Origin of the sequence: Pseudoalteromonas neustonica, from assembly GCF_001653135.1 — a bacterium.
In the GTDB taxonomy this organism is placed as follows: Bacteria; Pseudomonadota; Gammaproteobacteria; order Enterobacterales; family Alteromonadaceae; genus Pseudoalteromonas; species Pseudoalteromonas neustonica.
The window spans coordinates 57,672-115,342 of the sequence record NZ_BDDS01000008.1; the positions used below are offsets into that span (position 1 = coordinate 57,672).

At 39.6% G+C, this 57,671-nt stretch carries 47 protein-coding genes and 1 tRNA gene (2 of these 48 cut by a window edge); 20 read left to right on the plus strand and 28 right to left on the minus strand.

Annotation, left to right across the window (positions count from 1 at the left end):
- The 3 genes from A7967_RS13085 to A7967_RS13095 all read right to left on the minus strand — a co-directional run.
- Positions 1-542, minus strand: partial view of a TonB-dependent receptor plug domain-containing protein gene (locus tag A7967_RS13085; protein ID WP_054205458.1) — the beginning only. It extends 2,089 nt beyond the left edge of the window; 542 of the gene's 2,631 nt are visible here — the first part of the coding sequence; its start codon is at positions 540-542; its stop codon lies off the left edge, out of view.
- Between the two features lie 446 nt (positions 543-988).
- On the minus strand, positions 989-3,646 hold the full coding sequence (locus A7967_RS13090) for a TonB-dependent receptor plug domain-containing protein (protein WP_054205459.1): 2,658 nt from the start codon (positions 3,644-3,646) through the stop codon (positions 989-991).
- 274 nt (positions 3,647-3,920) lie between these two features.
- Positions 3,921-6,338 (minus strand): DNA polymerase II, encoded by a 2,418-nt coding sequence (locus A7967_RS13095; protein WP_439951183.1) that lies wholly within the window; start codon positions 6,336-6,338, stop codon positions 3,921-3,923.
- A gap of 18 nt (positions 6,339-6,356) precedes the next feature.
- Here A7967_RS13095 and dinG point away from each other — a divergent pair, with 18 nt between their 5' ends.
- The 5 genes from dinG (at position 6,357) to A7967_RS22410 (ending at position 10,471) form a co-directional block, all read left to right on the plus strand.
- A complete protein-coding gene (gene dinG, locus A7967_RS13100) occupies positions 6,357-8,432 on the plus strand; it encodes an ATP-dependent DNA helicase DinG (RefSeq protein WP_054454193.1) in 2,076 nt (691 codons plus the stop codon).
- A complete protein-coding gene (locus A7967_RS13105; protein ID WP_054454191.1) occupies positions 8,432-9,208 on the plus strand; it encodes a TSUP family transporter in 777 nt (258 codons plus the stop codon). Before dinG ends, A7967_RS13105 begins: the two co-directional genes overlap by 1 nt.
- Positions 9,209-9,829, plus strand: a complete 621-nt coding sequence (locus A7967_RS13110; protein WP_064435776.1) for a primosomal replication protein — start codon at positions 9,209-9,211, stop codon at positions 9,827-9,829. It begins immediately after the preceding gene.
- 227 nt (positions 9,830-10,056) lie between these two features.
- Positions 10,057-10,329 carry a late competence development ComFB family protein gene (locus A7967_RS13115; RefSeq protein ID WP_064435777.1) on the plus strand — a complete coding sequence of 91 codons (273 nt, stop codon included), beginning with the start codon at positions 10,057-10,059 and terminating at the stop codon, positions 10,327-10,329.
- The gene (locus A7967_RS22410) at positions 10,322-10,471 is read left to right on the plus strand and encodes a DUF2496 domain-containing protein (protein ID WP_082379041.1); all 150 of its coding nucleotides are present in this window, start codon (positions 10,322-10,324) and stop codon (positions 10,469-10,471) included. Before A7967_RS13115 ends, A7967_RS22410 begins: the two co-directional genes overlap by 8 nt.
- Positions 10,472-10,504: 33 nt before the next feature.
- Here the strand turns inward: A7967_RS22410 and A7967_RS13120 are convergent, their stop codons facing one another.
- Both A7967_RS13120 and A7967_RS13125 read right to left on the minus strand, forming a co-directional pair.
- Positions 10,505-11,551 carry an isoaspartyl peptidase/L-asparaginase family protein gene (locus A7967_RS13120; RefSeq protein ID WP_054454187.1) on the minus strand — a complete coding sequence of 349 codons (1,047 nt, stop codon included), beginning with the start codon at positions 11,549-11,551 and terminating at the stop codon, positions 10,505-10,507.
- Between the two features lie 124 nt (positions 11,552-11,675).
- Entirely contained in the window at positions 11,676-12,380 is a 705-nt protein-coding gene (locus A7967_RS13125) for a SapC family protein (protein WP_054454186.1), read from the minus strand.
- A gap of 276 nt (positions 12,381-12,656) precedes the next feature.
- Between A7967_RS13125 and A7967_RS13130 the strand changes: the two genes are divergently transcribed.
- A complete protein-coding gene (locus tag A7967_RS13130) occupies positions 12,657-13,373 on the plus strand; it encodes a DUF6445 family protein (protein ID WP_064435778.1) in 717 nt (238 codons plus the stop codon).
- 309 nt (positions 13,374-13,682) lie between these two features.
- On the opposite strand, the gene A7967_RS13135 is transcribed toward A7967_RS13130, so the two are convergent.
- The 5 genes from A7967_RS13135 to pgi all read right to left on the minus strand — a co-directional run bounded on the left by A7967_RS13135 (position 13,683) and on the right by pgi (position 23,141).
- Positions 13,683-15,218: a tryptophan halogenase family protein gene (locus A7967_RS13135; protein WP_054454181.1), complete on the minus strand. Its 1,536-nt coding sequence runs from the start codon at positions 15,216-15,218 to the stop codon at positions 13,683-13,685.
- Between the two features lie 152 nt (positions 15,219-15,370).
- Complete coding sequence (locus A7967_RS13140; protein ID WP_064435779.1) at positions 15,371-18,049, minus strand: TonB-dependent receptor; 2,679 nt, start codon at positions 18,047-18,049, stop codon at positions 15,371-15,373.
- A 1,000-nt stretch (positions 18,050-19,049) separates the two neighbouring features.
- A complete protein-coding gene (gene pgl / locus A7967_RS13145) occupies positions 19,050-19,760 on the minus strand; it encodes a 6-phosphogluconolactonase (protein WP_054205469.1) in 711 nt (236 codons plus the stop codon).
- A gap of 3 nt (positions 19,761-19,763) precedes the next feature.
- Positions 19,764-21,236: a glucose-6-phosphate dehydrogenase gene (zwf, locus tag A7967_RS13150; RefSeq protein ID WP_064435801.1), complete on the minus strand. Its 1,473-nt coding sequence runs from the start codon at positions 21,234-21,236 to the stop codon at positions 19,764-19,766.
- A gap of 258 nt (positions 21,237-21,494) precedes the next feature.
- On the minus strand, positions 21,495-23,141 hold the full coding sequence (gene pgi / locus A7967_RS13155) for a glucose-6-phosphate isomerase (protein ID WP_054205470.1): 1,647 nt from the start codon (positions 23,139-23,141) through the stop codon (positions 21,495-21,497).
- A gap of 348 nt (positions 23,142-23,489) precedes the next feature.
- On the opposite strand from pgi, the gene A7967_RS13160 reads away from it, so the two are divergent.
- On the plus strand, positions 23,490-24,518 hold the full coding sequence (locus A7967_RS13160; protein WP_054205471.1) for a LacI family DNA-binding transcriptional regulator: 1,029 nt from the start codon (positions 23,490-23,492) through the stop codon (positions 24,516-24,518).
- Positions 24,519-24,577: 59 nt separating this feature from the next.
- On the opposite strand, the gene A7967_RS13165 is transcribed toward A7967_RS13160, so the two are convergent.
- The 3 genes from A7967_RS13165 to A7967_RS13175 all read right to left on the minus strand — a co-directional run bounded on the left by A7967_RS13165 (position 24,578) and on the right by A7967_RS13175 (position 28,234).
- Positions 24,578-26,827, minus strand: coding sequence for an aminotransferase class V-fold PLP-dependent enzyme (locus A7967_RS13165; RefSeq protein ID WP_054205472.1), 2,250 nt, complete (start codon positions 26,825-26,827; stop codon positions 24,578-24,580).
- Positions 26,828-26,940: 113 nt separating this feature from the next.
- Positions 26,941-28,023, minus strand: coding sequence for an AI-2E family transporter (locus tag A7967_RS13170; RefSeq protein WP_064435780.1), 1,083 nt, complete (start codon positions 28,021-28,023; stop codon positions 26,941-26,943).
- A complete protein-coding gene (locus A7967_RS13175; RefSeq protein WP_054205474.1) occupies positions 28,016-28,234 on the minus strand; it encodes a hypothetical protein in 219 nt (72 codons plus the stop codon). The genes A7967_RS13170 and A7967_RS13175 overlap by 8 nt, the downstream gene beginning before the upstream one ends.
- Before the next feature lie 157 nt (positions 28,235-28,391).
- Between A7967_RS13175 and A7967_RS13180 the strand changes: the two genes are divergently transcribed.
- The 5 genes from A7967_RS13180 to A7967_RS13200 are packed head-to-tail and all read left to right on the plus strand — an operon-like array spanning position 28,392 to position 31,939.
- Entirely contained in the window at positions 28,392-29,057 is a 666-nt protein-coding gene (locus A7967_RS13180) for a hypothetical protein (RefSeq protein WP_064435781.1), read from the plus strand.
- A 1-nt stretch (position 29,058) separates the two neighbouring features.
- A complete protein-coding gene (gene bepA, locus A7967_RS13185) occupies positions 29,059-30,519 on the plus strand; it encodes a beta-barrel assembly-enhancing protease (RefSeq protein ID WP_054205476.1) in 1,461 nt (486 codons plus the stop codon).
- A gap of 54 nt (positions 30,520-30,573) precedes the next feature.
- Entirely contained in the window at positions 30,574-30,921 is a 348-nt protein-coding gene (arsC, locus tag A7967_RS13190) for an arsenate reductase (glutaredoxin) (RefSeq protein WP_054205477.1), read from the plus strand.
- Complete coding sequence (gene wrbA / locus A7967_RS13195) at positions 30,921-31,475, plus strand: NAD(P)H:quinone oxidoreductase (RefSeq protein WP_054205478.1); 555 nt, start codon at positions 30,921-30,923, stop codon at positions 31,473-31,475. The genes arsC and wrbA overlap by 1 nt, the downstream gene beginning before the upstream one ends.
- The gene (locus A7967_RS13200) at positions 31,472-31,939 is read left to right on the plus strand and encodes a DUF2069 domain-containing protein (protein ID WP_054205479.1); all 468 of its coding nucleotides are present in this window, start codon (positions 31,472-31,474) and stop codon (positions 31,937-31,939) included. Before wrbA ends, A7967_RS13200 begins: the two co-directional genes overlap by 4 nt.
- Positions 31,940-32,466: 527 nt before the next feature.
- Here the strand turns inward: A7967_RS13200 and A7967_RS13205 are convergent.
- Positions 32,467-32,551: transfer RNA gene (locus tag A7967_RS13205), tRNA-Leu, on the minus strand.
- 272 nt (positions 32,552-32,823) lie between these two features.
- On the opposite strand from A7967_RS13205, the gene A7967_RS13210 reads away from it, so the two are divergent.
- Positions 32,824-33,318 carry an RDD family protein gene (locus A7967_RS13210; protein WP_054203171.1) on the plus strand — a complete coding sequence of 165 codons (495 nt, stop codon included), beginning with the start codon at positions 32,824-32,826 and terminating at the stop codon, positions 33,316-33,318.
- Between the two features lie 40 nt (positions 33,319-33,358).
- On the opposite strand, the gene lptG is transcribed toward A7967_RS13210, so the two are convergent.
- Both lptG and lptF read right to left on the minus strand, forming a co-directional pair.
- Positions 33,359-34,426, minus strand: a complete 1,068-nt coding sequence (gene lptG, locus A7967_RS13215) for an LPS export ABC transporter permease LptG (RefSeq protein WP_054203170.1) — start codon at positions 34,424-34,426, stop codon at positions 33,359-33,361.
- Entirely contained in the window at positions 34,423-35,535 is a 1,113-nt protein-coding gene (gene lptF / locus A7967_RS13220; protein ID WP_054203169.1) for an LPS export ABC transporter permease LptF, read from the minus strand. Before lptF ends, lptG begins: the two co-directional genes overlap by 4 nt.
- 272 nt (positions 35,536-35,807) lie before the next feature.
- Between lptF and pepA the strand changes: the two genes are divergently transcribed.
- The 4 genes from pepA (at position 35,808) to A7967_RS13240 (ending at position 41,410) form a co-directional block, all read left to right on the plus strand.
- Positions 35,808-37,319: a leucyl aminopeptidase gene (gene pepA / locus A7967_RS13225; RefSeq protein ID WP_054203168.1), complete on the plus strand. Its 1,512-nt coding sequence runs from the start codon at positions 35,808-35,810 to the stop codon at positions 37,317-37,319.
- Positions 37,320-37,487: 168 nt separating this feature from the next.
- Complete coding sequence (locus A7967_RS13230; RefSeq protein WP_054203167.1) at positions 37,488-37,934, plus strand: DNA polymerase III subunit chi; 447 nt, start codon at positions 37,488-37,490, stop codon at positions 37,932-37,934.
- A 59-nt stretch (positions 37,935-37,993) separates the two neighbouring features.
- A complete protein-coding gene (locus tag A7967_RS13235) occupies positions 37,994-40,849 on the plus strand; it encodes a valine--tRNA ligase (protein ID WP_054203166.1) in 2,856 nt (951 codons plus the stop codon).
- 117 nt (positions 40,850-40,966) lie between these two features.
- A complete protein-coding gene (locus tag A7967_RS13240; protein WP_054203165.1) occupies positions 40,967-41,410 on the plus strand; it encodes a hypothetical protein in 444 nt (147 codons plus the stop codon).
- A gap of 120 nt (positions 41,411-41,530) precedes the next feature.
- On the opposite strand, the gene A7967_RS13245 is transcribed toward A7967_RS13240, so the two are convergent.
- Positions 41,531-42,793 (minus strand): outer membrane protein transport protein, encoded by a 1,263-nt coding sequence (locus A7967_RS13245; protein WP_054203164.1) that lies wholly within the window; start codon positions 42,791-42,793, stop codon positions 41,531-41,533.
- A 285-nt stretch (positions 42,794-43,078) separates the two neighbouring features.
- Between A7967_RS13245 and A7967_RS13250 the strand changes: the two genes are divergently transcribed.
- On the plus strand, positions 43,079-43,420 hold the full coding sequence (locus A7967_RS13250) for a hypothetical protein (RefSeq protein WP_054454513.1): 342 nt from the start codon (positions 43,079-43,081) through the stop codon (positions 43,418-43,420).
- Here A7967_RS13250 and A7967_RS13255 read toward each other — a convergent pair.
- The 11 genes from A7967_RS13255 to A7967_RS13305 form a co-directional block, all read right to left on the minus strand.
- Complete coding sequence (locus tag A7967_RS13255) at positions 43,380-44,603, minus strand: cyclic di-GMP phosphodiesterase (protein WP_054203163.1); 1,224 nt, start codon at positions 44,601-44,603, stop codon at positions 43,380-43,382. The genes A7967_RS13250 and A7967_RS13255 overlap by 41 nt on opposite strands.
- A gap of 183 nt (positions 44,604-44,786) precedes the next feature.
- Positions 44,787-45,122: a ribonuclease E inhibitor RraB gene (gene rraB / locus A7967_RS13260; RefSeq protein WP_054203162.1), complete on the minus strand. Its 336-nt coding sequence runs from the start codon at positions 45,120-45,122 to the stop codon at positions 44,787-44,789.
- Complete coding sequence (locus A7967_RS13265) at positions 45,122-45,835, minus strand: 1-acylglycerol-3-phosphate O-acyltransferase (protein ID WP_054203161.1); 714 nt, start codon at positions 45,833-45,835, stop codon at positions 45,122-45,124. The genes rraB and A7967_RS13265 overlap by 1 nt, the downstream gene beginning before the upstream one ends.
- Before the next feature lie 243 nt (positions 45,836-46,078).
- On the minus strand, positions 46,079-48,370 hold the full coding sequence (gene parC, locus A7967_RS13270) for a DNA topoisomerase IV subunit A (protein ID WP_054203160.1): 2,292 nt from the start codon (positions 48,368-48,370) through the stop codon (positions 46,079-46,081).
- A gap of 10 nt (positions 48,371-48,380) precedes the next feature.
- Positions 48,381-49,475, minus strand: coding sequence for a PQQ-dependent sugar dehydrogenase (locus A7967_RS13275; RefSeq protein WP_054203159.1), 1,095 nt, complete (start codon positions 49,473-49,475; stop codon positions 48,381-48,383).
- Positions 49,468-51,393 (minus strand): tetratricopeptide repeat-containing diguanylate cyclase, encoded by a 1,926-nt coding sequence (locus A7967_RS13280; protein ID WP_054454524.1) that lies wholly within the window; start codon positions 51,391-51,393, stop codon positions 49,468-49,470. Before A7967_RS13280 ends, A7967_RS13275 begins: the two co-directional genes overlap by 8 nt.
- A 15-nt stretch (positions 51,394-51,408) precedes the next feature.
- Complete coding sequence (gene parE / locus A7967_RS13285; protein ID WP_054203157.1) at positions 51,409-53,298, minus strand: DNA topoisomerase IV subunit B; 1,890 nt, start codon at positions 53,296-53,298, stop codon at positions 51,409-51,411.
- Positions 53,299-53,303: 5 nt separating this feature from the next.
- Positions 53,304-53,888 (minus strand): YqiA/YcfP family alpha/beta fold hydrolase, encoded by a 585-nt coding sequence (locus A7967_RS13290; RefSeq protein WP_054203156.1) that lies wholly within the window; start codon positions 53,886-53,888, stop codon positions 53,304-53,306.
- A complete protein-coding gene (locus tag A7967_RS13295; protein ID WP_064435782.1) occupies positions 53,873-54,664 on the minus strand; it encodes a metallophosphoesterase family protein in 792 nt (263 codons plus the stop codon). The genes A7967_RS13290 and A7967_RS13295 overlap by 16 nt, the downstream gene beginning before the upstream one ends.
- On the minus strand, positions 54,651-55,109 hold the full coding sequence (locus tag A7967_RS13300) for a DUF1249 domain-containing protein (RefSeq protein ID WP_054203154.1): 459 nt from the start codon (positions 55,107-55,109) through the stop codon (positions 54,651-54,653). Before A7967_RS13300 ends, A7967_RS13295 begins: the two co-directional genes overlap by 14 nt.
- 74 nt (positions 55,110-55,183) lie before the next feature.
- Entirely contained in the window at positions 55,184-55,810 is a 627-nt protein-coding gene (locus A7967_RS13305; RefSeq protein WP_054203153.1) for an NUDIX domain-containing protein, read from the minus strand.
- Positions 55,811-55,984: 174 nt separating this feature from the next.
- Between A7967_RS13305 and tolC the strand changes: the two genes are divergently transcribed.
- A complete protein-coding gene (tolC, locus tag A7967_RS13310) occupies positions 55,985-57,325 on the plus strand; it encodes an outer membrane channel protein TolC (RefSeq protein WP_054203152.1) in 1,341 nt (446 codons plus the stop codon).
- A 115-nt stretch (positions 57,326-57,440) separates the two neighbouring features.
- Positions 57,441-57,671 carry the beginning of an LpxL/LpxP family Kdo(2)-lipid IV(A) lauroyl/palmitoleoyl acyltransferase gene (lpxL, locus tag A7967_RS13315; RefSeq protein ID WP_054454529.1) on the plus strand. 696 nt of this gene lie beyond the right edge of the window, so only the first 231 of its 927 coding nucleotides appear in the window; it begins with the start codon at positions 57,441-57,443; the stop codon falls past the right edge of the window.

Consider the following 57,671-nt stretch of genomic DNA (forward strand, 5'->3'; position numbering starts at 1 on the left):
AAACCTTCAAAGTCTTTACGAAGAATGATGTTGATAACACCACCTACCGCGTCAGAACCATATATAGCTGATGCACCATCAGTTACTAGATCCATACGCTCAATCGCAGCAAATGGAATTGTATTCAAATCAACTGTCGAGCCAGATGAACCAGGTGATGGAGCTAGACGCTTACCATCAACAAGCACTAAAGTACGACCTGAACCCATGCCGCGTAATGAAACAGTTGCAGTACCCTGAGCACCACTACCAAAACCTGAAGATTCTGAGAAAGAACCGAATGAGTTGAAATTTGTGTCTCTTAATACATCTGCAACAGATAACTCACCTGATGCATCAATATCACTGCGAGAGATAGAAAATACAGGACTTGTACCTTCAAGATCAGTACGCTTGATACGTGAGCCAGTAACTTGAATACGTTCAACTTTTTCTACACTTTCATCTTCAGCTGCAAACGAACTTGCAGAAAATGCCGCTGTTGAAGCAGCACCAAAAGCGATCGCAATACGAACTGCCTTTGAAACTTTACTATTTAACATTTGATTCTCCCTGGTCATATTTTTCATATGATTATTAGTATAAAATTCAAACAAAAAAGGAACTTATTACTATTTATAATATCTAAGTACCGAAATTGCTGAAAGAGATACTAATATCAGGGACAGTGTATGGTCAACTGTTATTTAACTTTAAAATCAAAAAATTTACAGTAAAAAAACAAAAGCGGACAATACACGATTATTGCAACGTATTGCTTACACCCTTTTTATTGATATAAATTATGAGTTCCTGTTAACGAAAGCAACATATACGGGGGGAAATAAAAAACAATAAACACATTAAAAATCAATGGCTAATAAATTAATTTAATGAGCTTGGGGCACAGCATAGTAAGATATGTATAAAAAGGCTCAAATTAAGCTTAGTGAAATTACTAGGTTAATTTGAGCCATAAACATAAGTTGTCTAAATAATAAACTCGTTACTAAAACTTATATTTAAACCCAGCAAAGTAAAGGCGGCCTACGATGCTATATAGATTTGAGTCGTAACTTAGGTCTGGCTTTAGAACAGGGTCTTTATCAGCAACGTTATTTATACCTGCTGTAAGCTCTAAATTCCAAGGTGTTACATATGTGTAATTGATATCAACAATATTATAAGAACCTAATTCACCTGCAGGAGTAAAAATAGTACCGGTTTCATCAGCTTCTGTTTTTTCTGCAGTTGAGGCAACATGATTATAGTTAACGTTCACCATATGAGACTCAAGGCTCCATGTTAAACCTAAGCTTACACGACGTTCTGGTAAACTAGCACGACCAATCTTATCTACATTTGCATAACCAATGATATCTGGTTCTTTGTAAGTCAGCACTTCTGACCAAGCAAAGTTCGAACGTAATTCACCTACATTACCTAAATCAAACAATGCATTAAGTTTGAAATCTAGACCGCTTGTAGAAAAACCAGGTATATTAGCCATCGGTGCTGTTACTAATAATGAGCGCCCTGCTGGATTTCCGCCACGGTCTACTGATACTTGATCATAACCCGCTGCGTTATCAGAAGGATCTTCTGGATCACCTAATAAACCAGCTAACTCTAAGTCAAACACATCTTGTGCAGACAATGAACTTACTTGGTTTGTAATATCAATATCATAGTAATCTAAAGATACATCTATGCTTTCTGTTACGTTGTAAACAACACCAAGGTTGATGCTTTCTGATTCTTCAGGCTGTAAGTTATCTGAACCTATGTAATAAGTCGTATGTTGCTGTGTACGGCAATCACCTCGTGATGTACCAGCAGCCTTACATAAAACAACATCTTTAGCTGACGCGGCAGACTCTTGAGGAGCTTTATACAGGTCTTCAAGTGTTGGAGCTCTGAAACCCTTACCCCAAGATGCGCGTAGCACTAATTCATCTAACGGTTGAAATTTTATCGATGCTTTAGGAACAAATGAAGAACCTACGTCACTGAAGTCATCATAACGAGCAGCAAAATTCAACTCAATCATATCTGTAACAGGCACTAGTAATTCAGCGAAAACGGCTGATTCAGTACGGCTACCAGCAGCAGAACCACCAGCTGTACCTATAATGTTTTTAGCTTCATTTTGCGCTTCAGCTTGGTCAAAATAATCAGTTTCACGATAACTTGAACCAATATAAAGACCTAAATCACCACCAGGTAGTGTTGCTAGCTCGTTGAAACTAACACCTGCTGTCACTTCACGTAGTGTGCTACCTGAACGACGATTACTATTTGCAGCAAAGCTTGCTAATTGGTCTTTATATGCGGATTGGTCTGGGTCACGCGGATCCCAACCATCAGTAATTGCGCTCTCAACACTAGGACGGTGCACATAGCCTTGTCCCCACTCATTCATATCATAGCGGTTATAATGTGCATCAACATGCCAATCTAGTAGATCGTGCATACCGTTTAAAGACGCACTCCAATCTGACATATTGCTAACTTGCGATGTATCACGTGCACCTATTGAATTAAAACGATAGTAACCACGATCACCTTTATTTACAGCAGTTAAACCTTTGTCAGCGTCTGCAGCCATATCGATTGGGAAAGTAAACCAACCTGCGGCTGGTGCATATCGACCGAAGCTCTCATTGCGTGAGTTTAATGAACGGAAATTAAACACTAGATCATCATTAATATCATAATCAAAGTTAACAAATACGGAGTCACGCTTTGTAGATGCTGCATCTGCTGCAACAGCTGTGTAGTCGTAATGACAACCATCATCTGCAGGGTAATCAGGTGCATCATTATGATACTTAAATGCATCACCATATGCAGAACAATCTGTGCCGGTAATCATTGGGTTAAATTCAAAAGTTTGCATATCTAGAATATTACGACCATACCAACTTTGACCAGTAGTACCTGCATAAGTACCTGAACCATCATCAGTTGAGCGAGTAAAGTAGCGATCGCGTTGGAAAATAATATCGCGCTCATCATGTTCATAACTAAATACTAAGTTAGAGTTCTCTGATTTTATACCTGTAATGATTGAGAATGAACCTTCATCACCGCCACCATCGCGACTAGGTGAACCCATTCGACCTTGAATTTGCACACCTTCAAAATCTTTTCGTAATATAATATTGACTACACCAGCAATTGCATCTGAACCATATACCGCTGACGCGCCATCACCCATTACTTCAATACGCTCTACAGCTGCAAATGGGATAGTATTTAAATCCGCAGCACCACCACCCATTACAGGTGAACCCGGCATTTTTTTACCGTTGATCAATACTAATGTACGTGCAGAACCCAAACCTCTTAAATTTACTGTTGCTTGGCTTTGTGCTGTATTACCCGATGATGGTTGAATTGAACCGAATGAGTTAAATGTTGAACGATTTAATACATCAGCAACACTTAGCTGACCAGAGTTATCAAGAGCTAAGCGATCAATAACAACAACTGGGTTTGCACCTTCAAGGTCTGTACGTTTAATACGCGAACCAGTTACTTCGATTCGCTCAACTTTCTTAACTTCGTCATCAGCCGCTAGAGTATTTGCAGAAAACACAGCTGTTGATGTAGCACCAAAAGCAATCGCTAAGCGAACAGCTTTTGAAATTTTATTATTTAACATTTGATTCTCCCTGGGACCACTATCTTGTGGTTATTTTTGTTTCGTTTTTGTGAACTATCGAAACATTTAGGTTTCGAACACACAAAGATACTAAACAAAAAAACGAACACTGCCAACATCTGTTTACTTTTATTTAAACTAAATTGTAAATAAACACCAAATAATAAACAAAAACGGGACAAATGATGTTGTTTTAGGGACTATAAACAAACCGACTCAAACCAAATGTTCTTATTTTGTTACCGTAAAAGATACACTATCCCTACATTTGGTATTATATACCGAGGTTTAATTGCGCTTTTTTTAAACTAATAAAGTCTTGGTTGAGGGGAGTTAATATCATTTGAGCAATTGGTTTGATCTGTTTTTCTACGTAGATTGCATAATCAAACTTATGGTCAACGAGATATAATTGAGCACCTGACGTTGTATATACATATTCAACTATTTGACCTTTACTTATCTTAAACTCGGGGTGAGTTGCTTGGTGCTTTTTAACGGCTTGTACTTGGGGGGGGATGTTTTTTTGGTAATCAGCCAAATGCTGACCGAGTTTTTTCCTGTATACGAGTTTATCGTCAAATTCTCCGGCATATAACCGGCTAATGTAGCTTTCAATAATAGGGTGTAACATTGCAACGTTAAAAGCGTCGCTGAATAACGTTTCAAAAAGCTCAGTTTGGAACTCATGTGCTAATTGTGTCCAATCACTGCGCACGGTTTCCATACCTTTAAACACCAGTTTTTTTTCGTCGCCTGTTTGTACTTGACCAACATAGCGTTTTTTTGAACCGGTGGTTTTACCACGTATGGTTGGCATAAAAAATGGGCTATAAAGTGTTTCAAACTCTATTTCTAAATAACTTTGCGTTGCAAAGCGTTGTTTTATAGTGTGTTGCCACTTTTCATTAATTGTTATAGCGAGTTGCTTGCCGATTGCTTTACAACCCTGTGGATCAAGTTCATCGGGTAAACTCACAAACGTTGAATCCGTATCACCATAAATAACCGTGTAACCAAGCTCTTCAATCCATTGCCTGGTAGTTTGCATAATTTCATGACCGCGCAAAGTAATGGAGCTGGATAAGCGTGGATCATAAAACCGGCAACCTTTGGAGCCTAGCACACCGTATAAACTGTTCATGATAATTTTAATCGCCTGTGACAGCATGGGTTGAGCTGTGTTTTTTGCGTGTTGCCTTGAGGATGCTAACTTTTTAATTAGGTTTGGCAAATGGTGTTCTGTGCGGGAAAATAACGCCCCCTCAAACCCCGCGATTGCGTTATCAGGATCATCTAAACCACGAATTAACCCCAGAGGGTCAATACAGAAGGTTTGCATAATAGATGGATACAGGCTTTTAAAGTCCAGCACAATCACATTTTTATAAAGCCCAGGGATTGATTCCATTACAAACCCGCCAGGGCTTTCAAACGATAATCCATGATCACCTAAGTTCGGTGCAACGTACCCACTGCGATGTAATAAAGGTAAATATAAATTAGTAAACGCAGCGACAGAGCCGCCCATTCGCTCCAATTCAAGCCCTGTTAGTTGCGTACGTACAATAGCAAATTCAATAAGCTTTAACTTTTCAAAGATACGATTAACGAGCACGCAGTCTTGTCGGTTATAGGCTGCGAGTGAGAGTTTATCTTCATTGTATTGACGAATAATTTCACTCAGGCGGTTATCGCTTTGAATTAATTTTTTTTCGCCCAGTATTTTGTGGCTTACATTTGCTAACGAAAAACTATCAAAATGGTAGGTGGCATTTTTTAAAGTATCAATACCATCTATAACGCAGCGACCGGGCAAGGTTAAGCGAGTAAAATGCCCTTTTCTGATCTGTAGTTGTCCATTACCTCGACCAAACAACAATTTAACACCAAGAGCATCCGCGCGCCTATTGAGTACATTAAAATCAAACTCAATGACATTCCAGCCAATAATAATATCAGGGTCAACTTGCTGTATCAGGCTTTTTAACTGATTTAATAAATCGATTTCATCATGGCACCAACAAATTATTTGTTCACTGTGTTGTGGCTCGCCAACCATAATCACGCAATCAATGCCCTGACCCACTAAGCCAACTGAAAACAATACACCTTCACCACTGCATTCAATATCCAGTGACAGCGTTTTAAACTGTGGAGTATAAGAATCAGCTGCTTTTAGTTGTGCGTTATCAATTTGAATAAAACCGGCTTGCTGAGTCACATCTCCGGTAACCCATACTCCACCACGAATAAAACGCTCCATTAAAAAGCGATCGCTGTGGCGCACATCGCCTTCATATACTGTGATGTGCTCATCTAAAGTGTGGCTTTCAAACAGCTGTCTTGCTTCATATAGCGCGTGTGAGCTTGAAAAATAACAGGCTATGCATTCTTCACCACTGAAATGTTTGATGGAAACATCTTTAAACTCGGCGCTTATATTTTGTTTTAATAGCAAGTGCTGTGCTAAAGCGTGTTGCTTTCTAGGAATAAAAAATACAGCGTGTTGATTTGGTACTAACACTTTTATCGGTCCGTGATCAGAGCTTAGCCAATAGCACAGTGTGATCCCGCAATGGCGACTATACTTGTCTGCAGCATATTGCTGCCTTGAAAGTATAAAGCCTTGATAGATTGCTTGTGTCAATGTTCGATCCCAATTAATATACAGCACTGTAATTATATACATACTTTAGGTTATTCCCCCATGCTTTCTGATGCATTAAAAACGACGATAAGAAAAATTCATAAGCATGTGGCTGATAACCTCAGTGATTATCGCCCTCGAAGCAGTCAAAATTATTTAGTCGCCGAAATAGCCAAAACACTGGCGGGTGAATACCACAAAAAACAGCGCATTTGTGTTATTGAAGCCGGCACGGGTACCGGTAAATCCCTCGCGTATTGTTTAGGGGCATTACCACTGGCGCTTGCACAAAAAAAGAAATTAATTATTTCTACCGCCACCGTTGCACTACAAGAGCAGCTAATAAGTAAAGAGCTGCCATTTTTTAAAAAGCATTCAGGCTTAGATTTTAAATTTGATTTAGTGAAAGGTCGTCAGCGCTATATATGTGCGCATAAACTACATAACGCCATAAATGGTGATAATCAAACACAAATGGAGTTTATGCCAACCCTTGCTTCGCCACTGAGCGCAATGGAAACTAGATGCTTGCAACAATTATACGATGCTTACACCAAGAAAAAGTGGCAAGGCGATCGAGATAGCTGGGCTGATACTATTCCCGACCGCGTTTGGGGATTAATTGCCTGTGATAAACATGCATGCCAACGGCAAATGAAAGCGCACCAAACCTGTCCATTTCAACTTGCCCGCCAGCGCTTAATGCAAATGGATGTGTTAGTAATTAATCATTCATTGCTATTGGCTGATCTTGATTTAGGGGGCGGTAAAATTTTACCCGAGCCTGATAGTTCGATTTATGTTATAGATGAAGCGCATCACCTTGCACACATTACTCGCGACTTTTCATCTGCCGCTGCAACAATTAAAGGCACCATTGACTGGCTTGATAAACTCACCAAGTTCAGTGGTAAAATGGCCAAAGTACTTGTGGGCCAAAAAGCCATTGGCCAAAACTTTAAACTGTGCGACAGTATAAATGATGCCAATAAAGACTTAAAAGTCGTGCGTGATATTTTAGATAATGCCGATTTTAACTATTCAAAAGACGATACATACCGCTTTGAGCATGGTGAAATTCCTGAGTCATTACACACTAAAGCCAAAGATATCAGTGAAGCTACGCTCGATGCCCTTCGTTGTTTAAATAAAATGCACGACACCCTGGTGCAAGATGTCAGTGATGGCGATATCAAACCTTATGTTGCCGATCCTATCTTAGGTGAAAGCGGCCATTACATAAATCGCTTAGAGCAACTCAATAAACTATGGTACAGCTACGCCACTAAAGGTGAAAGCACGCCGCATGCCCGTTGGATAAAGCGCTTAGAGTACAAAAACCATCACGATCATTTATTAAGCGACTGCCCCATTGAAGTTGGCTACTATTTAAAAGATAAATTATGGCGACAATGCGCTGGCGCTGTTTTATGCTCAGCGACACTGACAGCGCTTGGATCATTTGATCACTTTGCCTATGAAACAGGATTAACTAAAGAAGAAGGCGTAAAATATTTAAAAGTGCCTTCGCCTTTTGATTACCCTAATCAAGCCACGTTACATATTCCAACCTCAAGTATAGAGCCAACTCATAAAGAGTTTAGTGATCATTTAGCTAAGGTATTACCCAATCATTTAAATAAACAACAAGCTAACTTAGTATTGTTTGCGTCTTATTGGCAAATGGATCACGTAGTCAAAGAGTTACGCACTAGAAACCTTGATATTTTAGTCCAAGGTGAAATGTCGCGCGAAGCGCTATTAAAGCAACACACTAAAAATATCGACGCAGGTAAAGGCAGTATTTTGTTTGGCACGCAAAGCTTATCTGAAGGGCTCGACTTGCCGGGTAAATACCTTGAGAATTTAGTGATCACTAAAATTCCATTCGCCGTACCCACCTCCCCGATTGAAGAAGCACAAGCTGAATTTGTACAAAGCAAAGGAGGGAACCCATTTTTATCGATTACCGTGCCTGATGCAGCCAAGAAATTAGTACAAAGCTGTGGTAGACTGCTGCGTAAAGAGAACGATCAGGGACGGATCACCATCCTAGATCGCCGTTTAGTGACCAAGCGCTACGGTAAAGCCATGCTTGATACACTACCACCCTTTAAAAGACAAATTGATTATTAATGTTTGAACTTGCACTTGACCCAACAACCTGGGCACTCCTTTGCGCCGTGGCTCTGGCCGCCGGTTTTATAGACGCAATTGCCGGCGGCGGCGGTATGCTAACTGTACCCGCACTATTAACCGCAGGCCTGCCTCCGCATTTAACATTGGGCACAAATAAACTCGCTGCCAGTTTTGGCTCACTGACCGCCAGTGTCACTTATTTTCGGAAGCAACTATTTAACCCTCGATTTTGGGCCGCATCTATTGTTGCAACTGCTATCGGTGCATTACTTGGTACGCTGATTGTTGATTACCTCAGTATTGAATTTTTAAACAAGTTACTTCCTGTTGTGATCATTATGGTAGCCTGTTACAGCCTATTTGGTAGTTTAAGCACAGTAGAACACAACCAATTACCGCCACTAAATAGAGCGACTAAAATCAAACAATGGCTACAAGGCCTAAGCTTAGGTTTTTTTGATGGATTAGCCGGTCCTGGAGCGGGGACTTTTTGGACAGCATCTAATAGCTTACTCTATAAAATGAGCTTGCTGCTGAATTGTGGTTTAGCGCGTTCAATGAATTTTGTATCAAATTTTGTCTCCCTCATTACTTTTATAGCACTTGGCCATGTTAACTTTTTATTGGGCATCACCATGGGCTTCTTTTTAATGTTAGGTGCATGGATAGGTGCTCATTCAGCCATACGCTTTGGCAGTAAATTTATTCGCCCGGTATTTAATACCGTTGTGATAATCCTAGCGCTAAAACTAATTTATGAGGCGTATTTATAAATGCGTGCAGACTCTTTTGATAAACTTTGCCAGCAAGTAACAACATTAAAGCAACATGCTGAACAATTTGATAAAGCTAAGTTATTCGCTAAAAATAGGTATATGCAGGCACAACCAAGCCTATTTGATCGGGGTGTTTTCACTACAAAAAGCATGAAATTAGTTGATTACGTGCTGGAAATTGAAGATGAAGTAAATAGCCTTCCGCCATTGGAGCGCCGCCATGCCCACAATTATGCGTTAGAGCGTATTGGCAATCAGGTACAAGCAGTATTTAATGTCATTAAATCTACGCCTATTTGGGAAAAAGAAAACAAAAGCACGTATAAACCCCGCAATAAGCCTGTGAGTAAATCGCCACCTTATCAGCAAGCTGTAAAGCAAATTATGCAGCCTGCCCATGAGTTATACGACGAGCTTAAACAAAATCACGAATTCGAGCGCCGCTTAGTACTGATGGTCGAAGAGTGTAAGCTGCGAATGCAAAATGTGGGCCCTGTAAAAGCCAAAGCCATAAACTTGGAGATACTGGCTCTGCACGCGCGCCTTGGTCGTTGTCGCAAAGCCATATCAGCCACCGAAGAAAAAATTCAAATCGTAGAGAAACAGCAACTACGCTAGAGCGTGTTGCCTTTGTAGATTGAAATTTATTCAATCTAGGAGAAGCAACACGCACCATAGGCGCCGCCTTGCCTACATACCAAATAGACTGCTGCAAAATCAATCACGAAAGGTCAACATGACCTAGCACCCGTTCCTTAGCCTTCTTAATAATATAGCGTTTGTCGATTTATCCTGTCGCGTGGTATAAACTGAAGTAGCTGAAATATAAATTTGGAGCAACACTAGTGCGATTACATGACGATATTCATAACTTTTATGAAAAGATAGTTATAGAGGAAATAATCAAACGCGAGCTCGATAAGCAGTATAACGAAGATGTTATGGCCGACTTTTGCTGCACTGTACTAAACCAGCTTCCACCTCGATATATTCGTTATGATGTAGATATGGCGTTTTATCTACCGCAAGCCGAACGTATACAAATGGAAGAACGCGTAGCCATAGCTATTAACATTGCCATTGAACAAATAGCAAAAAAAAAGAGTCTGCATGAGTAAAGAGTTAACCCAAGCACCTGTACATGTAAAATTAGCAGTCGACTTAATCATGCTACTAGAAGAGCACAATGTAGCAACTGAAGATGTACTAAAAGCCCTTGAGATCATAAAAAACGACTACGAAAAAAAACTAATTCAATAAGCCAGCATTAAGCTGGCTAACACCTCCTTAGCCCTACTCCCCTTTAAATATAGCAACATACGTAGGTTGGGTGTTTGATTTACTAGCGCGGTACATACCACTTGTATTAAAAGGTAAACTAATATTACCTTTAGTATCAACGATGATCACTCCCCCCGTGCCACCTATTGGTTTTAACACATCATTAATTACTTCATCACCCGCTTGATCAATCGTTTTATTTTGATATTTAACCCGAGCACAAATATCAGCAGCTACATTGTAGCGAATAAAATACTCTCCATGCCCAGTTGCAGATACTGCACACGACTCATTTTCAGCGAAAGTACCAGCACCAATCACTGGCGAATCTCCTATACGACCAAAACGCTTAGCAGTCATACCGCCTGTTGATGTACCTGCAGCTAAATTACCCTTTTTATCAAGTGCGACTGCACCAACAGTGCCCATTTTATAGTTCACAGGTAACGCATGATGTGCGGCTTGATAATTTTTACTCGTTACTTTGGCTTTATCTAACTTTTCTTTTGCTTTTAGCAATGCCTTATAACGGTTCTCTGTATCAAATAAGTTATTCTCTACCAACGGAATACCGTGTTCTTTCGCGAATTCTTCAGCACCTTGACCACTAAGCATTACATGAACTGACTTTTCCATCACCAAACGCGCTAGGTTTATTGGGTTTTCAATGTGCTTTACACCCGCTACAGCGCCCGCTTGACGGCCCCGCCCATCCATAATAGAAGCATCAAGTTCATGGCTACCGTCATATGTATAAACAGCACCGCGCCCAGCATTAAAGTAAGGTGAGTTTTCTAACACATTAATTGCTGCCGTCACCGCATCTAGGCTTTCACCGCCCAGCTCAAGCACCTTATAGCCTGTTTCTACCGCTTCTTGTAGTTTGGCTCGATAGGCCTTTTCTTGCTCTGGGGTAAAACGACTTTTTTCAATTGTGCCTGCGCCGCCATGAATAGCGATAGCAAATGGAGTTGATGTGTTCGCAATTGTACTAATGGAGTGAGTGCTTAAAGCAATGGCTGCCACACTAATAAAAGCATTTAAGAGAGGTAGTTTCATACTGGCCAGTAACATTTAAAATAAGTAATTATAATGTGAATAAATTGGCGATGAATTACAACCTTAACTAGATAAAAGGCACAAAAAAAGCGCCTAAAGGCGCTTTTTCTCAGTTTCGGTGAAATTACGCTTGTTGCGCTTTCAAACGAGCTAAACGTGCTACTTGGTGAGTAGACGTTAAAAATGAGTAAATTGGTGCTAAATAACCACGTTTACGAAGCTCTAAGAAAGCTTCATCACTTAACTCATTCAGTTTTTTCTCATCAATCAGGTAAATACCGTTGATGTCTTTTTTCTCGCCTTTAATATCAACTGTTAGTGTTTGTGCTACTAAAAGCTCTTTATCCGCAAGGTATTTAGTGAATGCTTCAGTTACGTGAGAAAATTCAATAAATGATACTAGCGCTTCTTTACGACGTTTTAAGTAATCAGTTTCTTCGCCGTTTTCAAATAATGCATTACCTTCAGCATCACCCACTAAAGGGCTAGCTTCATCAATAACGATACCGTATTGATCTTCTTCTGGGTGTTTTACTAGACCCAGTGGGTAGCGTGTTGTTGCCATAGGTGCAAACGCTGCAGTCCACTTACCATCTTGCACAAAAAGATTTTCGCCTGGCTCTAAACCAAACATAGCTACGGCCTGAAATTGACCTGTCTCGTTATTTTTAACGAAAGACATTGGGAATTCATTCGCAACTCGTGCAAACTCATGTGCAACTACAGGCACTAAGTGTTGAGTTTTTAAAAATTCTACGTTAATGCCGTTTTGAATTTTAGTGTTGGCATGTTTTTCATTGTGTAAAGGCTGTACTTGTTGCTCCGCCATGTTACTGCTCCGTTATATATAAATTAATTTTTTTGCTGTTAGTACCTAAGGCTAAAGGTTTTGACGGCAAAAAGGAAGTGAAAATTTTGTGGCAATTTGCACATAATAAAATTGATTTAAGAACACCGCCTATTATTCATTCGGCTAGGTTGTTTGTAACAGCTATTAAAGTTACTACACTAGATTTTGACAGCGCTGTCCAAGATCAGTATATTAATTATTAACTAACTGTAATCGTAGCAATATACGTATTCACAATAAAGTAGAATTCGGTAAATGAGAGACTTAAAGCTAAACCCAAAAATGAGTATAGAGAAGAAATTAATCCCTGGCACTACGCTTTGTGTGTATATTATTGATGATTTCTTATTAGATGCTGCGAGTGTAATAAATTTTGCATATAATATCGCTTACTTTAATCCTATGTTTTCTGATAACTCATACTACCCTGGTAAGCGTGATAACATGCCTCAGCCATATCTCGACTTATTGCAAACCTTTTTTCAAAATACAATGTTGCCCGTACTAGAGCTAGGTAATGATTACTCAGCGACTGTACATAAGTGCTTACTATCATTAATTACTTGTGAGCCTTCAAGTTTACTTTTAGAGCAGAAAATACCCCATATAGACTCATGCGATGGAGATGATTATGCTTTCGTCCATTATTTATCACCAGCGGAACTCGGTGGGACAAGCATATATAAATATACTCCCGAAAACTTAATTCAATTCTCAGAAGAGCATAGGTATCTACTAGAGCATATGATGCCAAAAGTTGAAAATAGCCAAGAAGAACATCATGGTTATATTAATTCTACAACGAGCTTATTTGAACAAGTTTTAACTATCAAAGCTAAATTCAATCGTCTTGTAATTTATCAAGGAAACTTGCTGCATAGTGCAAATATTACATGTACAAAAAGTTACAGTAACAACCCCAAGCAAGGCCGATTATCAATAGCATCTTTTGCTAGTATTAAGAGTAATTAAAAGTCATTATCTATCTAAATAAAACAGGTAATTTAATATCAGAACGGGATCGAGTTTTGAGTAATCTAGGTAATAACTCAGCTACTACCTAGCTTAATGTGAACGATCTGTAGACATCATTTTAAAGGACATTAGATAACCAGAAGTGAGACCTTAGGGCTAATTTAATAGCTACTTGCTCTTAAAAATGATGCGATAACTAGGATCTATAAAAGCTAAAAAAGGTGATAAAAAGCACAGTAGTTTTTTAACTGCAAAAAATAAACCCAGCATAAAATACTGAGTTTATCAAAACACCTCTCTAAATTATTATAATGATTGCAAACCAAACTGTTTGATTTTATCTAAAAGATCTCTATGGCGGGGCAGCATCTTTTGCAGATGATTTGTAATCTCTTTTCTTTGATTTATCATAGCTAAAGACGTTTTACATACTGGGAGCCTATCATTTTTTAGTTTGGTTTTAAAACCCATACCATAAAGTACAAATAAAAAATTCTCCAAAAAAAACACTTCAAAATGGCTAAAAAAGTCATCACTTATTGGAATGTAGCTTTCCCATAATGCCAGTTTCTCCTGTAATGACATCGGTATAGTTGCGCTTTTTTTATTATCTACCCAAAATTCTGAATCTGTACGATCAGATATACAATAATGAAGTTTAATGAAATCAACTACTCGATCCCACGCATATACCATAGAGTGATTAAAACGCTTCTCTAATTGCGCAAGCTGCGCTGTTGAACTAGGGAAACGCTGTGCTAGTATTTCAGCCGAAAAATCAGTCAACAAAATCGACGTTGCCTCAAGTGGCTCTAAAAAGCCTTGTGCTAAACCTAATGCAACACAGTTTTTATGCCAAAACTTTTCTCGGTAACCGATCTTCATTGGGATAGTACGATATGTTAGATTTTGTTTACTTTCACCTAAGTAGTTATCAAGTTTTTCTTCTGCCTCCTCATCACTCATATGACTACTTGAGTAAACCAAACCGACACCGCGTCTACTAGATAAAGCAATATCCCATATCCAACCAGCTTGGTGGGCGGTTGCAACTGTGTAAGGAGGGATCTCTGCATCTGCTGCTGTAGGCACTTGGACTACTAACGCTCGGTTGACTAGTAGAGTTTTAGAAACATCTTTAAAAGGTACCTTTAGTGCCTTATTGATCAATATTGAATCAAATCCTGAGCAATCAATATAGAAATCAAATTCAAGTTCACCTTGACTATCTGTAGTCAGTGAAAAAATACTCCCATCTTCTGATAAATTTACACCCGTAATATTAGCAAGTAAATGTTTTACAAAATACTTACTTTTAGCGTTGCTTGCTAATAGTTTTGCAAACTTCGCAGCATTGAGGTGGTATGCATAAGCTAAATCACCTTGATATTCAGGTGTAGTGATTGATTTTGGAGCTAAACCTTCCTCACATATCTTATGTTGTGACGATAACATCTCTGCATAGCAACATACGTCTTTTTTCTCAGACAACCAATGTGATGTTAAAAGATTAGCTTCATTTCGTAAGGGAACATCAAATAAATGATGGAAAAAATTATTTTCTCCATGTTCTTTTTTATCCATCCAATTAACAAATTTAATTGATTGCTTAAATGTAGCATCGCACTCGCGGATAAAATCAGTTTCACTAATACCAAAACTAAGCAGCGTCTTTTTTATATCTGGGACTGTGCCTTCTCCAACACCGATAGGAGGCACATCAGGTGACTCAATTAATGTTATCGAGATATCATCTTTATTACATAGTGCTTTACCTAAATGGTTTGCAGCCAACCACCCTGCGGTACCACCACCAATAATAGCAACCTTTTTAATATCCATAAGCCCTCAACAATACTGTTTTTTACTAATACAAATTTTATTAAAAACGTGACCATTCCAACTAATTTAGTGCAGCTGGTATAATAGACAATCTTTGAATCAAAAAGCCCAGCAATTGCTGGGCTTTTATTAAAAGGTTTATCTAAATCATATTAAAAACGAACGGCAACACCCATTTTATATGTTGCTTCACCTTCAAAGCTCCATGCAGGGAAACCACCTTCTAAATCGTCAGAAGGCGCTGAGCCATATTGATAAACACCTGTTTGCAAGCTATCCTCTTTTAAGATATTTGCAGCTTCAAATGTAACATCAAGGTAGTCTGTTGCAGACCAAGTAGCACTGAAGTCTAATGTCCCAAAATCTTTATGAGTACGGTTTAAGTACCAACCTGGGGCTTCACGCATGATGTATTCTGAACGCCAGTTATATGCAAGACGTGCCGAGAAGAAATCATTTTCATAGAAACCAACAGTGTTAACTGTATGCTCTGATGAATCAGAAAAAACGTTATTCCCATCAGGATAGTTCTCGCCTGGCGAAGTTGCATCAGCATAAGTATAATTTACACTATAACCAAAGCCATTATCAAAGGCATCTTGAATTTGTAGCTCAATACCTTCGATAGAACCACCACTAACATTTGTTGATTGACTTACCGACCAACAATCTGCTTGTTCTGTACCACATGGGCTTGATTCAGGCGTACTTTTATAAATTGGTATTTCAAGACCAATTTGTTGATTGTTAGCATCACGTGTTGAAATAAATGAGCTAACATCTTTCATGAAATAACCAATACTAACCATACCGTCTTCACTGAAGTACCATTCTACTGAAATATCAGCTTGGAAAGCTTTAAATGGCTTAAGTGCAACATTACCAGTACTCGCGACTTGAGTATTTGGTTGTGTGCTATCAAAGTTAGACAGTGAAGTTGTCGCAAACATATCAGAGTAATTAGGACGAGAAATTACTTGTGCTGCTGAAGTACGTAAGATTACATCTTCTGACAAATCTAGTACTACATTCACGCTTGGTAATAGTTCGTTATAGCTTGCAGTATCAGTTGAAAGCGTTGTCCCGTACTCACCCTTTGAATTAAAAGCATAATAGTCTGAAGATGCGTCTGTTGATATATAACGTAAACCTAAGTTACCTCTAATACCATCAGAACTGAAATCAGCCATTGCGTATAATGCAAAGTTTTCTTCTTCAACAGTTCCATACGCATCTTTTTTCTCTGTATAGTGATCTGTTGCTGCAAGCGAGTCAGAAAGAATTAGTTCTCCATTCGCTTCTGGAATAGTAAAGCCCGCACCTGATGAAACAACTCCAGGGAAATATTCACTTGCTGCTCTAAAAGTGCTTTCATGATTATAATCATCGGCTAGCTGCCCTTTAAAACCTTGCTTTTTAACTGAGTGATCAGCATAACGTAAACCTGTTTTGATGGCAGTAATCACACCAAAGTCAACTGGAATATCAAAATCTAAATTTACATACGTTTCTTCATCTGAATTTGGTGAGTCGCCTAAAGCCCAAGTCTGAATACCAATCATTGAAGGCAGGATACTCGAATCGTAATTTTTATTTACAACATCAAATTTCGCTTGGTCTCCAGTCATATCCCAAGTACCAACTTGCCCATCGAAATTATTTGTATATTCACCAACTAGTGCGGTTCTGGCGCCACCTTCAGATTTTGTATTACCTACACGACCTGAAAAAGTAAAACTATCAGCTTCATATTTCCAGTCTAGGTCAACTGTTTTTGAATCCATTGAGGCTTCACGAGCCCAAGTTTGAAAATAACCAGCACCAAAATCTGGATAAGCGTATGCATACTTAGTACCAGCATTACCATTGGCGTAACTAACTCCTGTGTTGTTTGCTTCTCTTACAATACAGTTGTCATTTGTAGGATCGACCTTAACGCACGAGTCATCACCTGGAAACATGATAATCTGACCATTAGCGTTGTTTGCATTTAAGTCTAAAGACATTAAATTTAAACCAAACTCTAATTGATCAGTAGGACGATACTGTAGAGCAACATTCAATGCTTTACGATCACGATCTTGCTGGAATGTTGTTGGAGCCATACCACCACTCCAGTTTCTTGATGTTTCTACACCATTACGTTGGTATTCAGTAGCTGAATAAGCACCAGAAACTAACACACCAAATGATTCACTATCATTTTTCCAGCTGTATAAACCAGAAACTTCAGGATTAAGCTCTTCAGCGGTTGTACCGTAAGCACCTTTAACACTTGCGAAGACAGAGTTAGAATCTAAATCTAATGGCTTACGTGACTTAACAATAACTGTACCGCCAATACCGCCTTCTACAAGATTTGCTTGTGATGATTTATAAACTTCTAAACCACCTACCATTTCTGAAGGCAACATTGCGTAGTTGAAACTACGGTCAATCGCTTGTTGGTCATACCAACCAGTTGATGCAACTGTATGGCCATTTAGTAGTGTGCGAGTTAATTGAGAAGATGCACCACGAATAGATACTTGTTGGCCTTGACCAAATTGGCGAGAAACAGTAACACCAGGTATACGAGCTAATGACTCACCCACGTCACCATCTGGAAATTTACCAACGTCTTCAGCTGATACCACATCAACAACCGCATCAGAGAAGCGCTTACCATTAATTGAAGCTTTCAATGAACCACGAATACCACGCACTTCGATTACTTCAACACCTTCTTTAACTTGCGCTTCATCTGCGAATGCAGCACCAGTGAATCCGGCACTCATTACAAGACCGATATTTACTGCTAATAAGCTTTTTTTAAAATTTTTAGCTAACACAGGATTCCCCTTGAATCATTTTGTTGGTTTTTTATTTATCACTTCTGCCCAGTGATGATGACAGCGTTGTCATCTAGTAACAAACCATACACTCTAAATTACAATTGTGCTACATCTTTTTGGTGAGTTTTTGAAAAAAAAGCAACCTAAAAAACATAACCAATTGAAAATAAATAAATTTAAAATAGAGTATTTATGATTTGTTACATTTTAACGTGACAAATATACCATGATTAAGTTCAAAAAGAGAAAATATATGGAGTGATTTAAGGTAATAAACAAGGAAAAACTGACTAAAGTGTAAAAAAAACGTTCCATTTTGATGTGCTTTAACACACAAAATGAAACATCAACTAACTAGTTGGAAGGGTGTAACTGTGTCTTTCATTCAAAAAGTCCACTGCTTCATGGTTATATGATAAATAGTTAGATTAGGGCAAATAAAATAACTCAAGGGGCGCAAATAATTATCACTACCAATGACAGCGTTGTCATTTTTAAATTATAGGTTCCTATTCGACTTATGTCTACCTTTATTTCCACAAAAAATACAACCTTTTGTTGGTCCTTTTCTGCAATTGTCTTTTCGTTATACTCAAGAGGCTTATAGGCGTTAACATAACGATACTTTATCCAATTTAAGGACACTTATCTGGTTGAATCTAAATAAAACCTCAGCATTAAAGCTGTTAATTACAGCTCAGTGGGTATGGCTACTTGATATTTACTAATTGGACAGTTGTTCGGCTGTTGTTAAAACTTTAGAGTAGTATCGAATAATTAAATAAAAACACCTACAAGAACGGTTATCCATTGTAGTTAATTTAAATAATTCAGAAACACTTTGGGTTTTCTACAAAGAAAAGAACTGTAACGCTAAAATAGAAAAGCAGACCTGCGGGTCTGCTTTTTAATAATTAATCTAGCTCAGGCTAATATACCCAAGCCACCTCAAGATGCAGAATTCAGCGTTTTGCGGTGGCTTGGGTAATACAGCAAGTTAAGGGGCCCAATAAACTTCAATATTAATTGTTGGGTGATTTAAAATAGCGCGAAGTGGCATATCATTAACATCACCACCTGCTTTCGCGGCTTTATACACTGCTAGTTTCTCTTCACCACTAATCAAAAGTTTAACAACTTTCGATTGTGCAATTGCTGATAACGTTAAAGTCATGCGCTGTGTAATATCACCTGTCACATCACTTTTTATGGCATTAATTGCACACACTAATTGTGGAGTTTCCAGGCCATTTTGCAAACCATCTGCATGTGGAAACAATGATGCGGTGTGGCCATCCGGCCCCATTCCTAAAATAGTTACATCAAATGGGCGTTTCAGTTGTTGGTATGCCGCTTCACATTTTGCGATGCCCTGCTCAGCAGTTACTGCGCTATTTTTCATAGTCACGAAGTTAGCTGCTGCCCCATGGTTTTGTAATAAAGTGCTTTTTATAAACACTTCATTGCTTTTGTCATGTTCTGTATCAACCCAACGCTCATCAACCATAGCAACATCAATATTTTTCCAATCTAGTTCTAGGTTTGATAAGTGCTTATAAGCAGGAGCAGGTGATGAGCCCCCTGATACCATAAGCACAGCACGTCCATCAGCCTCAATTCCGCTGATCAAACTTTGTTCAAGCGTTGCTGAGAGCTCTGCTGTTAATGCATCTTTTGAATCAAAAAATTTCTCTACAATAGTCGCCATTACTTACGCCTTATCGCCAGTGTTAAACCAAACATGATTTTTTTCAGCTAATAATTCATCAGCATCATCAGGCCCCCAACTACCTGCACGGTATAATGATGGATTCCCTTTTTCTTGCCAACGCTCAACAATAGGATCAATCCACTTCCAGGCTTGACGAACTTCATCACGGTGAATGAATAGCGATGGGTTATTGGCTGCAGCATCAAGCATTAAACGTTTGTACGCATCAGAATGAAAACCATTACTATAAGCTTGTGAAAGCTCAATGTTCATCGTTACCGGCTCTAATTGCATCTCTAAGTTATCAAGACGTTTCGACATCAAAGTTAGCTGAATAGTCTCTTCTGGCTGCAAACGAATAACCAATCGATTTGGTTCAATTTTGCCAACATTATCACCGTATACATTATGTGATACTTTTTTGTATTCAACCACAATCTCGGCACAACGCTTTGCCATACGTTTACCTGTACGCAGGTAAAATGGCACACCAGCCCAACGCCAATTATCAATATGCGCACGAATGGCAACGAAAGTTTCTGTTTTACTTGAACCTTCATTTAGCTCTTCTAAGTAACCTGGGACAATTTTTCCATCCAAGTCACCTGGGACATATTGGCCACGAACAATATTGTCATCTACATCCGTAGACATCAGTGGTCGTAATGACTCTAATACTTTTAGCTTTTCAGTACGGATACTATTCGCATTAAGTTTATTTGGTGACTCCATAGCCACTAAGCATAGTAATTGTAATAAGTGATTTTGCACCATATCACGCAAAGCGCCGGCTTTATCATAAAACCCTGCACGGCTTTCAAGGCCAACGGTCTCTGATAAGCTAATTTGGATATTATCAATTGATTTAGCATCCCACATATTTTCAAATAATGAATTTGAAAAACGCAGTGCCATTAAGTTTTGTACTGTTTCTTTACCGAGATAATGATCGATGCGGAAAATTTGATCTTCTTTAAAAAATTCAGCAATTTTTGCGTTGATCTCTTCTGCTGAATTACCGCAATATCCGATTGGCTTTTCAACAACTACACGAGACGTCTCAGTGATCAGACCTTTACTTGATAGTATTTCACAGCAGCTACCATACACAGCAGGTGGAAGTGATAGATAAAATACACGTGATTTACTTTCATCGTGCTCATCTAGTATCGCTTTTAACTTATCCCAGTCATCATCCGCTTCTGTAACGTTTGTTACGACTGGTACTAAGCACGCTGAAAATGCTTTCCAGTCTTTAGCATTAAACTCGCCTTTGCTCAAAAATTCTTTTAGCGCTTCGTGCGCTGTCTCTATATATTCTGCACGTTTACTTTCTTCACGAACGGTCGGTAAAATACGCGAACCTTGTGGTAAGTTGCCTTCTTGATATGCGCGATACATTGCAGGTAGTAATTTGCGCAATGCAAGATCACCGCCGCCCCCAAAAATTACAATATCAAAAGGATTTAGCATAATTGACTCTCTACGTTTGCTATGCCCTGTTGTCGACTGCTCATTTAACAGTTCAGGCATACATTCTGTTGTTTAGGTGATGTCAGCTTTTAGCATCATATTCGAGAAAAAGCCTGTTGAATTCGCTTGTTATTATAGCTGTTATAAAATGAGTCTTAGGGGCTCTGTATATCCTCTCACAAATATACAGGCCCTAAGAACTCCAGCGCTACCCGTTCAAAGGTATTTGGTTGCACAGTTGTGAACTGTGCGAATTTTCTACTGTGTTCGATGTTGCTTGTAATACGCCATTAAGCCATTTGTCGAACTATCATGTGGATGATTAATATGATCATCAAGTAACTCGGCTTCAATTTTTGAGGCTAGGCCTTTACCGAGTTCAACACCCCATTGATCAAAAGAACAAACATTTAATATGATGCCTTGGCAAAAAATCTTATGCTCGTATAAGGCTATCAATCGGCCAACCGCTTTAGCATCTACTTTATCTAATAACATCGATGTCGATGGACGATTACCTTGATGTATCTTGTGGTTTAATAACTGTGCTATTTCGGCTTCTGATTTACCTTTTGCGGTTAAATCTGAATGCACTTGTTGTGCATCAACACCCATCATCAACGCTTCTGTTTGAGCGAAGAAGTTAGATAATAATATATCATGGTGCTCGCCAACACTTACTTGAGGCTCTACAGATGCAATAAAATCAGCTGGGACAACGACGTTACCTTGATGCAAACATTGATAAAAAGCATGTTGGCCATTTATCCCTGTCATACCCCATATAATTGGCACAGTCGTGTATGCAACTTTGTTACCTTCAAAATTTACATGTTTACCATTACTTTCCATTTCACCTTGCTGCAAATATGCAGGCAACATATGTAACGCCTGATCATAAGGTAATATAGCCTGCGACTCATAGCCTAAAAAGCTGGTATTCCATACGCTCAGTAACGCCATGAGTAAGGGGATATTTTCTTCGAATGCTGCGCTCTGAAAGTGTTCATCAATTTCAAACGCACCTTCTAGTATTGCTTCAAATGCATCAAAGCCTAAATATAACGCAATGGGTAATCCTATCGCACTCCATAATGAAAAGCGACCGCCTACCCAATCCCACATAGTGAATACGTTTTCATTGGCAATACCAAATGCAGCGGTTTTCTCTAAATTTGTGCTTACTGCGACAAAATGCTTGGCTATTGCTTGTTTATCATTGGCTGAATCTAAAAACCATTCAACGGCCGTTTTGGCGTTGGTCATCGTTTCTGATGTTGTAAATGTTTTAGATGATATTACAAACAATGTGGTTTCTGGATCGATGTTTTTAAGCACTGAAGCAATTTGTACACCATCAACATTTGAAATGTAATGTACTTTTAAGGTGTCATCAGCGTAGCTTTTTAAGGCTTCAGTAGCCATTTGAGGCCCAAGGTTTGAACCACCTACGCCAATACTCACTACATCTTTAACTGTTTTGCCTGTATAACCCAACCACTGTCCGTTGCGAACTTTTTCAACGAACAACTTAATTTTATGTAGTTCAGCATTGACAACTGAACTGACATTTTCATCATCTATAATTAATGATGATTCTGCACGATTGCGCAGTGCCGTATGAAGGACTGCACGACCTTCGGTAATATTGATTTTTTCACCGCTGAACATTTTTTCGCGCCAGCGAGTAATGTCGCACTCTTTTGCAAGTGTAATAAGCTGTTCAAAAACATTGTTATCAATTTGTTGTTTTGAATAATCAAACAAAACACCTGGGATTTGAGTTGAAAATTGCTCGAACCGTGTGCTGTCTTTAGCAAATAAATCTTTAAGATGTGTTTCTTTCATCTTATTTGCACTTAACTTTAATGCTTGCCAACTAGCTAACTGTGAACGACAACTCATATTTAACATCCCCTTAAACTTGCAACAATCTGATTTATAACTATCTTTATATAGAAAGACTAGAATGATAGTGTATTAACCTACAAAGTAAGTTAACGATAAGTTAAAATGACAACGCTGTCAATATTCTACTTTTAAATTTTACAATCGAGATAATAACGTACTTTTACTCTTTTGACACCGGTATCATATAATTTATCTCAATTATTTTACTGCTCTTTTCTACTAACTTTAGATACACTAACTGGTTCTGATGAAGAATTGATGACGCGTACTAGTATAAATACGCGATCTGCTTTCTTCTCGCGTTCATGACAACATTAAAACAACAACCTAATAAGCAACTGTATGAAAGTAACTATAAATGATGTAGCAAAACTCGCGGGGGTTTCAATGAAAACCGTATCGCGAGTAATTAATAAAGAACCTTCTGTTCGTAAAAAAACCTTCGATATAGTCATGGATGCTGTCAAAGAACTTAATTATCAGCCTAACCTAGCAGCAAGAAACCTAGCGGGTACTTCGTCGTTTACTGTCGGGTTAGTTTATGACAACCCTAATGCTTACTATGTAATTGATATGCAAAATGGTGTACTTTCACGTTGTAAAGAAGAAGGGTATGAATTAGTTATCCATCCATGCAGCTACACAGATTCTCAAATGGAAGAAGAGTTTATTACGATGATCAAACGTTCTCGTTTGGCAGGGCTCGTACTTACACCACCGCTTTCTGAGCATAGTAAAATTACCAATTTATTAGATGAATTAAAAATTCATTATGTGCGCGTTCTTTCAGGTCGCCCTACGGATGATGATCAAGATACCTGTATCTATGTAAACGATTATAAAGCAGCTTATGAAATTACGACACATCTTCTAAAGCATGGCCATACAAACATCGGTTTTATCTGTGGTGATAAAGAACATAAGTCAACCAGTGAACGCCTTGAAGGCTATAAAGCAGCACTCGTCGATTTTGATACGCCGCTCAATGCTGCTTTTTTATATGACGGAAAATATTCTTTTGAATCTGGGGTCGAGGGTGCTAAAGCATTACTTAAAGACAATAATGAATTAGCAATTACTGCTATCTTAGGCGGCAATGATGAAGTGGCCGCTGGCGCGCTCTTTGCTTCTCGTCTAATGGGGATTCAAATCCCGGAGCAACTATCTATCACAGGATTTGAGGATTCGCCATTCTCACGTCAAACTTGGCCAAAGCTCACCACTGCGCATCAAGCAAATGATGTTATTTCGCAGCACGCAGCGCGTTTATTGTTTACTAAAACGCGTGGCGCACGTAATCAAGATAAAGAAATTATTACCTCATTTACACCGTCAATCGTGATCCGTGAAAGCTCTGGACCAAAACAATAAACCTTCACTACTATAATTAAGACGCTTTTAAGCGTCTTAATTATTAACACTTTGCTATTTTATAGCAATGCCATCCCACCGCTGAGATTATAAACATCCGTAAAACCAAGCTGAGATAAGTTAGTGGCGGCTTGCTTTGAACGATTACCGCTGCGACACAGTAAGATATATTTACCTCGTGGGTTTAATTGCCCGTCAACTAACGCGTTTGCCATCCTGCTTAGCGGTATATTCATCACTCGCGCAGGCTTGATTGAAAACAATTGAGGAATATTATTTGCACCATGTTCGTACGGTTCACGAGTATCAATTAAGGTTACATCATTTGTAGCTAACATGTCTTTTGCTTGTGCCGCATTTAGTTCATACGCAGTACTATGTTGCAAACTATCAGCATACCCACACAAGGTTGCAAATTTCGATAAGTTAGATTCATCGCTGTGACTTTTTTTACTAGCAAACTCAGCATCACTTAATTCATTAACTAACAATGCATGCAATAGCGGTGTTTGCTGTTGCTGAACTTGCCAATTAATCGCAAAACATTGTTGATAATCATGACCAGAACACATTACCGTCGCATTATCTAAACGTTGTGATAATTGGCGTAAAGAGTACGCCATTACTAAGGCATCGCCACCATCTATTGCGGTATTACCAAGTCCCGCAGGTAACAGTAAATCACCGCAAAAACAAAAACGTACTTGCTTAGATTGATTACATCGCAATAAATAACTAACACTATCTACACTGTGCCCTGGTGTCGCGACTCGTTCAATTGTGCACTCAGGTAATTCTATGGCAGTTTGATGCACAGGCCACCCTAGCTGATGTTCAGCCTCAAGGCTGAATCTCAGCGCTTGTGCGAGTAAGGTTATTGCACCACTGCGCTCTTGGTGGGCATGGGTATCTAAAATAGCTGCCACCGTTAAATTTTGTGTATGGACTATTTTTTCAAGACGTGGAATAAGCTCAATAATAGGATCAATAATGACCGCTTGCTTGTCTTGGCTAACGTAAAGCCAGCAACACGCTCCTTGATGTCTAAATTGTGTTAGCCCTAATGCACATGCTTCTTGCAACGGGAATGCTGAATCAGAAACCACTAAACAGTTGGCCTCAAGAATCGGTTTTAATGATCGAATTCTCTCACACGCAAGATCAATTTCAGCCGCCGTTGTGGCTGGGCCAAATGATAAGCGAATTGCGTTTTCACTGCGCCAATCACTTACCCCCATAGCATCTAACACAAAACTACGATTTGCACCAGAGCTGCACGCGGAGCCACCACTAATACGGATCCCTGCGGCATCAAATAAATCCATAATTTCTTTACTCGTGAGCTCGTCAATGGAAAAGTTTAACGTCGTTGGCACCGACAATTCAAAAGCATGATTAAAGGTTAAGTTACCAAAGGTATCCACCAATGCCTGATGCAGCTGTTTACGATAACTATTTAAAACCTCGATAGATTTAAATGTATTGTCTGCTTTGTCGAGCAATAACGAAAAAAGTTTATTGAGTCCGGCGATCCCCGGTAAGTTTTCTGTACCCGAGCGCATTCCACTTTCTTGTCCGCCACCAGCAATAAAAGGTGTATATGCACTGCCTTGGCGAATGTATAACACGCCAATTCCTTTGGGAGCATACAGTTTATGGCCTGAAAAAGGTGCATAGTCAATCGTTGTATCACTCAGTGCTAAGGCGGTTTTACCTAGAGCTTGGACACAATCGACCATCCAAGCGACTTCTGTATTGTGAGCACGTATCACTGCTTCAATTGCGCTTAAATCTTGATAAACGCCTGTTTCATTGTTAACGGCCATAGTACAAATCATCAGTGCATCACTGGCGTATTGTGCAATAAAATCTAAATCTAAAATCCCCTCACTCGATACCGGGATTGCCAGCAAAGTGGCGTTAATACCCAAAACAGCATTCCAATGCAATAAGGTATTTGGTACCGCTTTATGTTCTGTAGCCCCATACAGTAAAACAGGGTTTTTCTTAGTATGCTGTTTAGCCGCTATTAGGGTAGATACAACGGCCGTTTGAATACCTTCCGTTGCCCCTGACGTAAATAATATATCACCTAGCTGAGCACCTATAACATCACGCGCTTTTTGCCGTGTTTGCTCTAATAAGTGTTTAGCTTGAATACCAGTGATGTGTGAGGATGAGGGGTTACCAAAACAAATTTGCATAGTGTGTGAGACGACTTCTGCTATGCACGGAAGTACCGGCGTCGTTGCGTTTGCATCAAGGTAAATTTGTGACGATGAGTCAGTAGGTAATAATAAGTCAGACATTAAAAACGCACCATATTACTAAAAGATATATCTTATAACCCATTCTACCTAAAATTAATGGGCCGCGTAAGAATCAATTAGTTAGTCAAGTGCGTTTTCTATGCTATTTAAGACTAAAGCTGATTAGTTTTTTCGCTCTCTTGGTCTTCATATTTAGTTGACCATGCATTGAGCAACGCTTTTACCAACGATGCTAATGGAATAGCAAAAAACACGCCCCAAAAACCCCATAACCCACCAAAAAATAATACGGCTACAATAATAAACACCGGATTTAAATCAACAGCCTCAGAGAACAACAATGGCACTAAAACATTACCATCAAGTGCCTGTATGATGCCGTACACAATAAGTATAGTCCAAAAGTGGGTTTCTAAACCAAATTGAAATAACGCAACAGCAGCGACAGGAATAGTCACAAGTGCAGCTCCCACAAACGGGATCAACACAGAAAAACCCACCAATACACCTAGTAATGCTGCATAACGTAAATCAAAAATAGTGAATGCAACAAACGATACCGAACCAACTATAAGAATTTCAAATACCTTACCGCGAATATAATTCATGATTTGCTGGTTCATTTCATGCCAAACCTGCAAAATTAAACGGCGCTGTTTGGGGATTAATTTTTCTGCACTTTTAACTAGCTCAAGCTTATCTTTGAGCATAAAAAAGACCAATAGTGGCACCAAGATTAAATAAATAAGCCAAGCAACAACATCTTTTAATGACGTCAGCGAAAAAGAGAGCAGCACTTGCCCAAAATCGATTGCTTTTGCTTCAACACTTGTTACAACTGATTTGACCTGTTCTTCGCTTATTAAACTTGGGTATTGCTGTGGTAAATGAAGCAAAAATGACTTTCCTTGCTCAATCATATGCGGCGTTTCTTGTACCAAGTTACTTGTTTGTTGCCAAAGTACAGGACCAATACCAATGATCAGAGTTAGCATAAGGCCCGTAAATATGAGCATTACAATAACCGTGGCCGTAAAGCGACGTAAGCCAAGTCGTTCTAAATATGCAGCTGGCCAATCAAGTAAATAGGCAATTACCAATGCCACTAACACCGGAACAATAAATGCGCCAAAAAAATAAAACATCGCCATTAAAGCGATTAATAAAAATAACAAGGTAACAGAGTGTGGATCTGAGAACTTCCTTTCGTACCACGTTTTTACATATTCAAACACAATTTGGCTCCACGATTAACAACCCATGCTGTTGTTCTAATTTATATTGATAATTATTTTTCTGTAAAAACCGTTCAATATCTTGAATCGGTTGTTGTTCCAATATTCTAAATTCAATAGTTTGCTGAGCTAATAATGCCTGCCGTAACCCTAATTTAAACTGAATAAATTGCTGCGGGCATTTAAATACACGTAAATCCTGCTTTAACATAGTGAATAATTATACCTGCTGAAATAAACAATTAGTCCCATAACTTAAGTAACCACACGCCTTATACCATAGCTGACAATAACAAAAGTAACTTTTCCTTAAAACAAACATCACAATGGTTTATCCTTATAGCATAGTTTGTAGTAAGGATAGGTTAATGCCTGGCACGCATAATAAAGCGCAACTACCCAGTAATCCAACTCTCAAAGAGATTAACTGGTATAAAAAACAAATAAACTGGGGAGAGCTTCCCCCTTTTTATCATCTTGTGGCATCCTCGGTGAGTGAGGCGGAAGGTATTCTTGAACACGGCTTTGACAATGCGGTGAAAAGGTTAATTGATAAACGTAATTGGAATATCGATTTACTCGATGGCCATGAGGACTCTGTTGGCGAAATTCACTGCGACAAAAAACCTCGAATTGCATTACATCAAGTATTCACAGATCGTGGTTTTGAATTATGGGCATTACCCTATGCTAAAGATGTGACCATTGATCAATATGTCAAAGACAATCGTTTTATGGAATTTAATGTATGGGATCCCCATTCAATGAAAAACCTGATCCGCATTAACCAGTTACATAAATTTATTGGTTTTTATTTTGAGCGTGGTGACAAAGCCGATAAAGCCGTCATCCTTCATGCGCATAAGGTAGTCCATAAAATTATTAATTTTTTACAACGAGAATTGAACGTAGTAAAGCTTGATGGAGTCACAATAAAAGAGTTATACCAATTATGCGAAAAAGACAGTCGCGCATGCAGTGATGAAATTGATATTGCTAAACTCATGCTCGGTGAAAATCTTAACAAGGAATAAAATGCAGCTAAAATCAGTCTTTATTACACTATTCAGTGCCTTTTTAACGTTTAGTATCCTGATCAGTGAACCATTAAAGGCGCAAACCAGCTTTAAACTTCCTGATCTTGGCACATCAGCGCTGCAAGCTTTACCGCTTGAAAAAGAACAAGCAATCGGTGCAGTAATGATGATGCAAATTCGTGGTTCATCACCGGTAGTAAGTGATCCCGTTTTAGATGAATACTTAACAACAATTGGCCGTAAATTAGTTGCCAGTGCCAGTGATGTACGTTTTCCATTTTCATTTTTTTGGATAAATAACCCCGAAATAAATGCCTTTGCTTTTTATGGTGGTCATGTCGGGGTACATACAGGTTTAATAGCACAATCAGATAACGAAAGTCAGTTTGCATCTGTACTTGGCCACGAAATAGCCCACGTAACCCAACGCCATCTAGCACGTCGGATCCAGCAACAACAAGATAATAGTGCCCTAACAATAGCGGGGATGATCGCTGGTATTCTTGCAACTGTCGTGTCTCCTGATGCTGGCCTAGCGATTATTTCAGCCAATCAAACACAAGCGGCCTTCAGCCAATTGACTCATAGCCGCTCAGCCGAGCAAGAAGCCGATCGTATTGGTATGCAAACGCTAAATAATGCGGGATTTGACCCTTACGCCTCAAGTGAGTTTTTAACTAAGCTCGCAGCACAAATTCGTTACAAATATAAACCCCCAGCCTTTTTACTTACACACCCCTTACCTGAAAGTCGGGTGTCTGATGTACGCCTACGAGCCCAACAATTTGATAAACGTCAATTACCTGATAGCTTAAACTTCAACCTTGCAAAAAGCCGCGCTATTGCCCGCTATCAATATGAACCTGTTGCAGCTGAAAACTTATTTAGAAAACTGCTTCGTGAAAACAGTTTTTATAATACTGCCGCACTTAATTATGGTTTAGGTATTAGTTTGCTCGATCAAAAAAAGCTTGCTGAAGCTGCACCAATTTTAAATGAGTTACTAGCCAGCGATCCAAAGAATTTATTTTACATTGATACGTATACTGACTTACTTATTGCACAAGAAAAAGCGGCTGATGCCGTTAAATATTTAGCACCGCTGCATCAAAATCGTCCTAATAACCAAGTAATCACACTAAATTATGCCAATGCCGCAATAGAAGCTAAGCAATATGATGTTGCCGAACGAATATTAAAGTCATTTTTATTAGAAAAACCAAATCATAACTTAGGTAAGCAATTAATCACTGACACATTTAAAAAACAAGACAATTTAGCCGCTTACCATGAAGCAAATGCCGACGTATATGTTCAATATGGTGCTTATTTGAAAGCTGCTGACGAAGTCCAAAAAGCATTAAATTTTGTAAAACCTGAAGAATTAAATAAGCAGCAGCGTCTCAAAGCATTACTTACGCAATACCGACAAATGCAAAAAGAACTCGCGAGGCTTTAAGTCTCGCGCCGCTTACCTTAAAATAGCCCTACTTTATCTCATTGGATTGTTACTATGCCTGTTACTATTTTTCATAATCCGCGTTGTTCAAAATCGCGTGAAACACTTGCTCTACTTGAACAAAAATCGATTCAACCAGATATTATTGAATACCTTAAAACTCCATTAAGCCAAGAGCAGATCTGCATTTTGATTAAACAGTTAGGTTTTTCTTCTGTACGTGAACTAATGCGCACCAAAGAAGATATTTATAAAGAACTTAACCTTAAAGATGAGCTAAATGAAGATACTCTAATTGCCGCTATGGTTGCGCACCCAAAATTAATTGAGCGCCCTATTGTCGTCAATAACGATAAAGCGGCGATTGGTCGTCCACCAGAACATGTACTAAGCATACTTTAATGAGTGTAACCATTGTTGTTTTGTACCACTCAAGCCATGGCTCTGTCGCAGCAATGGCTCATGAAATTGCTGAGTCCATTGAATCTCAAGGTGGTACAGCATTATTGCGAACATTTGAAGTAAGAGACCCGCACGATATCGTGATCAGTAAAGATGATTTGATTAAGTGCGATGGTCTAGCTTTTGGTACCCCGACTCGATTCGGTATGATGGCCTCACAAGCGAAAGCTTTTTGGGAAACCACCAGCGAATTGTGGTTAAAAGGGCAATTAATTGATAAACCAGCCTGTGTATTTTCATCATCCAGTAGTATGCATGGTGGCAATGAGGCAACGTTGCTCAACTTATCATTACCCTTGTTGCATCATGGTATGATGCTAATGGGCGTGCCTTATGAAGTACCGGAACTGCTTGCAACTCAAACCGGTGGCACTCCTTATGGAGCAACTCATGTTGCTGGTGCTCAAAATAGTGCTCAATTGAGCAAAGATGAAATAAAAATTTGTCAAAGTGTTGGTCAACGCTTAGTCAAAATAACGAGAAAATTACAATGACATCGCAAAGCGATTTAAGTCCTCAAACCATACCTAAAAAAGCGATTACAGTACGCTTTCAACGCACTGCTATTATCGGCTATATTGGCTTATTAGTATTAATGCCTATTTGGTTATTTCTAATTGCACCACGAGAAGGCTATAGCAACGGGTTTATTTTTGTTGTTTATATTTTACCGCTCCTATTACCACTCAAAGGCATTATCCAGGATAAACCCTACACTTATGCATGGGCAAATTTCATTGTCATGCTGTATTTCATTCATGGCCTCACGTTACTGTGGATTGCTCAAGATCAACTGCTATGGGTATTATTAGAATTGCTGTTTGCAAGTATGATGTTTGTAGGCTGCACTTACTACGCACGCCACAGAGGCCAAGAGCTAGGATTGAAAATTAGAAAGCTAAAAGATGAATTAGCACAAGAAAAAGCTGAGCAAGAATACGATCGAAAAAATCAGTAAATATATTTCGAATGCTCTCATTAAAAACGCGCCATTTGGCGCGTTTTTAATTTTAGAAGCTAGGGCGTGTTGACCTTTCGTGATTGATTTTGCAGCAGTCTATTTGGTATTTAGGCAAGGCAGAGCCTATGTCGTGTGGTTGTTCCCCATAAATAGGCGATAACGCAGTATAAATGCCAAACATGCGCTGCCCAAAGGGTTCTTCCTAGGGGTGATTGACTCTTTGTTGCTCGGTTTTTACTTAGCCCGCTAGGTTACAAACCTCGCGCCGCGATTAAATCGCCCCTAGATTGAACAAATTTCAATCCACAAAGGTCAACACGCCCTAGGCAAAAATTTTTATATCTAGTTGTTCTAAATAAAAAATTTTAACGACATTATAGCGTGATTTAATTCGTTAAATTGTTCAAATATTTATGCAGATTGGTATAAGTCCCCACCAAAACCAAATGCTCTAAACCTTATACCAATCGACTTTATTTCAGACATAAAAAAACCCCGACCAATTTGGTCAGGGCTATTAAAAGTGGTACCAGCGGCCGGACTTGAACCGGCACGCCTTTCGGCAGGGGATTTTGAATCCCCCATGTATACCAATTTCATCACGCTGGCATCATTTTTCTTTAACCTTCTAACATGAGAAGATAAAGAAAAACCACTTTAGAGCTAGGACTTATCGAGCCGTCTTCGTCTCTATGCCAAGCATTATACAAACAATAAACACTGCGGCAAGCGTTTTTTACAAAACAACGATCAACCGCTTAACAATTAAGCAACCATTAACATTCAATAAGGCTTGTAACTGTGTTGAGTGTTTGTGTGAGCCTAGTATTTATCAGCCTATTTGCTAAACTAGCCTGCATATTAACTTTGTGAGTGTATTTATGTCTGGTGAGTTTCCTCGTGCGGGGTTTTGGCGCCGCTTTGCTTCATTGATTTACGACTCTTTAGTCGTCATTTCATTATCAATGCTTACAGCGATACTCTATTTTGCGGCTATTCAGGCTTTAATTGCATTGGGTGTTATTGCAAAAACTGACGATCCTGCTGCGTTTATACAAGATTCACCGCTTTTGTATGGTATTAGAAGTGCGTTATTTATTGGCGTTAACGTGGTGTTCTTTGCTTATTTTTGGACTAAAAGTGGTCAAACAATTGGGATGCGTGCATGGCGTTTAAAAGTTCAAACACGTGATGGCGCGTTAATAAGTTGGCCACAAGCCGTTATTCGTAGTTTAAGTGCATTACTTGGGCTTGGCACGTTAGTGGTATTAATTGATTTTAAAAATAAACGTGCTCTGCAAGATTACATATCAAAAACAGACATGGTATCGCTAACTAAAGAAGAGAATAAGCGTATTTATCAATCTTTAGATTAAAACTAAGTTACTCAGGAGCTAGGGTTCTAGCTCCTAGCTATCAGTTTCGCTTGTTAAGTAAATACGTCGCAAAGCCAATAAAAATAACACTTGGTAAGGTGGCGCCAACCACCGCAGGAATTTGATACACCATTACCACGGGGCCAAATATTTCATTTGTTAAGTGAAATACAATACCCGTGACAACGCCCATAACAATTCGTGCGCCCATTGTTACTGTTCTAAGCGGACCAAATATAAATGACAGTGCAACTAATAACATCACCGCAATAGAAACCGGCTGCATGATTTTACGCCATAACGCTAATTCATATGTGCTGGTGTCTTGCTCATTTTGCTCTAAATAACTCAAGTAAGACCACAAACCAGTAAACGATAACGACTCAGGTTTTACTGATACTACACCGAGTTTTTCAGCGGTTAATTGTGATTCGTAAAACTCTTCTTTTAGCTGTAGTGTCGTTATTTGCTGCTCGCCAAGCTGCACTTTATTTACATCACGCAGTAGCCAACCATCTTTGCGCCCTACGGCCTGATTAGCTTTTGTTATTTGGGTTAATTGCAATGATTTATCAAAGTGATACATGTTCACGCCATGTAATACGCCATTTTGATCAACATCTTCTATATTAATAAAATTATTGCCATCTTTGGCCCAGACGCCTTGCTGCGCATTAAATACATCTCCACCATAAATCGCTTGGTTACGCATTTCTTTAGCTTTAAGTTGTGCAGCCGGTGCGCCCCACTCACCCAATGCCATCATGCACAGTGCCATAAATATTGCCGTTTTCATCACCGAGACAATAATCTGCAAGCGTGACATACCAGCTGCTTGCATAACCACCAGCTCACTATTCGATGCCAGTGCACCTAAGCCAGTTAAACCACCTATTAATGCGGCCATAGGGAAAAATACCACTAAGTCACCAGGCATGCTGTATAAGGTATATAACAACGCATTGGAAATATCGTAACTACCGCGCCCTACAGACTTAAGCTGCTCAATGAATTTGATGAGCGTGCTAATACCAACCAGTACCATTAAAGCAAAGCCCGTGGTTTGCAAAATGCTACGGCCTAAGTACCAATCAAGCATTTTCATCATGCGCCTAACTCCCGCTTAGTAACAATTGCTTTGAGCCAAGCACCTAAAGGCCGCCCTTTTATAATCAAAAAGCCACCGATAAATAATGCGGTAAAGTGGATCCACCACAGGCCAATTGATGGCGGTATTTTGCCATCCTCTACTGCAAATTTAGCCGCATTAAGTAAAATAAAATACCCTAAATACAAACTGATTGCTGGCACTAACTTAGCAAACTTTCCTTGGCGAGGGTTTACTACACTTAAAGGAACAGCAAGTAAGGTTAATAACGGAATAGAAAGCGGGATAGCCATGCGCCATTGCCATTGTGCTATTGCTTCTGTGGTATTCATAGCCATCAAATCAATAGTTGGTATGGCTTCTAGTTTGCGGCGTTGGTGTTCGATCTCTTGCCCGCGTATTTGTACGCTATAGCCATCGAATTCAGTTAGGTTGAGAGCCGGCGTTTTTCCATCGGTTTCGTAACGTTTACCATCACTGAGCACCAATTGTTGCTCCCCATTTTCTTGTTCAACCACCACACCGCGCTCTGCATACACTAAACGCGCTAAATTATCTTTTTTACTGTCTGGTAGTTGCGCTACAAATACTTTATTTAATTCTTTGCCACCGTTATCAATGTTGTGAATGAATACAACCGCTTTTTCATTACCCGTTTGCTGAAAACGCCCAGCCCGCAGTGCCGATAAACCCGCATCTGCTTTAGCTTGCTCTTTCAGTTGATATTCTTGCTCACTCGCCCATGGCGCGACATACAATGTGAGTACCCCCGCTAATAACGCTAAGACAAAGCTTGAAATTAGCGTAACGCGCACCACATACCATTCGCTTACACCGCACGCTTTAAGTACAGTCATTTCGCTGTCGGCATAAATACGGCTATACGCGAGAATAATCCCTAAAAAGATACTCAAAGGTAAGATTAAAGATGCAAGTTGCGGTAGTTTTAATGCAATCATCGACAACACTAACTTGGCAGGAATTCCACCTTCAGAGGCGTCACTTAAAATACCTACAAACTTTTGCGATAAAAAGATAGTCATTAAGGTTAGGAATACGGCGACCTGTGACTTTAAAACTTCAGTGGTCAAATAACGGAAAATTAGCAATGCTCGCCCCTGTTAAACATCGTGTTTCACTTCAATAGTAAGAAAATGTGAGTAAACTTAGCGTTTTACTTCGTTATTATATGTCATCAACATTAAATATCATACCTAGCAGCTCGATATATTGTTGCTTTAGTGGTATTGATAGCGACAAAAGTATAAAGTTCAAATACACATAATGAGTCAGGCTTTATAAGCTAGTATTAAACCAATAACTAGATTTTTATTTTATTGCCCTTATTAAAGGGAGCTATGACTCAAAATTAGGAGTGACAATGGAATTTAGCGTAAAAAGTGGTAGTCCTGAAAAGCAACGTAGCGCATGTATTGTAGTTGGCGTTTATGAGCCACGTCGCTTATCCCCCATTGGTGAGCAACTCGATAAAATCAGCGATGGTTATATCTCTAATTTATTACGTCGTGGTGACCTTGAAGGTAAACCGGGACAAGTATTGTTATTACATCATGTACCTAACGTATTAAGTGAGCGCATACTACTAGTAGGCTGTGGTAAAGAGCGTGAACTTGATGATAAACAATATAAACAAATTATTTCTAAAACCATTAATACCCTTAACGAAACAGGGTCGATGGAAGCAGTTTGCTTTTTAACAGAGCAACACGTTAAAAGTCGTGATACTTATTGGAAAGTACGCCAAGCCGTAGAAACAACGCAAGATTGCCTGTATACGTTTAATCAATTAAAAAGTAAAAAAAGCGACCCTCGTCGCCCACTGCGTAAAATTGTATTTAATGTACCAACCCGTCGTGAGCTCACAATTGGCGAAAGCGCAATTGAACATGGTTTAGCGATTGCAGCAGGTAGTAAGCTTTGTAAAGATGTAGCAAACATGCCACCAAATATCTGTAACCCAGCTTATTTAGGTGAACAAGCACAAGAGCTTGCGACTAACTTTGACAATATCACTGTTGATATTATCGGTGAAGAAAAAATGGCTGAGCTAGGTATGAACTCTTACTTAGCCGTTGGCCGTGGTAGCGATAACGAATCGGTCATGTCGATTATTAATTACCAAGGCGGCGCAAAAGAACAAGCCCCTATTGTACTAGTAGGTAAAGGCTTAACCTTTGACTCTGGTGGTATTTCGCTTAAACCAGGCGAAGGCATGGATGAAATGAAATACGACATGGGTGGCGCTGCTGGTGTTATTGGTGCAATGCGCGCATTAGCACAAATGCAGTTACCGATTAACGTTATTGGTGTTTTAGCTGGCTGTGAAAATATGCCAAGTTCAAATGCTTATCGCCCGGGTGATATTTTAACAACTATGTCAGGGCAAACGGTTGAAGTACTTAATACCGATGCTGAAGGGCGTTTAGTGTTATGTGACGCACTGACGTATGTTGAACGCTTTGAACCTGAAACGGTAATTGATGTTGCGACCTTAACCGGTGCCTGTATTGTTGCACTTGGGGCACATGCAACGGGTTTGCTATCAAACCATAACCCGCTTGCTCATGACTTACTTAAAGCATCTGAGCAAAGTGGCGACCGTGCTTGGCAACTACCGCTGTGGGATGACTATCAAGATCAACTTGAAAGCCCATTTGCTGACTTTACCAATTTGGGCGGACGCGCAGCCGGCACAATTACTGCGGCGTGTTTCTTATCTAAATTTACTAAAAAGTATAACTGGGCGCATTTAGATGTAGCCGGTACAGCATGGCGCAGCGGTAAAAATAAAGGGGCGACAGGCCGTCCGGTCCCTATGCTAACGCAATACTTATTAAATCGTGCTGGTGTAAGCGAAGCCGCACAAGATTAATGAGTTAGTTTAATACCAACATTAAAAAAGGCGCTTTTTAGCGCCTTTTTTATTAAGACCTAACGCAGTGTATTAATTGAAGCAAACCCCGTTCTATGGCAAAATCCCTGCTCTGATTTATGTGTACTAACTCGTATAACATGCAATGCAATGGGAAGTCCCGATACTATGAACATGAACGCCCAGTTTTTCGTTCTAAAGCAACAAGATGAATCGCAAGCGAAGGCTGATGATCACTTTAGCTTAGCTGCTGATATTGCAGCTGAACAGTATCGTCTTGGCCAGCGTGTTTTTATTTTTGTAGATAACGCCGATACTGCCCACGCCATTGATGAAACGATTTGGTCATTTGACCCCGACAGTTTTGTGCCACATAACCTTCAAGGTGAAGGCCCAAAAGGTGGTGCGCCAGTTGAAATAGGCACAACCCCACCGGTTGGAAATCGTAAAGTTTTAATAAACTTGGCTGCACACCTTCCGGATTTTATTCGGCGGTTTAACCAAGTTTTTGATTTTGTACCCGTAGAATCTGTAGCTAAACAAGCCGCCCGTGAGCGCTTTAAAAAGCTACGCCAACTCGGTGCAAACATCACCACGCAAGATATAAATCGCTAAGATGCCCAAGGTAAAATAGCAAACCAACTCATTTAAGTACTTATTTAAGGTTCTGTGTAATGGATAAAACCTACAATCCGCAAGATATTGAACAGTCACTCTATCAAGACTGGGAAGAAAAAGGCTACTTTAAGCCATCAGGCAAAGGTGACGCATATTCAATTATGATCCCACCGCCAAATGTCACCGGTAGCTTACACATGGGCCACGCATTCCAAGACACTATAATGGACACCTTAACACGCTATAAGCGCATGCAAGGTAACAACACATTATGGCAAGTAGGTACTGACCACGCCGGTATTGCTACACAAATGCTGGTTGAGCGAAAGCTTGCTGCCGAAGAAGGTAAAACACGCCACGATTTAGGTCGCGAAGCCTTCATCGATAAAATTTGGCAATGGAAAGAGCAATCTGGCGGTACGATCACTAAACAGCTTCGTCGTCTTGGCGCATCGGTTGATTGGGATCGCGAGCGCTTTACAATGGACGATGGTTTATCAGACGCGGTTAAAGAAGTTTTCGTACGTCTTCACAAAGAAAATTTAATCTATCGTGGTAAGCGCCTAGTAAACTGGGATCCAAAGCTTCATACGGCAATTTCTGATCTTGAAGTTGAAAACAAAGACAAAAAAGGCCACATGTGGAACTTACGTTACCCATTGGCTGATGGCGTAAAAACACCAGACGGTAAAGACTACATTGTTGTAGCAACAACACGTCCAGAAACCATGCTAGGTGACTCAGGTGTTGCGGTAAACCCTGATGACGAACGCTACCAAGATTTGATCGGCAAAGATATTTTATTACCGATTGTAAATCGCCGTATTAAAATTGTGGCTGACGAACATGCCGATAAAGACAAAGGCACGGGTTGTGTAAAAATCACACCAGCTCATGACTTTAACGATAATGAAGTAGGTAAGCGTCATCAAATGCCGATGATTAATATCTTCGACAAAGATGCAGCAATTTTAAGCCAAGGTGAAACTTACACCTTTGACGGTAAAGAGCTTGAATTTGATGCACCAATTCCTGAGCGCTTACATGGGCTTGATCGTTTCGATGCGCGTAAAGCGATTGTGGCTGAATTTGAAGAACTTGGTCTTCTTGAAAAAATTGAAGATCACGCATTAACTGTACCTTATGGCGACCGCTCTGGCGTGGTGATTGAGCCATTGCTTACCGATCAATGGTATGTACGTGTTGCACCACTGGCAGAACCTGCAAAAGAAGCGGTTAAAAATGGCGACATTAAATTTGTACCACAGCAATATGAGAACATGTATTTCTCATGGATGAACGACGTACAAGATTGGTGTATTTCACGTCAACTTTGGTGGGGCCACCGTATTCCAGCTTGGTATGATAACGAAGGCAATGTATTTGTTGGCCGTGATGAAGCAGAAGTTCGCCGTGAAAATAACATCGCGGATGGCGTTGCACTTCGCCAAGACGACGACGTACTTGATACCTGGTTCTCATCTGCACTGTGGACATTCTCAACCCAAGGCTGGCCTGAAAATACCGATGACTTAAAAACCTTCCATCCGTCTGACGTGTTGGTTACTGGTTTTGACATCATCTTTTTCTGGGTTGCTCGCATGATCATGATGACGATGCACTTTGTTAAAGATGAAAATGGCAAACCACAAGTCCCCTTTAAGACGGTGTATGTAACTGGCCTTATTCGCGATGAAAATGGCGATAAAATGTCAAAATCAAAAGGTAACGTACTAGATCCAATCGATATGATTGACGGCATCGACCTTGAGAGTTTAGTGACTAAACGTACCAGTAACTTGATGCAAGAAAAGGTCGCTGCAAAAATAGAAAAAAACACCCGTAAAACGTTCGATAATGGCATTGAAGCACATGGTACTGATGCCCTGCGCTTTACATTAGCGGCAATGGCTTCAACTGGTCGTGATATCAACTGGGATATGAACCGCCTTGAAGGTTACCGCAACTTCTGTAATAAGTTATGGAACGCCAGCCGTTATGTACTTATGAATACAGAAGAGCAAGACTGTGGTTTTGCAAACGACGCAGCGAAAGAATACTCACTCGCTGATCGTTGGATCTTAGGTCAATTTGAGTCAACGATTAAAACGTATACTGAGCACTTAGATAACTACCGTTTTGACTTAGCGGCTAATACGCTTTATGAGTTCACTTGGAACCAATTCTGCGATTGGTATTTAGAACTGACTAAACCGGTATTGTTTAAAGGTAACGAGGCGCAACAACGTGGCACGCGCCATACGCTTATTACCGTGCTTGAAAGCTTGCTACGTTTGATGCACCCAATGATGCCATACATCACTGAAACTATCTGGCAACGTGTTGCACCATTAGCGGGTCTTGAAACAGCTAATACCAGCATAATGGTACAAGCCTTCCCATTATTTAATGACGCAAACGTTGACGCTAAAGCAATGGATGATTTGGAGTGGGTTAAACAATTCATTCTAGCCATTCGTAACATTCGTGGTGAAATGGATATCAGCCCAAGTAAGCCGTTATCAATATTACTAGCTAATGCATCGAATGATGATGTACGTCGTATTGAAGACAATAAATCATTTTTAGCATCACTTGCTAAAATTGAAGAGTTTACTTTGCTTGATAACAAAGACACAGCCCCTGCGTGTGCAACTTCATATGTTGGCAACCTTGAGATCATGATCCCAATGGCCGGCCTAATCGATGTTGAAGCCGAACTTGCACGTATTGCTAAGCAACTTGAAAAAGCTGAAAAAGGCCTAGCCCAAGTGCAAAATAAACTAGCTAACGAAAAGTTTGTTAACAACGCACCAGAAGCTGTTTTAGCTAAAGAAAACGAGAAGCTTGCTGAGTTCTCTGATGCAAAAGCAAAACTGTTGGAGCAAAAAGCTAAAATTGAAAGTTTATAAAACTTCAATTAGCTACTTGAAAACGCGAGCTTTTTAGCTCGCGTTTTTGTTTCTGTTTTAAGTCCAGCCATCTATACTGCCTGATAAATAATTATAAATCACAGGAACCATCCCAAAATGAAAAAAATCTCTCTCGCTTTAGCCCTACTAGCTATAACCTCAATGTCACAATCAGCACTTGCACAAGGTAAGTTTTCCACTGGAGTCGGGCTCTATGAGTTTGGTGGTCATACCGGTGTTAAATATAGATACTCAATTGATGACACACATAAGTTATCTGCTTCAGCAGGTCTTATAGGTTACTCGTTAGGCTATGAATACACGCTCTCTGAGCATATTACTGCCGGGCTTGCATTAGGCCAGCAAGTTGTTGTTGCTGAAGATGGTTATCTAGTTGCCAAGTTTAATTATTACTTTCAAGGTGTTGATAGTGCTAGCTGGGTAATAGGTTTAAGCGCAGGCGTAAAAGAAGATGACGGTGATTGCTTTGTTTTTTGTGAAAAAAAAGACACAGATAAAATAGAAGGAACAATGGGCATACACTTAGGTTATCAATTTTAAAAAGGCAGCTAAAACTGCCCTTTCATTTATTTTAACTAAATAGTTAACCGAGCTTCGGATAATACATCCACCTCCAGCTGGAGCTTGGTAAGTACCTTAACCTAAGTTCGGTTATTTAAGTTAAAACGTGTAGTTATACTGCGCACCAAATAAATATGCGTGGCCATTTGATTCAAATGACCATTGCTGAGCAATATTGTCATTCTCAGTAAATTTTTGTGTTTTGCCGCGTAAGATACTCATACCAATATCTAAGTTTGATTGCTCACTCATCGTGTAATTCACACCAAACGAGTACCAAAAACGATCCGTATCTGGGATTGAAATAGACATATGATTTTTATCGGCTGGTGATTCATCGTAGGCTATACCTGCGCGTAATAATACTGACTTGTTAAACTGGTAATCACCACCAATTGAGTAACGCATCGCATTTGAGAAGTTTTCATCTTTAGAAAAACCTGGCTGATCACGACCTTCAACATCTGCTTCTAATTTGTCAAAGCTACTCCAACCTGTCCACATAACGCTATAATGTAAACCTGTTTTATCATCTAATTGATGAGAACCTGAAAACTCTGCAATCGCAGGAAGCGTTATTGCTACGCTGCCTGGAAGACTAGCCCCACTCGTGCCACCCATTGTTGGCGGCAACTCACTTGAAAACTCACCATCAAAGGTGATATCGGTTTCACTGCGATAGTTAAAACCAAAACGGCTATTTTCATCTAACTGATACATAGCACCAACATTCCAACCAAAGCCAGCATCATCACCTTCTAAGTGAGTTGCCTCAGTCTCTGCAGGTAAACCAAATGGGTTAGCACCAAAGTTTCGGACAATTTTCGCATCAGCATAAATGTAGTTTAAGCCAAGACCAACACTAAATTGATCATTGATCTTATATGAACCACTTACATTCATGTTTACAGTCACGATCTCAGTTTCACCCGCAAGCTGACCCGCAGGGTAATTCTCATCAAACTCAGTCGCTAAACCAAAGTTTGAGAATGCGCCAAAACCAACCGCGAACTTATCATTAATTGGCATTAAAAAATAACCAGCAGGCACAAACGCACTAGGAGCAATACTACTATCATTCAGTGCATTTGGATTTACAGCAGCATTACTTGACCCTGTACCCTCTAGGCTTACATCTGGAACGACTGCAATACCAGCTATACTCAGCTGCTTTTCTTTAAATACTGACATCAAGGCAGGGTTACGTGCAATTACAGACGCATCTTCAGCTATAGCCGCTTCACCTGCATATGCCCGACCAAGGCCTGACGCACTATGTTCTGCAAGTTGAAAAGCTGCCGCAAAGCTATCAGCCGACATTACAGCAAGTGATGCCGCGATAAGTGTTTTTGTAAGTTTCATTATGTGTCCTTAACCAAGCACGACGCTTGGGTTCTCATGTATGTTGTTATTATGAGTAATTACTCTATTCAAAACTTTTATACACTACATCAATTTTTTACGAAAAACTGTAACAAAGCGTTAAAAACACACATTTAAGCGAATATTTAACAGCTAAGTAACAACTTTTTAAAACACATCGGATGAGAGAAAAACAAAACCATTTGCAATTAGTTATCATTTAGATTGACTTGATAATTAAGCGCATTTAGACTGGCAAACATATCAAGTGAGGGGATGATCGCTATGGAGATTGGATTAATTATTGCTGCATTAGCATTTTGTGGTGCTAGCGTTTACTGTTTTTGCAAAGCTAACTTCTGCGCCTGCACTAAAGCGGGTGAATGTGATAATCCAGTAAACCACTATTGGCTAGGAGCAATATTAACGGCGATGGTCGCATTACTTTGCTGCTGTGCTGCACTGCATTCAGAAAACGGTACATTATTATGGTTATTGCTGATGTGTAGTTGCTTTAGCGGTGCATTACTATCAGCCAAGCAATCAGCCAAAAGACGTTGTGATAAATCCATCACTAAAAAAGGTGTTAAACCACCAGATGCTCTTTTAACAAACGAGCCAAGTTAAGTTGATAATCTAGCGGTTTGATACTCGCGAGTATCTTTAGCTCTTGCTCTGACGTATTTAAATCAATGTCTTTTGATGTGACATGGTGGTTATGCTTAGCGTTATAAAATACTTTTACTTTCGGTTGAATTGGATTCTTATGGTTTCCTTCTGTGACCAAAGCAAGACGTTCATTGGTTAATTTAACAATAGTACCGACTGGATAGATACCTAAACACTTGATGAATCGCTGTACTAACTCATTATCAAACAACAATTTATTACTTAACAAATGACGTAATGCATTTATTGGCTCATCACCAATTTGGTGCGGCCGATCGGATGTCATTGCATCGTATACATCCACAATTGCCATGATCCTAGCAGGTCGACTAAGTTTCTCTCCTTCTATACCACGCGGATAGCCGCTACCATCCAAACGCTCATGATGATTTACTATCATATCTAGCATCAATGGAGTAATACCCTTCTCCCCCTTAACAAGCCCTAAGCTTTGTGCTACATGCTTTTTAATTGCCTGCATTTCAAGCTTATTAACATCTTCGGACTTTGAGAATATCCCTTGTGGTAGCTTTGCTTGACCTAAGTCATGCAGTAAAGCCCCCATAGCCAGCTCATGTACTACTGATTCTTTGTACCCTAGGTATTTTGCAAACACAGTGACAAAAATGGCGCAATTAATCATGTGCTGCCAGTTATACATATGCTTATCTTTAATGCGCGTTAAAATTGTCATCGCATTGTGATTACGAAATACTGACGCAACAATGTCTTTTGCTATGTCATCAAGCAGCGAAATATTCATTTTTAAACCCGACGTTATATCGCCATATAACCCTTGTAGTTTACGATTATGCTGCTCATAACTCGTGCTAGCTTTTGCAAACTCTTGCTCTAGTGTAATTATCTTTTTTATTTTGTCTGTTTGAGTTTTGGAGGTGGGCTTTGTAACGGGTGTTGCTTTTGGCTTTTCTTGATATTTACTCGGAACCCCGACATTACTTTGCGTAAAATCAATGAGTAACTCCTGTACTCCTTCCGATACCAAACGTTTAATAATCGATTTATCGCGAACTAAACCCCGGGTTTTAATTTTAATGCTATCAATACCCTCAAATTGCTTGCTAACACTGTCAACAAACATACCAGGAATAAGTTCTGAAATAGGAAGGGTAATGAGCATATAAGAATTAATTTATTTCGCTAAATGATGATTTTAATTATCAACTATTCAATACAAATGTCTATAACAAAGATAAAGAATACGAAATAGGTATTAATAAGCTGGTGAGGTCAAGAATCGTTATTAACTAAACAATAGGAAATTGTTCTAGGTCCTAGTGGCTAGGACCTAGTGATTTACACATTACTCTTGAAAGTAAGTGCCCCAACCATCGTACTCAACGTCGGTATCTACAGCTAATTTAGCTAGTTTATCAACGTCTTCCATAATAACTTCAACATCTAGCTCTGCTTCAACAACAATATCAAAGCTCCAAATTTTGCTGCCGTCTTCAAGCTCAAGTTCCGCAGGCTCTTCAACGTCATAGCCAAGTTTAAATGCGGCTAATGCTGCTTGCTCAAGCTTTACAAAATCTTCGCATACAAAGTGATGCTCAACTTCATAAAGGATCTCTGGATCTGATCCGTCTTCTAGTAACGAAGTTACAATGTCTTCACTAATTTCACGCCAATTTTCCATTACTTTTCTCTCACTTGAGCATCTAATTCAGTTATTCTAGCAGCCATTATAGAGTGAATACGTGTTGCGTGTTCACGTGCCCCAATAGTTTTATCGAGGTGCACCGGCGCTAGCATGTCTATATAGATTGTACCATTGTCCCAACGATTTAGCTTAATGGTTTTATCAGTTGTACTCATACAGACAGGCACAATCGGCACTTCGGCGTTTAATGCAGTATGAAATGCACCTGTTTTAAATGGTAATAAGCCACGCCCATAGCTACGCGTTCCTTCAGGAAACATCCATACAGATAGACGTTGCTGCTTTATTTTGTCAGCTGATTTAGAGATAGTACCGGCAGCCTTTGAGCGATTACTTCTATCGATTAAAATATTGCCAGAAAGCCAATATAGCTGCCCAAAAAACGGGATCCACTTCAGGCTTTTTTTACCTAAACTTACACAGCTTTTTGGTACCGCCGCGGGTAACGTAAAGATATCATAGTTATTTTGGTGATTAGCCACATACACCGCCGGTCCGCTATTTAATAGGTCTGGGTGGCGAGTGATCACTAAATTCACCCCAAGCATTCTGGCCATCGAACCAAACCAACCAGAAATAATGTGTACATTATTACTATGAAATGGCTTTACAAGGCACAATAACAAACCTAAAACACAGCTAAAAACAATAAATAAAGCCATGATTATTATACGAAAAAAAGCTAACAAAGAGACTCTCCTCAAAAATTCAGAGCACATTATATCGTTATTTTAGTCGCTAAACGAGAGTTAAGCGCACACTTGTAAGCTTAAATTAATTTTCATATTTCATTTCAACGAACTAGCGAGCCAATCGGTTTCAATTTTAATGCCCTCACTTGATAAAACTTTAGCCTGTATCCTAAATTATTCCAATCACCTCAAGCAAAAACGGCCTGCAAATGCAGGCCGTTTTATTAAGTAGTTACGCGATTATTCATCGCTCGTATCTACATCTATCTCTTCAACAGGGTTAAGCTCAACAACGGCTTCATCAACACGCTGTAATCCACGAGGTAATTTATTACCCCTGCGTCCACGTTCGCCATGATAATGCTCTAAATCGCTCGGCTTAAGCGTCAATTTACGCTTACCAGCATGTAAAGTAACACTTGTGCCATTTGGCACCACCGCAAGCACTTTTACAAACTCTTCACGTGCTTGAACCTTGGCACTTGGGATGGAGATAATCTTGTTACCTTTACCTTTACCTAGTTTTGGTAAGTCACGTAATGGGAATAACAACATACGCCCTTCATTTGATATCGCCATGCAGTAATCGCTGGCTACATCATTAACGCGAATCGGCTCAAGCAACTGCCCGCCTTTTGGTACACTCACTAACGCTTTACCATTTTTGTTCTTACTGACTAAGTCAGCAAAATCGGTGATAAATCCATAGCCAGCATCAGAGGCCATAAGCAGTACTTGCTTATCCTCCCCCATAACCACATGTTCAAACGTTGCGCCGGCTGATAAATTAAAGCGCCCTGTCATAGGCTCACCTTGGCTTCGTGCTGATGGTAAGCTATGTGCGTCAGTTGCAAAGGCTCGTCCGGCAGAATCTAAAAAGACTGATGGTTGGTTACTCTTACCCCGTGCTGAGGCTTTGTATTCATCACCTGCACGATAACTGAGCCCTGCTACATCCAGATCATGACCTTTACCAACACGTGCCCAGCCTTTTTCAGACAATACAACGGTTACCGACTCTGATGGTATTAAATCTTTTTCACTTAATGCTTTCGCTTCTAAACGCTCGACTACTGGTGAACGACGATCATCACCATACAACTCAGCCGCTTCTTGAATTTCTTTTTTCAGCAATGTCGACATACGACGATCAGAACCAAGCGTTAGCTCTAGCTTATCACGTTCTTTAGCGAGCTCATCTTGCTCACCGCGAATTTTAAACTCTTCTAATTTAGCTAAATGGCGAAGTTTTAATTCTAATATTGCCTCAGCCTGTATATCTGAAATACCAAAGCGTTCCATTAATACTGGCTTTGGTTTATCTTCAGCACGTATGATTTCAATTACTTCATCAATATTTAAAAAGGCAGCTAATAAACCTTCTAAAATATGTAGTCGCGCTAACACTTTATCCAAACGATACTGTAAACGTCTACGCACTGTTTCGCGGCGAAACACTAACCACTCAGTCAAAATGGTACGCAAGTCTTTGACTTGCGGACGACCATCAAGGCCAAGCATATTTAAGTTTACGCGGTAGTTTTTTTCCAGATCGGTTGTGGCGAATAAGTGAGCCATTAATGGTTCTGCTTTAATGCGATTTGAGCGAGGAATAATCACAATACGCGTTGGATTTTCGTGATCAGATTCGTCACGTAAATCAGCTACCATAGGCAGTTTTTTAGCATTCATTTGCGCTGCGATTTGCTCTAAAACTTTACCGCCTGAGCATTGATGCGGAAGCGCGGTGATAACAATATCGCCATGCTCTTCGGTATACACCGCACGCATTTTAATCGAGCCGCGACCTGTTTGATAAATTTTTTGAATATCAGCTTTGGGGGTGATTATTTCCGCTTCAGTTGGGTAATCCGGTGCGTGAACTAACTCTAGTATTTCGTTAAGTTCTGCTTTTGGTTTATCTAGTAATAAACAACATGCACTGGCGACTTCACGCACATTGTGCGGCGGGATATCCGTCGCCATACCAACTGCAATACCTGTAATGCCATTGAGTAAAATATGCGGTAAACGCGCTGGCAATACTTGTGGCTCATCCATGGTGCCATCAAAGTTTGGCGTCCAATCGACGGTGCCTTGACCAAGCTCTTTAAGTAATACTTCTGCAAATTTAGATAATCGTGCTTCTGTGTAACGCATCGCGGCAAAAGACTTAGGGTCATCTGCTGCACCCCAGTTGCCTTGCCCATCCACTAGTGGATAACGATAAGAGAACGGCTGCGCCATTAACACCATGGCTTCGTAACAAGCACTATCTCCATGTGGATGGTATTTACCTAGCACATCACCGACTGTACGCGCTGATTTTTTATACTTAGCCGCAGACGAAAGACCAAGTTCGCTCATCGCATAAATAATACGACGCTGTACTGGTTTTAAGCCATCACCAATATGTGGCAACGCTCTATCCATGATCACATACATGGAATAATTCAAATAGGCGTCTTCGGTAAAACGTCCCATTGTTTGTTGTTCAATTCCTTGCATTAGCAAGGTATCTGTATCACTCATCAAAGCCTACCTAATTTTTTTTATAGCTTACACGGTAGATCACATTGGCATAATCATCGGAGATCAATAAGCTGCCATCGGCAAGTTCTGCAAAAGCAACCGGACGACCCAATGTTTCTTCGTTTTTCATAAAGCCCGTAATAAACGGCGTGTATTTTACCACACGTCCTTGCTCAATGGTGGCAAGCGCCACTTTATATCCAGATTTTTTACTTCGGTTCCACGATCCATGCTCAGCCACGAAAAGCTGTTGCTTATAATCAGCAGGAAATTGCTTGCCTTTATAAAAGTGAATCCCTAAAGGAGCTACATGCGCCCCCAATGCCAATGCTGGCGGGCTATATTCAGTAATACTCTTATCTCTGCCAAATTCAGGATCTAAGATGGCACCAGCATGTACGTAAGGAAAACCAAAATGCTCCCCTTCGTTTGTTAACCGATTTAGCTCATCAGGTGGTATGTCATCGCCCATCATATCTCGGCCATTATCACTAAACCACAATGCTTGTGTACTGGGATGAAAATCAAACCCTACAGAATTACGAACACCTTGCGCTAATGTTGTCATTTGTTTGGTGTTGATATCTAAAGAAAATATACGCCCATAACGTTCATCTTCAGCACACACATTACAAGGGACTCCCACAGGTATTATTAACTCACCCGATGGCGAAAACCGTAAAAACTTCCAGCCATGATGGCGCTCAGTTGGTAATGCGTCGTACACTACATCGTATTTAGGTGCTTTAAGTTGTGTGTCAACATTCTTAAAGCGAATAATACGGTGCACTTCTGCTACATATAAATCATTATCTTTAATTGCTAAACCTGATGGCATTGTTAAGCCACTGGCCACCAGTATTTGTTTATCAGCAACACCATCGCTATTGTGATCAATCAGCGCATACACATTGCCAGCTTTACGTGAGCCAACATACACGATGCCTTTTTTGGAGACTGCTAGCTGACGTGCATTTTCGACGTCGCGGGCAAAAATATTAATTTTAAAGCCGTCAGCAACACTTAGCTCTTTTAGCATATTTTTTGCTGCTAATGGTGTACTTAACATACTCAATGCGAGTAATGATGTTAGTAATTTATTCATTGATTTCTACCCTGTTTCGGCCATGCTCTTTTGCAGTATATAAGGCTTTGTCTGCTTTTTTCAGTAAATCTTTAAATGAAGTTAATTCAGAACTTTTTTGTGCAACGCCAAAACTTGCCGTTATTTTAATGATCTGACCATCACTAATTATATGCTCTTTCTCTATATCACTTTTAATGCGGAAAGCTATTTCAGTGGCTTCAACTGATGTTGTATTATTCAATACAACTAGAAATTCTTCACCGCCTATACGCCCTAAAAAATCACTTTCTCGAATAGCTCGCTGCGATATTTGAGTTACAGCCTTTAAAACTAGGTCGCCTGCCGGGTGACCATAGTTATCATTAATTTTCTTAAAGTGATCTAAATCAAAACAGATAAGTGTAAATTTTTGATTATCTAATTTAAGCTGTAACCACTGTAATTCAGCTAAATCCATAATCTTACGTCTATTAGCTACACCGGTTAAAAAATCAGTGTTTGCAAGCAAGCTAAATTTTCGTCGTAAACGATACTGTCGCCACGTAAATATTAATAACACCAAAAAGAGTAATAGCACACTTAACATTGCTGTTTTTTGAAGTGTTTGTTGTTGCTTTATTTCTTGTAAAGCAAACTCATTTAATTCTTTGTTTTTTTCAAGAAGTTGCTTTTCAAGCTCGACCTTTTTTATATCAAATTGCACTTTATGACGTGATCGAGATAATTCTCGTACTTGATTATAGTATTGTGCACTGAGCTCTATATGAGCTTGCTGATAAGAAACTGCTTGTTGGTAATTACCTTGCTGTATCGCTAATTGCGCTTGCAGTGCAACTAATTTCAACTCTAATGTCACACTATTTTCAACAGGGATATTTGCAAGTAGCTGTCGCGCCTTTTCAAGTGTACTACTTGCGTTAGTTAAGTTATTTTTTTTGAGTTCAATCTCGGCTTGAATATACAGATGCTTAATAATATTGTGCACATCTTCAAGTTCATGAAAATATACATTGCTCAAATTTAGGTAATCGATTGCTTTGTCTAAATTATCAAGTTGTAAGTTAGCTTCTGCAATAATGATGTAAGCGTAATAGTCAAAGCTAGGATTTGCCACTTCATAGTTTATTTTTAGCATTTTATTTGCATTATCAATGGCATCTTGACTACGTGATAACTTTAAATAAATTTTTGCTAAATGAAAATATGACACCATGATATCAAACGATAGGTCATTTTTTAAAAAGTAAGCGAGCGCTTTATTTTGCAGCTCAATGGCTTTTTCAAAATCAAACAAGAACTCATATGATTTTGCCATAGTTGACTCTATATAAGCTAACTTCAGTTGATTGCCACCACGACTGATTAGTTCATACGCTTTATAAAAATAGTCAATCGCGCGAATTTCGTCATGATTGTAAACATAATAACTTGCTAACGAGCTGTACACATTACCTTTCAAATCATCATCGCCAAATAGCTCAGCTTTATTCTTTGCCTCTAATAATGCGGTTAACGCATTTTTAGGATCGCCTATAGAATTATAAATATTCGCTTGTACAAGTAAGTAATCTATGTGGGTAAAATTATCTAATAAGTCTAAATGAACGGAAACTTGCTTTTCGAGCTCAATTGCGGGTGTCATTTCACCATTTAACAGATAGTTTTCTGCTAGATATATTTGTAATTTTGAACGTTGTAACGCCGTTACATTATTTTCATGTTTAGATAATAGTTGCGTAAGATAGGTAATTGCTTGAGTTGGGTCTTGAATACTTTTTTTCTCTGCAGTGGCTAATTGCGTGGTTAACCACTGTTCATCAAAGGTAGTTTTTGCACTTACGGTATTTAAAAACAAATACCCACATACAACAAAGCTCACTATTAAACTTTGCAAAACAGCTAATATAGCGTTTTTCCTTTGCTGTATGTGCATCATAAATCTTCCTGATTTTTATACTTGGGCACGATTACCGTGATCTTCTAACCATTGGCGACGATCTGATGAGCGCTTTTTAGCCAGTAGCATGTCCATCATTTCTAAGGTCGCTTGCTCATCTTCAAGCGTTAATTGCACTAATCGGCGGGTATTCGGATCCATGGTCGTTTCACGTAATTGCAAAGGGTTCATTTCACCCAATCCTTTGAAGCGTTGTACGTTAACTTTACCACGTTTTTTCTCGGCTTCTATGCGCGCTAAAATACCTGATTTTTCATCTTCATCAAGCGCGTAGTAAACGTCTTTGCCTATATCAATTCTAAACAAGGGTGGCATAGCAACGTACACATGGCCTTCTTTTACCAATGTCGTAAAATGACGTACGAATAGCGCACATAATAAAGTTGCGATGTGCAAACCATCCGAATCGGCATCCGCTAGAATACAAATTTTATTATAGCGTAAAGTTGATAAATCACTTGAGTCTGGATCAATGCCCAGTGCGACAGAAATATCATGCACTTCTTGTGATGCTAAAATTTGTCCTGACTCAACTTCCCACGTATTTAAAATCTTACCTCGTAGCGGCATAATAGCCTGAAACTCACGATCACGTGCTTGTTTAGCCGAGCCGCCAGCAGAGTCACCTTCCACTAAAAACAATTCAGTTCGGTCATTATCTGCAGCGCTACAATCAGTTAATTTCCCTGGTAATGCGGGGCCTGCGGTAACACGTTTACGTACTACTTTTTTAGCTGCTCGTAGGCGTTTTTGGGCATTAGAAATACACAGTTCTGACAACAGCTCTGCTGTATCCGTGTGTTCATTCAGCCATAAACTAAACGAGTCTTTAACTACGCCAGATACAAACGCTGAACATGAACGCGATGAGAGCTTCTCTTTAGTTTGACCTGCAAATTGCGGATCTTGCATCTTCACTGATAAAACGTAACTACAGCGTTCCCAAATGTCATCAGGTGTCAGCTTTACTCCGCGCGGTAGTAAGTTTCTGAATTCGCAGAACTCACGCATGGCTTCAAGTAAACCTTGGCGCAGACCATTAACATGCGTACCACCTTGAGCTGTTGGTATTAGGTTTACGTAACTTTCAGCAATTGATTCGCCACCATCCGGCAGCCAAACTACAGCCCAGTCTGCTCCTTCGGTTGAACTTGAAAATACACCTGTGAATGGGTCTTTAGGTAAAACGTCATAGCCTTTTACGGCTTCATTTAAGTAATCTTTTAAGCCAGTTTCGTAATACCACTCTTGGGTTTCTTTAGTTTGTTTATTAACAAATTTAATACGCAAACCTGGGCAAAGTACGGCTTTGGCTTTTAATAGGTGATGCAATTTAGTCAGTGAAAAGTTAGCCGAGTCAAAATAGCTAGCATCTGGCCAAAATCGGACTGTGGTTCCCGTATTACGTTTACCAACAGTACCAATAATATTTAAGTCTTCAACTTTATCGCCATGTTCAAATGCCATCATGTACTGCTGCGCATCACGTCGAACAACAACTTCTACGCGAGTAGAGAGTGCATTTACTACCGAAATACCTACACCATGTAAACCACCCGAAAACTGGTAATTTTTATTTGAAAACTTACCACCCGCATGCAGTTTAGTGAAAATCAACTCAACCCCAGGAATACCTTCTTCTGGGTGAATATCAATTGGCATACCACGACCATCATCACTGACTTCTAAAGAATTATCTTCATGCAGAATGACGTCAATTTTTGTGGCGTGTCCGGCCATTGCTTCATCGACACTGTTATCAATTACTTCCTGCCCTAAATGGTTAGGACGAGTAGTATCGGTATACATGCCCGGACGGCGTTTTACTGGTTCTAAGCCATTTAAAACTTCAATGGCTTCGGCGTTATAATTTTGCTGACTCATAGTTTTTATCTTTTATATGCTTGGCTATTTTTCGTGATTTTAAGAAAATCGACAATGCTCGCAAAGGTGCTCTCAAAGTTAACAAAACTGTGATCGCCTCCAAACTCTATATGCTGCTTACATTGTGAATAATATTTAACTGCCTGTTGAAACGCCAATACTTCATCGCCTGTCTGCTGTAATAAGTACAGTAGCGATGGCTGTTGTAAATCTGAAATAGACAGTGACTTTAGCGCACTAATATGACTTTTATTTAGTTCGTAGTGGGTATCCTGATATGGATTATAATTTGACCCTAAGAATGAACTCAACAATAAAAAAGGCGTAACTGCAGGATTGATCACTACAGCTGGCAGCTGATATTTTTGCGATAAATAAGTGGCATAAAAACCACCTAAAGAGCTACCTAACAACACTGTATTTGGCGTTAGTAGTTGCTCGATTTGAATAATTGCGTGAAACGGTTCATGACTCAACCGCGGTACGCAGTATTCAACGCCATAGTGTGCCATATACTCACCAAAGCGCACAGCTTTAAATGACTTTTCACTGCTATTAAAACCGTGAATATAAATTACTCGTTGAGCCATATCAACTCCGATTTCACACACAGTGGTTCAGCTGTATTTAGCCTTTCAAGTGTTATTAAACGGTAGCTAGCACCCATATTTTGCTGCTGCCAATCAATACTATGCTTAGTAAATTGCACCGAGCTGGCTGGTGTAGATAAAATATCAACACTTCTAAATTTAAACTGATAATCGTTATGTACATGACCATGAAACAAATGGTTAACTAGGCCACTGTTATGCAATACATTGAGTAATTGAGGGCCATTTTCTAGCATATGTTTATCTAAATAACCATTTATAGGCAATGGATTATGATGACAAAAAACCACTGCAGGCTGTTGCGATGTTGCCAATACCTCTGAGAGTTCATTGATATGTTGCTCACTCACCCAACCTGCAGGCGTAGGCCCTTTAGAGTTAACCAACAAAATATCGAAGCCACTAGCAATAAGACGTTTAGCACTTTTTATTTGGCCACCAGAAATACGCTGCATTAAACTTATTTCATCATGATTACCTGGCACCCAAAATACGGGGCATGTTAAAGGGGAATCAGCGATTAACTGGGCAAATAATAAATAGGATTCAAAGCTGTGGTCTTGCGTTAAGTCGCCACCAAAAATTACAGCATCTAGAGGCTGCTGCGCCATATGTGTCAGCGCGCTAGAAAAATGCTTTGCGGTATTCACGGCAAAATACTCACCGTCAATATCACAAAATAAATGGCAGTCGGTGATATGGGCTAAACGTAACTGGGGAGTATTAAACTTTGCAACCTCATCAAACCAAGCCATTATCTACATCCCAGTTGAGAACTGCGCGGCCACTTTCAACACACGCAACTAACCAATCATACAAAAATGCATTAAGTTGGTACTTTTCATCTTTTTGGTGCATTTGTGGATTAGGGTAACCATAAGATGGCTTTATTCTTTGATGGTAATCATGGTGAACTATTTCTGCGACCTTCGCATCATGATACAAGCGCACAGTTAAAAAGAGTGGATTAAACCCCTTTAGCATCCCTGTTAATTGCCTGATTGAAATATCCATTGTGTACTTTGCGCAACCATCCACTTTAATCGTAAATTGATTATTGCCCAACTGAACGTCCCGAGCACTCCCGACTTCCCTATCACTAGGTAATAGTTTTAAAGCGCGTAAGTAATTGTGCTCACATAACGTAAGGTATTTAGGTAGATTTTGAATATATCGTTGTTTCACTGCAAATGCTGTCAAGTTGCCGCCATTAAATTAGAAATTAAACGTAATCAATTTTAAATGTACTTTAGATTATTCAACACTATGAACTGTTATTTTACGCATTCAGCTATTATACGCTCGCGATTTAGTGCAAGCCATTGTAATGAAATAACCGTAGCAGCATTATCTATCTCACCGCTTTTTAAACGCGCCATCGCATCTGTAAAACTCACTATGTGGGTTTTAATATCCTCACCTTCGGTCTCAAGTCCATAAATCCCACTGTTAAGCTGGCTCAAATCGGTTTTAGCTAAATATAGATACAAACGTTCAGTGGAACCTCCGGGACTTGAAAGGTAGGACAACATAAACTCTAATTCAGTAAGCTCTAACCCTGCCTCTTCAAACGCTTCACGCTTAGCGACATTCTCGTAATCAGTGCTGCCATCCGTCATTCCTGCTATACACTCTAACAACCAAGGCGATGGCTTACTTTTAATTGCACCGATTCGAATTTGTTCTATTAATAAAATACTATCTAAAGCAATATCATAAGGTAGCACAGCCACGGCGTCGCCACGCTCTAGTATTTCACGACGAATCGTGTCCGATTGACCACCGGCAAAGAGAGCATGTTCAAACTGATACAAGTTAATATTAAAAAAACCTTTATACAGTGACTCTATTGGTGCGACTTTAACATCGTGTTTGCTAAATTTTGCAAGTTGCTTGCCCATATTCTACTTTCCTTAAATTAGTAAGCACAACAAAATAAATCATTATACTGTGCATACAAATAATTATATTCTGTTACATTTGATCACGGTGTTTTATGCAATTTTTTTTTTGTTATTTGCTAAAACAGGTTACCATGCTTTTAGTATGCAAATTGTCTAAGGACTGAACGAATAATGAAAAAGAACATTCTTGCTGCGCTGATCGGTTTATCATGCGCATTAACTGCTACAGCATCAAATGCTGAAAATTTAATTCAAGTTTACGAGATTGCCACGGTTAACGATCCAACTGTATTAAAGGCAAAAGCCCAAGCGGACGCGCAATCTTATAACAGTGACCGTGCTATGAGCGCTTTATTACCTCAAATCGGCTTTAGCATGGGTTATAGCAAAAGCGATAGTACTTCTTATGATGGTTCTGACTTGACTGGCTATGAAAAATTAAAAGGTGATTCAGACTCATTCACCCGAGGCTTAAGCTTAAACCAAACGCTGTTCGATTTAGGTGCTTGGAACTCTTTAGGCATTGCAGATAAGCAAGCATTACAAGCAAATGCACAATACGACTTTGCTCAGCAAGACCTGATTGTCCGTGTTGCTGATGGCTACTTTAATGTATTAAGTGCTATTGATAACCTAGAGTTCGTAAAATCTGAAAAGCGTGCAATTGAACGTCAACTTGAGCAAACAAAACAACGCTACGCTGTTGGTTTAACAGCTATTACTGAAGTTCATGAAGCCCAAGCACAATTTGATAATTCAGTTGCTCGTGAAATTGTTGCTCAAAACGGTGTTGAAACAGCCCGAGAATTACTACGTGAAATCACAGGTAAATACCACGCTAAACTTGATACTTTGAACACTGAAACTTTTTCGACGGTTACCCCAAGCAAGAAATCGGTTGATTTTATTGAAGTCGCAAAAGAAAACAACTTGAACCTTCAAGTTGCAAAAGTAACCGTTGATATTGCAAAGGATCAAATTGATTTAGCGCAAGCTGGTCATTATCCAACGCTGACTTTAAAAGCCAGCTATGGTGATACGCTTAGTGATTCAAACCGTAACCATATGAAACCACGTGGCGATAGCACAACTGTTGGTTTGAACTTTAACGTTCCGATTTACTCAGGCGGTGCTACATTGGCGGCAACTGAGCAAGCCCGTGCTTTTTATGTATCAGCGAGCCAAGATTTAGAATCTAGCTTACGCGGCGTAACTCGTTCAGTAATCACATCCTATAACCAAGTGGTTTCTGATATTGCGACGTTTAAAGCCCTTGAACAAGCCGTTGTATCAGCAGAAAGTGCATTAAAAGCCACTGAAGCTGGTTTTGAAGTAGGCACGCGTACCATTGTTGATGTATTAAACAGTACGCAAAACCTGTTCAACGCTAAACGTAATCTTGCTGATGTACGCTATCGTTATGTCGTATCAACACTGCGCTTAAAACAAGCCGCTGGTACGTTAACAAGCAACGATTTACAAGCGATCAACAAAGGTTTAAAAGCAATCTAATCCCTTCGTTTAGGTAATGATTGATAAATACTTCAAAAGCCAGCAACTTGCTGGCTTTTTTGTATTTTTACATTCATACAGTTAAACTAGCTTCTTTTCGATTTGAGATACTTTCGTGGTCAACACATCTGCATTTAAATTATCTTTTTTAAGCCCGCGTTATTGGCTGACTTGGATTGGCGTGTTTTTTTTATACGCTATATCTTGGTTACCTTTTAAATTTCAGCTTTGGTTAGGGAAACAACTTGGCCGTTTAGTATATCGGACGATGAAAAGACGCCGCCATATTGCAGAGGTCAATATTAAGCTATGTTTTCCTGACATGCCCGATACAGAGCAACAAGCT

What these genes read in the sequence shown, in the direction of transcription:
- A7967_RS13275 (WP_054203159.1), bottom strand. Translation starts at nt 49,475, where the DNA reads ATGAATAAATTACTAACATCATTACTCGCATTGAGTATGTTAAGTACA.
- A7967_RS13105 (WP_054454191.1), top strand. Translation starts at nt 8,432, where the DNA reads ATGTTTGAACTTGCACTTGACCCAACAACCTGGGCACTCCTTTGCGCC.
- A7967_RS13175 (WP_054205474.1), bottom strand. Translation starts at nt 28,234, where the DNA reads ATGTTAAAGCAGGATTTACGTGTATTTAAATGCCCGCAGCAATTTATT.
- pgl (WP_054205469.1), bottom strand. Translation starts at nt 19,760, where the DNA reads ATGGCGACTATTGTAGAGAAATTTTTTGATTCAAAAGATGCATTAACA.
- wrbA (WP_054205478.1), top strand. Translation starts at nt 30,921, where the DNA reads ATGAGTGTAACCATTGTTGTTTTGTACCACTCAAGCCATGGCTCTGTC.
- dinG (WP_054454193.1), top strand. Translation starts at nt 6,357, where the DNA reads ATGCTTTCTGATGCATTAAAAACGACGATAAGAAAAATTCATAAGCAT.
- A7967_RS13200 (WP_054205479.1), top strand. Translation starts at nt 31,472, where the DNA reads ATGACATCGCAAAGCGATTTAAGTCCTCAAACCATACCTAAAAAAGCG.
- A7967_RS13245 (WP_054203164.1), bottom strand. Translation starts at nt 42,793, where the DNA reads ATGAAACTTACAAAAACACTTATCGCGGCATCACTTGCTGTAATGTCG.
- A7967_RS13280 (WP_054454524.1), bottom strand. Translation starts at nt 51,393, where the DNA reads ATGATGCACATACAGCAAAGGAAAAACGCTATATTAGCTGTTTTGCAA.
- parC (WP_054203160.1), bottom strand. Translation starts at nt 48,370, where the DNA reads ATGAGTGATACAGATACCTTGCTAATGCAAGGAATTGAACAACAAACA.
- A7967_RS13240 (WP_054203165.1), top strand. Translation starts at nt 40,967, where the DNA reads ATGAAAAAAATCTCTCTCGCTTTAGCCCTACTAGCTATAACCTCAATG.
- zwf (WP_064435801.1), bottom strand. Translation starts at nt 21,236, where the DNA reads ATGCTAAATCCTTTTGATATTGTAATTTTTGGGGGCGGCGGTGATCTT.
- A7967_RS13290 (WP_054203156.1), bottom strand. Translation starts at nt 53,888, where the DNA reads ATGGCTCAACGAGTAATTTATATTCACGGTTTTAATAGCAGTGAAAAG.
- A7967_RS13120 (WP_054454187.1), bottom strand. Translation starts at nt 11,551, where the DNA reads ATGAAACTACCTCTCTTAAATGCTTTTATTAGTGTGGCAGCCATTGCT.
- bepA (WP_054205476.1), top strand. Translation starts at nt 29,059, where the DNA reads ATGCAGCTAAAATCAGTCTTTATTACACTATTCAGTGCCTTTTTAACG.
- A7967_RS13160 (WP_054205471.1), top strand. Translation starts at nt 23,490, where the DNA reads ATGAAAGTAACTATAAATGATGTAGCAAAACTCGCGGGGGTTTCAATG.
- A7967_RS13125 (WP_054454186.1), bottom strand. Translation starts at nt 12,380, where the DNA reads ATGGCGGAGCAACAAGTACAGCCTTTACACAATGAAAAACATGCCAAC.
- A7967_RS13210 (WP_054203171.1), top strand. Translation starts at nt 32,824, where the DNA reads ATGTCTGGTGAGTTTCCTCGTGCGGGGTTTTGGCGCCGCTTTGCTTCA.
- A7967_RS13250 (WP_054454513.1), top strand. Translation starts at nt 43,079, where the DNA reads ATGGAGATTGGATTAATTATTGCTGCATTAGCATTTTGTGGTGCTAGC.
- A7967_RS22410 (WP_082379041.1), top strand. Translation starts at nt 10,322, where the DNA reads ATGAGTAAAGAGTTAACCCAAGCACCTGTACATGTAAAATTAGCAGTC.
- A7967_RS13295 (WP_064435782.1), bottom strand. Translation starts at nt 54,664, where the DNA reads ATGGCTTGGTTTGATGAGGTTGCAAAGTTTAATACTCCCCAGTTACGT.
- arsC (WP_054205477.1), top strand. Translation starts at nt 30,574, where the DNA reads ATGCCTGTTACTATTTTTCATAATCCGCGTTGTTCAAAATCGCGTGAA.
- A7967_RS13110 (WP_064435776.1), top strand. Translation starts at nt 9,209, where the DNA reads ATGCGTGCAGACTCTTTTGATAAACTTTGCCAGCAAGTAACAACATTA.
- lptG (WP_054203170.1), bottom strand. Translation starts at nt 34,426, where the DNA reads ATGATGAAAATGCTTGATTGGTACTTAGGCCGTAGCATTTTGCAAACC.
- A7967_RS13180 (WP_064435781.1), top strand. Translation starts at nt 28,392, where the DNA reads ATGCCTGGCACGCATAATAAAGCGCAACTACCCAGTAATCCAACTCTC.
- A7967_RS13235 (WP_054203166.1), top strand. Translation starts at nt 37,994, where the DNA reads ATGGATAAAACCTACAATCCGCAAGATATTGAACAGTCACTCTATCAA.
- pepA (WP_054203168.1), top strand. Translation starts at nt 35,808, where the DNA reads ATGGAATTTAGCGTAAAAAGTGGTAGTCCTGAAAAGCAACGTAGCGCA.
- A7967_RS13130 (WP_064435778.1), top strand. Translation starts at nt 12,657, where the DNA reads ATGAGAGACTTAAAGCTAAACCCAAAAATGAGTATAGAGAAGAAATTA.
- A7967_RS13135 (WP_054454181.1), bottom strand. Translation starts at nt 15,218, where the DNA reads ATGGATATTAAAAAGGTTGCTATTATTGGTGGTGGTACCGCAGGGTGG.
- A7967_RS13095 (WP_439951183.1), bottom strand. Translation starts at nt 6,338, where the DNA reads ATGTATATAATTACAGTGCTGTATATTAATTGGGATCGAACATTGACA.
- pgi (WP_054205470.1), bottom strand. Translation starts at nt 23,141, where the DNA reads ATGAGTTGTCGTTCACAGTTAGCTAGTTGGCAAGCATTAAAGTTAAGT.
- A7967_RS13165 (WP_054205472.1), bottom strand. Translation starts at nt 26,827, where the DNA reads ATGTCTGACTTATTATTACCTACTGACTCATCGTCACAAATTTACCTT.
- A7967_RS13090 (WP_054205459.1), bottom strand. Translation starts at nt 3,646, where the DNA reads ATGTTAAATAATAAAATTTCAAAAGCTGTTCGCTTAGCGATTGCTTTT.
- A7967_RS13255 (WP_054203163.1), bottom strand. Translation starts at nt 44,603, where the DNA reads ATGCTCATTACCCTTCCTATTTCAGAACTTATTCCTGGTATGTTTGTT.
- A7967_RS13305 (WP_054203153.1), bottom strand. Translation starts at nt 55,810, where the DNA reads ATGGGCAAGCAACTTGCAAAATTTAGCAAACACGATGTTAAAGTCGCA.
- A7967_RS13230 (WP_054203167.1), top strand. Translation starts at nt 37,488, where the DNA reads ATGAACATGAACGCCCAGTTTTTCGTTCTAAAGCAACAAGATGAATCG.
- parE (WP_054203157.1), bottom strand. Translation starts at nt 53,298, where the DNA reads ATGAGTCAGCAAAATTATAACGCCGAAGCCATTGAAGTTTTAAATGGC.
- rraB (WP_054203162.1), bottom strand. Translation starts at nt 45,122, where the DNA reads ATGGAAAATTGGCGTGAAATTAGTGAAGACATTGTAACTTCGTTACTA.
- tolC (WP_054203152.1), top strand. Translation starts at nt 55,985, where the DNA reads ATGAAAAAGAACATTCTTGCTGCGCTGATCGGTTTATCATGCGCATTA.